This window comes from Corynebacterium sp. 11A, from assembly GCF_008930935.1.
In the GTDB taxonomy this organism is placed as follows: Bacteria; Actinomycetota; Actinomycetes; order Mycobacteriales; family Mycobacteriaceae; genus Corynebacterium; species Corynebacterium megadyptis.
Genome location: NZ_PQMR01000001.1, coordinates 459,771 through 517,441 on the forward strand (window position 1 = coordinate 459,771; position 57,671 = coordinate 517,441).

The window sequence follows — 57,671 nt, forward strand, 5'->3', positions numbered from 1 at the left end:
ACGAGATCACCAACGACATCACCGGCGAAACTCCGGCCGCCTTCGAGCCCACGCTGGACTATGTGGTGGTCAAGGCCCCGCGCTTTGCTTTTGAGAAGTTCCCTGGCGCCGATGACACGCTCACCACCACCATGAAGTCGGTGGGCGAGGCCATGAGCCTGGGCCGCAACTACGCCGCGGCCACCAATAAGGTGATGCGCTCGCTGGAGAATAAGGACACCGGTTTTTGGACCGCTCCCGATCGCTGCGCCGATGCCGACGCCGCCTTGGAGTCCCTGAAACGCCCCGTGGCGGGCCGGATGTACGAGGTAGAGCAGGCCCTGCGCGGCGGCAAAACCATCGAGGAGGTCCACGAGGCCTCCGGCATCGATCCCTGGTTCCTCGCTGAGATTCAGCACCTGGTACAGCTGCGTCAGCAGCTTATCGACGCCCCCGTGCTCACCGAACAACTGCTGCGCCTAGCGAAATACTACGGACTCTCCGATAAGCAGATCGCGGCCCTGCGCCCAGAGTTCGCCGGCGAAACCGGCGTGCGCTCGCTGCGCTGGTCGCTGGGGATCCGCCCGGTGTTTAAGACCGTGGACACCTGCGCCGCCGAGTTCGAAGCCAAGACCCCGTACTACTACTCCGCCTATGAATTCGACGCTGCAGCGGAATCCGAGGTGAGCCCGCAGACCGAGAAAGAGAAGGTGATCATTCTCGGCTCGGGCCCAAACCGCATCGGCCAGGGCATCGAGTTCGACTACTCCTGCGTGCACGCCGCGCTGGAGCTCTCGCGGGTGGGCTATGAGACCATCATGGTCAACTGCAACCCTGAGACGGTCTCCACCGACTACGACACCGCCGATCGTCTCTACTTCGAGCCGCTGACCTTCGAAGACGTCATGGAGGTCTACCACGCCGAGTGCCAGTCCGGCACCGTGGCTGGGGTGATTGTGCAGCTCGGTGGCCAAACTCCGTTGGGCCTGGCCGAGAAGCTGCGCAACGCCGGGGTGCCCGTGGTGGGCACCACGCCCGAGGCCATCGATTTGGCGGAGGATCGCGGCGAGTTCGGCGAGGTGTTGGCCAAGGCCGGTTTGCCGGCACCCGAGTTCGGTACCGCCACCTCCTTCGCCGAAGCCCGCGACGTCGCCGCCCGCATCGGTTACCCCGTGCTGGTGCGCCCCAGCTATGTGCTGGGCGGGCGCGGCATGGAGATCGTCTACGACGAGCAGACCCTCGAGGACTACATCAACCGCGCCACCGAGCTCTCCAATGAGCACCCAGTGCTGGTGGATCGCTTCTTGGATAACGCCATCGAGATCGATGTGGACGCCCTCTGCGATGGCGAGGAGGTCTACCTCGGCGGAGTGATGGAGCATATCGAGGAAGCCGGTATCCACTCCGGCGATAGCTCCTGCGCCTTGCCGCCGATGACGCTCGGCGCCGAGGACATCGAGAAGGTCCGCCAGTCCACCGTGGCTCTCGCCCACGGCATCGGAGTCAAGGGCCTGATGAACGTTCAGTACGCGCTGAAGGACGACACCCTCTACATCATCGAGGCCAACCCGCGTGCCTCGCGTACCGTGCCCTTCGTCTCGAAGGCCACCGGGGTGCCGCTGGCGAAGGCTGCCGCCCGCATCATGATGGGCGCCAGCATCGCCGAGTTGAAGGAAGAAAAGCTCATCCCCACCACCCACGACGGCGGCTCGCTGCCCATGGACGCCCCGATCGCGGTGAAGGAAGCCGTGCTGCCGTTTACCCGCTTCCGCCGCCCCGACGGCTCCATGCTGGACTCGCTTCTCAGCCCAGAGATGAAGTCCACCGGTGAGGTGATGGGCCTGGCCGATAGCTTCGGCGCCGCCTATGCCAAGGCCGAGGACGCCGCCTTCGGCGCGCTGCCCACCTCCGGCACCGTGTTCGTCTCTGTCGCCAACCGCGATAAGCGCACCCTGAACTTCCCGATCCAGCAGCTGGCCAAGCTCGGCTTTAAGATGATGGCCACCAAGGGCACCGCCGATATGCTGCGCCGCAATGGCGTCGAATGCGAAGTGGTGGCCAAGGCCAGCCAGGTACGCGAAGGCAGCGAGGAGCTGTCCATCGTGGACAAGATCACCGCCGGCGAGGTGGATCTTATCCTCAACACCCCTGCAGGCTCCGCCGGTGCCCGCCACGATGGCTACGATATTCGCGCCGCCGCCGTGAGCGCCGGGGTGCCACTGGTGACCACCGTGCAGGGCGTGACCGCCGCTGTGCAGGGTATCGAGGCGATGCGGGACAATGAGCTGAGCATTCTGCCGCTGCAGGAGCTCAATCACGAAAACATCGCGGCCAAGGCGGGGGAGTAAGTGAGCGACTTCGGATCCCAGCTCCACCAGGCCTCTCTCGAGCACGGCCGGCTCTGTGTGGGCATTGACCCCCACCCGGCGCTGCTCGACGCCTGGGGGCTACCTCGCAGCGTCGAGGGCCTGCGGGAATTTAGTGCCACCTGTGTGCGCGCCTTCGCAGGCTCCGTGGCTTTGGTGAAGCCGCAAGTGGCCTTCTTCGAAGCCTATGGTGCCGGCGGCTACACCGTGCTCGAGGAGACCATCGACTCGCTGCGGCAGGCCGGAACCTTAGTGGTGGCCGATGCCAAGCGCGGCGATATCGGCTCCACGATGGCCGCCTACGCGGATGCGTGGCTGCGCCCTGGCTCCCCGCTGGAGGTGGACGCCCTCACGGTTTCTCCCTATCTGGGTTTCGGTGCCCTCTCACCGGCCTTGGACTATGCGGAGCAGGGCAAGGGGCTGTTCGTCCTAGCCGCCACCTCTAACCCAGAGGGGCAGAGCATCCAGCGCGCTATGAAGCAGAGCGAGCTGACTGTCGCCCAGCACATCGTGGACGAGGCTGCCACCTGCAATGCAGCGGGAGCAGCTGCTGGCGTCCCCGGCAACGTGGGCGTCGTAGTGGGGGCAACGCTGCGCGACGCCCCTGATCTCGCGGCGCTCAATGGCCCTATCCTGATGCCTGGGGTAGGCGCTCAAGGAGCCGGAGCAGGGGATGTCGATAAGCTCGCACGGGGAATGACATACATGGCATTTCCCAACGTCTCTCGTGGGGTGTTGCAGGCCGGTCCCAGCGTGAAAGCCCTAGAAAAGGCCGTTTCGGACTTGGCCGGCCAATTTCCGGGAATTCCCAGCTAGAAGCGTTATCGCGGCAGAGCATATGACGGGCCTGCGGCCTGTCACCTTGGCTTTTGTCCAAGTAGTGCTAGACTGATGCGAGCTTCAAGGAATCCGCTCGGCGCAGGAGCTGCGTCGAGGCGTTTTCCGCCAGATAGCCCAAGTAATTAATCGCCTACGAATCGGAGGAACCAACGTGGCCCTTCCCAAGTTGACTGACGAGCAGCGCAAGGAAGCCCTCGCGAAAGCTGCTGAGGCCCGCAAGGCCCGTGCTGAGTTGAAGGAAAAGCTGAAGCGCGGCGGCACCAACCTGAAGGAAGTTCTGGATCAGGCCCAGGACAACGAGATCATTGGCAAGACCAAGGTTTCCGCTCTCCTCGAGGCTATGCCGAAGGTGGGCAAGGTCAAGGCTAAGGAGATCATGGAGGACCTCGAGATCGCTCAGACCCGCCGTCTGCGCGGCTTGGGCGACCGGCAGCGTCGTGCTTTGCTCGAGCGCTTCGGTTTCTCTGAGGACTAATTCAGATGACCGGCGAGAACCCGACGCCCCGCCTCGTCGTTTTGGCTGGTCCCTCTGCGGTGGGTAAATCCACCGTGGTTCATCGTCTCCGTACAGACGTGCCCTCGCTGTATTTCAGCGTTTCAATGACTACCCGTGATCCTCGCCCCGGTGAGGTGGATGGTCAGGACTACTTCTTCGTGTCGATGGAGCAGTTCAATGACACGATTGAGGCAGGGGAGATGCTCGAATGGGCGGATATTCACGGCGGATTGCAGCGCTCTGGCACCCCCGCGCGGCCGGTTACCGAAGCCCTTGCGGCTGGACGGCCCGTGCTCGTGGAAGTTGATCTGCAGGGTGCGCGCAACATCGTGAAGTCCATGCCCGAGGCAACCACCGTGTTCCTCGCCCCGCCCTCTTGGGAGGTACTGGTTGATCGCCTGACCGGTCGTGGTACCGAGTCCCAAGAGGTGATTGATCGTCGTCTCGCGACGGCGCGCAAGGAGCTCGATGCGCAAAGCGAATTTGACCACGTGGTGGTCAACGATGATGTGGACGCAGCAGTCGAGGCTATTCACCAGCTTCTCACCGGCCACTAGCCGTCGAGGGGACCACTCGGACCCGCGGGCGTAGTGGACCGTAGTGGGCAGCATGGTGCAGAGAGAACTTTTACAGATAGCAATCCAGAAAAAGGATGACAGTGAGTAACCAAACCACAGGCAATGAGTCTGTTTTCGATGATCCGGTAGGCATTACCGCACCGCCCATCGACAGCCTTATGAACCATGTGTCCTCCAAGTACGCTCTCGCCATTTTCGCGGCAAAGCGTGCTCGTCAGATCAACAGCTACTACCAGCAGGCGGACGAGGGCGTCTTCGAATTCATTGGCCCACTCGTTACCCCGGAAGCTGGCGAGAAGCCGCTGTCTATCGCCCTGCGCGAGATCGACGCTGGAATGCTGAACCACGAGGAAGGCTAAAGCCGTATTCCTTGATTGGCCACCGTGTTCGCATGGTCACTGAAAAGGGGCCAGCTCGACCCTAGACCGGTCGGCATCACCAACCCAGCACGTTCACAGTAAAGGTGCGTGCTGGGTTTTGTGCTGTGCGCATCCAACGGCCGTAGGGGCATCGGCTACCCTAGACTCTTATGAGCTCGAGCGAGAAACTCTCCATCGTCGTTGGTGTGACCGGCGGTATCGCCGCCTATAAGGCCTGCCATGTGATCCGTGCCTTCACCGAAGCTGGGCACAGCGTTCGGGTGGTCCCTACCCGCAATGCTCTCAAGTTCGTCGGGGAGGCCACTTTTACTGCCCTGTCCGGTCATCCGGTAGCCACCGACGTGTTTGAGAACGTGGATAAGGTGCAGCACGTGATGGTGGGGCAGCAGGCCGATCTCGTGGTGGTGGTTCCCGCCACTGCTGATTTCCTTGCCCGGCTGCGCCTGGGCATGGCGGATGATCAGCTCACCGCCACCTGTCTCGTGGCCACCTGCCCCGTGGTGGTGGCCCCAGCCATGCATACCGAGATGTGGAATAACCCCGCCACCCGGGAGAATGTCCAGGTGCTGCGGCAGCGCGGTATCGCCGTAATGGAGCCCGCCCATGGTCGGCTCACCGGCCGCGATAGCGGGCCAGGGCGGCTGCCCGAACCGGAGCAGGTAGTGGACTACGCACTCGGTGTACAGGAGGAGGGACGCGCCCCGCAGCGCGATCTCGAGGGCGTGCGGGTGCTAATTTCCGCCGGCGGGACGCGCGAGGAGATCGACCCCGTGCGCTTTATTGGCAATCATTCCTCCGGCCGCCAGGGCTATGCCCTGGCCAATGCCGCCGCCCAGCGCGGTGCAGAGGTGGTGCTGGTCGTCGGAGCGGCGGACGCCCTGGTGGATCCCATTGGGGCGCGGATCATCCGCATTGATTCCGCCGCCGAGCTCCACGCAGCCATGGATCGCGAGGCGCGAAAGGCCGATGTGGTGATTATGGCCGCCGCGGTGGCGGATTATCGCCCCGCCCGCCGAGCAGAGTCCAAGATGAAAAAGGGCCGGGCCGACGCGGATTTGTCCGTGATTGAGATGACCCAAAACCCCGATATTCTTGCCGGTCTCGTAGACAAGCGCCGCGATGGCGCGGTGCCCGCCGAGACGATCATTGTCGGTTTTGCCGCAGAGACAGGCGATGAGCACACCAGCCCGCTGCAACTGGGGCGAGAAAAGCTCCAGCGCAAAGGGGTGGACCTGCTCATGGTCAATCACGTCGGCGGTGGCCGCGTCTTCGGCCAAGACACCAACGAGGGCTGGCTGCTCGGCGCCGATGACACGGAGACAGCCGTGCCCGCAGGGACCAAGAACGCGGTGGCGCATCGGATTCTCGATGGGGTCAGCGCGCTTCGGCGCTAGCGCGGAGTCGGTAAGTGCGGAAGCGCGTGCCCTGCATGTATTGCTAAATTAGACCGCTTAGTCTATGTTTGTTGTCTATGACCAGCGCAGCTAAAGATACTCGACTTTTCACCAGCGAGTCGGTGACGGAAGGTCACCCGGACAAGATCTGTGATGCCATCTCAGATACCATTCTCGACGCCATGCTCGAGGTGGACCCGCACTCTCGGGTGGCCGTGGAAACCGTGGTCACTACCGGTTTAGTGCACGTGGTGGGAGAGGTGCGCTGCGCCGGTTATGTGGAGATCCCGCAGCTGGTGCGCACCAAGCTGAAGGAGATCGGTTTCACCTCTTCCGAGGTGGGCTTCGATGGCACCACGTGTGGAGTAACCGTGGCCATTGGCGAGCAGAGCGCCGAGATCGGCTCGGGCGTGGACACCTCCCAGGAGGTGCGTAGCGGTACCTCCCAGCACGATGATGATCACGCGGGCGCTGGCGATCAGGGCCTGATGTTCGGCTATGCCACCAACGAGACGGACGAGTACATGCCGCTGCCGATTGCGTTGGCGCATCGGTTGTCTCGGCGTCTCACCCAGGTACGCAAGGAGGGCATCGTGCCCCATCTGCGTCCGGACGGCAAAACCCAGGTGACCTTCGCCTATGACGAGGCGGATAATCCCAGCCATATCGACACCATCGTGATCTCCACCCAGCACGATCCGGATATCACCCAGCAGTGGCTGGAGGAGCAGCTGCGGGAGCACGTGATTAACTGGGTGATCGCCGATGCAGGGCTGGAGAGCTTCCTCAGTGAGGATCTCACCGTGCTCATTAACCCCTCCGGCTCCTTCGTGCTCGGCGGGCCGATGGGCGATGCCGGGCTGACCGGCCGCAAGATCATCGTGGACACCTATGGCGGCATGGCCCGCCACGGTGGTGGCGCCTTCTCCGGCAAGGACCCCTCGAAGGTGGATCGCTCCGGCGCCTACGCTATGCGCTGGGTGGCGAAAAACATCGTGGCCGCAGATTTGGCCGATAAGGCCGAGGTGCAGGTGGCCTATGCCATTGGCCGCGCCGCTCCGGTGGGGCTCTACGTGGAAACCTTCGGCACCGCCAAGCACGGTCTGAGCGATGAGCAGATCCAGCACGCTGTGGCTGAGGTCTTTAATCTGCGCCCGGCGGCGATTATCCGCGAGCTGGATCTCTTGCGCCCGATTTACGCTGACACCTCCGCCTATGGCCACTTTGGCCGCACCGATGTGGACTTCCCGTGGGAGCACACCAACCGTGTGGAGGAGTTGCGCGCCGCGGCGGGGATCTAGACTAGAATCTCCCGCATGGCTACCCACCCGCGCACCCCAGCAGAATCCCTGCCGGTGGCGCGGGTGTTGCCTTTGTTGGGGCTGATTCACCTCGACCGCTATTTCGACTACCGCCTCAGCGAGGCGGATTCTGAGAGCGCCCAGCCTGGGGTGAAGGTGCGGGTGCGCTTCGGTGGGCGGTTGGTGGATGCCATCCTGATCTCGCGGCACGACACTTCCGAACACCAGGGTTCCCTGCGCTATATCGAGCGGGTCATCTCGCCCGAGGTGGTCTATCCGCCCAGCACCCAGGCTCTCGTGGAGAAACTCGCCGAACGCTATGCCGGGTGCCGTTCGGATATGATCCGCGCCGCGGTGCCGAATCGCCATGCCGCCGCCGAGAAAACAGATTTCTCCACCTCCTGGGACACGCTTGGCGACGCCACCGAGCCGGACATGAGCGCTTGGGATAATTATGTGCGCGGCCAGGCGTTTCTTAAGGCCGTGGAGGAGGGCAAACCCGCCCGCATTGCCTGGCAGATCAATCCCGACGGCGACTGGGCTGCCGAGCTCGCCGCCGCCTTGGTGTACACCGTGAGAGCCGGTCATGGGGCTTTAGCGGTGGTGCCGCATCAGCGCGCCTTGGATCGTCTCGAGGCCGCGCTGCGCGAGCTGGTGTCGGCGAAACAGATCACCACACTCAGCGCCACGCTGGGCCCGCAGGCGCGCTACCGGCGCTTTTTGTCTATCCTGCATGGTCAAGCACGGCTGGTGATCGGCACCCGTTCTGCGGCCTTCGCCCCCGTGCAGAATCTGCGCCTAGCCGCGATCATGTTCGATGGTGATGATAATCTCGTCGATCCGCGCGCCCCCTATTGGCACGCCCGCGAGGTGTTGAGCACCCGTTCCGCTCAGGAAAAATGCGCGCTCATCATGGGCGGCTATGCCCGCACCGCCGAGGTGCAGCTCATGGTGGAGCGCGGCTGGGCCTTCGACTGCGCCGGCGAGCGCGGACACATCCGCCAAGCCGCACCATTGACCATGGCCACCGGCGCATCCGCCTATGGTGGCGGCGATCCGCTGGCGAAGAGCAGGCGCATTCCCAGCAAGGCCTATCAGGCGGTGCGCGCAGCCGTGGAAGCCCAGCGGCCGGTGCTGGTGCAGGTTCCACGCAAGGGCTATGCGCCTATTCTTGCGTGTCGACGCTGCCGCGCTGCCGCCCGTTGCCGCCACTGCAATGGCCCCCTTGAGCTTCCCGCTACCGGCGATCCCCATGTGGCAGTTTCTCCGCAGTGCCGGTGGTGTGGGCGTATCGACGCCCACCACGAGTGCCTTGAATGTGGCTCCACGGAGATTCGCGCCGTGGTGATCGGATCAGATCGCACCGCCGAGGAACTGGGTCGTGCCTTCAGCGGGGTGCGGGTGGTGACCTCGAGTGGGGACAAGATTGTCTCCGAGATCGACCCCGGGCCCACCATCGTGGTGGCGACCTCGGGCGCGGAGCCCCGCGTTGTCGGGGGCCGTTACGGTGCTGCGATTCTGCTCGATACCTGGGGGTTGCTGAGTAAGCAGGATCTCCGCGCCGGCGAGGAGGCTTTAGCGAGCTGGCTGCGCGTTGGTTCCTTGGTGGACTCTCGGGACAATGATGGCCAGTTGATCGTGGTGGCAGATCAGGATGTGCCCGTGGTGCAGGCGCTCCTGCGCTGGGATCCTATCGGCGCTGCCCACAGGGAGCTGGCCGAGCGCGCCGAGGTGCAGCTGCCACCGACGACCACCATGGCCGTGGTGGACGGCGGCCGCGCCAGCTTGGATCGTTTCGTGGAACTGCTCGAGCTGCCCGAGCAGGTAGAAGTGTTGGGGCCAGTGGATCTTCCCCCAGGAGTGCATTTACCAGGGGAGTGGGATGAGCGCGCCTTTGGCCCGCCCGAGCGGATGATTATTCGCGGTAGCCTCCCCGCCCAACAGTTGGGGCGAATCTTGAAGGCCGGACAAATCAAACGCGAGGTCCGCTCGGAGGACCCGCCCTTGCGCGTCCAAGTGGGCCCGCTGCGTATCGGCTAGCGGATACATGGAGTCGAGAGAGCAGGGAAGCAGCGGTACGCCTTGCTCGGGGACCGACATCGCGGATCTTCCTCTCGGGCCTTCCACCGACACATGCACAGGCGGGCCCGAGCCAGCGTGACGTTGTACCCGCCGTGAAACCGTGGAATCACCCACCCCGACTAGCTCGGGTATCTATCCCAGCGGGTTCGGGGTGAGATGACCGAAGCGGTGGGTGGTAATAGACACCGCCTGCTCCAGTAGCAGCGGCAGCAGCTCGCGGCGGCCATCGGAGAGTACTGGCGCTGTGAGGAGGGTCGCGCCCGAGCGCACGGCGTGCTCGCGCATCGCGTCACTCGGTTCACCGAGCACGCGCACCCGCAGCTGCGCTACCTGTTCGCTTTCTTGGGCGCTCAGCCCTGCGGCGCGGGCCACAGCTGTCGCCTCGGCATCGCCGGTGACGACCACAGTGGTGCCGGTGCGTAGTGCCCCGAGGTGAATGCGCAGCAGATCCCGTAGCCTCCAGCCAGCACCGAGGTGCACCTGCAGCGGCTCGAGTAGTGGCCGGTAGCGGAAGATATTGCTCTCGGATTGCAGCCCCGTGCGATCGTGGGTGCGACCAAACTCGCGCTCCCACCAGTACTGATCCGAGTGGGCGGCACGGCGCAGCCACTCCAGATCGGCGGCGTTAAGATCCAGGCGCCCATCGTGGGCGCGTTCTGCGATATCGCGCAGTGCGCGGTTGATGCTCGGCTCAAGGGATACGGGCGGCATGTCCACTGCCTCAGTCTCGCTCCACACGCCCTGCTGGGCCACGTAGTTCGGGCCGCCGGCCTTGGCCCCGGCGCCGAGGGCGGATTTCTTCCACCCGCCGAAGGACTGGCGTTGCACGATCGCACCGGTGATACCGCGGTTGACATAGGCGTTGCCGGCTTCCACATGCTCCACCCAGTGCCGGATTTCCTCCTCGTCGAGGGAGTGGAGCCCGCCGGTGAGGCCATAGCCGGTGGAGTTTTGCCACTCGATGGCCTCATCGAGATCGCGGGCCCGCATGATGCCGAGCACCGGCCCGAAGCATTCGTGGGTGTGATACCAGGAACCGGGTTGGACGTTATCGCGGATACCGGGACTCCACAGCGTGCCCTCCTCGTTGAGCTTGCGTGGCTTAATCAGCCAGCGCTCGCCCGGTTCGAGGGTGGTGAGCCCGCGCAGAAGTTTCTCGTTGGGTGCTTCGATGAGCCCGTTCATGGTGGTGGAGATATCGGTGCCCACACCCACCTTGAGGGTAGAGACGGCATCGACCAGCTGGTTGATGATGCGCTCGGACTTGCCGGCGCTGCCTACCAGAATGGCAAGAGAAGCGGCGGAGCATTTCTGCCCAGCGTGGCCGAAGGCGGAGTGATAGAGATCCGATACTGCTAGGTCAGGATCGGCGGCGGGGGTGATGATCAGCGCGTTCTTGCCTGAGGTCTCGGCGTTGATCACCATCTCCGGCTTCCACGAGCGGAAGAGCTCTGCGGTATCGGAGGCGCCGGTGAGAATCACCGACTCCACATCCTCGTGCGCGATCAGCCGCTTGCCGGCCTCGTCCTCATCGGCGTTGACCAGTTGCAGGATGTCCTCGCCGATGCCGGCCTCGCGCAGGGCCTCGACCGCCACCTCAGCACAGCGCAAGGCCTGCGGTGCGGGCTTGATGATCACCGCGGAGCCTGCCGCCAGCGCCGCGAAGACCCCGCCCATGGGAATGGCGATAGGGAAGTTCCACGGTGGGGTCACCACCACTACTGAGTAGGGCGTGAACAGTGCACCGCAGTGCGCGTCGATCGCCCGAGCAGATTCTGCGTAGTAGCGGGCGAAGTCGATGGCCTCGGAGATCTCTGGATCGGCTTGGTCGACAGTTTTGCCAGCCTCATGCGCCGCCACAGAGATCAGCTGTCCGCGGTAGCGTCCCAGCGCTTCAGCGGCGCGTCAAGATAGCGCTGCTCTTGCTGCTCTAAGGGGGTGTGCTGGTCGGGCCCTTCGACATCAGGGGCGAACATCGCATAGATAAAGTTCTGCGGCTCGCCGTTTTCCTCCAACCGGCGCACCAGATAGGAGATGGCCACATCGAAGTCTTCCTTGTGCACCACCGGGGTGTAGAGGATGATGCGCCCAGCGTCGCGCTGTACCACGCGGCTTTGGGCCGGGGCCATGCCTTGGAGCATTTCGATATCGAGCTGCCGGCTCACCCCGCGCTTATTCGCCAGCTCGATGGCGGTGGCGAGGGTGTAGAGGTTGTGGCTGGCCACACCGATGCGAATGGCATCGGCGTTGTCCTCGGTGAGCACATAGTCCAGCAGGCGAAGATAGTTGGCGTCCACCTCGGCCTTGCTCATATACGGCGCCTGCGGCCAGTCGTGTAGCTCGGCTTCCACGCGTTCCATGGAGAGGTTTGCGCCCTTGACGATGCGCACCTTAATCGGCGCGCCGCCGTTGGCCACGCGCTCGCGGGCGAAGGTGGCCAGTTGTTCCAGCGCGCCCACGGAGTCGGGTAGATAGGCCTGAATCACGATGCCGGTTTCGAGATCGTGGAACTCCTCTTCGGCCATGAGCTCGGTAAAGAGCCGCAGCGTGAGCTCGAGGTCCTTGTATTCCTCCATGTCGAGGTTGATAAAGGGGCGATCGGCACGTTCTTGCGCGGCGCGATATAGCGGCCGGATCTTGTCTTTGAGCGCCTCGACCGAGCCCTCAAAGTCCCAGTGATTCAGCTGCGAGACCACCGCGGAGGCCTTAATAGAGACGTAGGTGACCTTCGGATTTTGCAGCAGCTCTAGGGTGCGCTCTAAGCGTCGATCCGCTTCCTTTTCACCCAGCACGGCCTCGCCAAGCAGGTTCACATTCAGCTGAAAGCCCTGCTCGGCGGCGCGATCGAGCAGCTTATCCAGCTTCGATCCTTGGGCATCAAATACCAGGTGGCCCACCATCTGGCGCAGCTTGGCGCGCGCGATCGGCATAGCAACATGCGGCATCGCTGGGGCGAGAAGAGAACCGGCGGTGATCAGCGACTTATTCACCACGCCCATGAAGTCCGGAATCGCGCTCTGCGTGCGCCGCTGCGCATCAAGCGGGCTCGCGAGCCGGTTGAGCTCCCGCGCCGATACCGCATTATCTTCCGGCCGTGCCACCCGGTCCACAAAACCCATGGTGAAGTCAATGCCGCCCTCAGAGCGCACCATCTCGGATAAAAGCTGGGTGTTCTTCGCTTCCTTGCTACTCACCGACGCACTCTCGGCTTCGCGCATCCACCGTTGCGCCCGCTCAATGGCGCTGTCGGTGATCTGCTCAAGGTCATCATTCAGGCGGATTGGCATGATGTGCCTCACGTCCTCTCTGTGTGTCGGGTACAAAACACTTGACGGGCATCGGGGTGGGCCGCGTCACGCGAGTGGATAGTGGGCCCCAGCCTAGCAGTACGCCCTGCTGTTCCGAGAGGTTATTTCGGCTTCGCTTATCGACGCCATCTAGCGGCCCTCTAGCCCGTGGCCGAGCTGCAGCCGCGCTGCTGGCGGGCGCGGTTTCGCTAAGAGTTGCCACGGGAATAGCGCATAGCGACTTAACCCTGTGGAGGTTATCTCGGTACCAGCACATAGCCGTCAGCCAAGGACCAGCGCACCGGCTGGGCGGCGTCCTTGCTGAGCGAATCGACAACTCGCACGGTCTCTACAGCGACGCGGGTGACCTTGGCGATCAAATCCACAATGTAGCGAGGATCCTCCTGCTCATCCGCCCAATCATTGGGGTCGTTGATGATGCCGGAGGTCTTGTCCTTCTTCACTTGGTGGCGGTCAATGATCCACGCCAGTGCCGAACGGGAACCGAGCTGGTAGCGCACGGCCTCCTCGGGGATACCGTAAATAGTCAGGTGACTGATATAGATGATCGTTGTGGTGTCTTTAACAAACTTTTCGTCTCAGGGTCGCGGACCGTGGCCGACTTCATCTTCTGCACCCGCCACGTCTCACGCGAAGACAGATCGGCGGAGTTCTTTCCCCTGTTTCACCGACCAAGGCTCAACCTGCTCGTAGTTCACGCCCAGCCAAACACGGGCCTTGAAGAGCGGCTGTTGCGCCGTATCGCCCGCGAAGTTGAGCGTCTGTACGCGGATGGCGAGTATGAGGACGCCGCCGCCCGTATCTACGCCATGACCGAGTCCTACAGAAAAGTCTAAGAGTGTTTACTTATGGGCCCTGACGCGGATGAGCCATGCGGCGTGTACTACGACGAAGAGGAGCCGCTCGCACGCGAATCCGCCTACAACCGTTATGTGGAGCAGCGCATCGACGACGCCCTAGATAGGAGGGAGCGGTGATGCGCCTCTCCGACTACACCCAGGGCAAGAAACCCGCCGCCCACCAGCTGATGATGGGCGGCGTCAAAGATGGATAAATTCTGCCTGCACCATTTCTGGGGCGCGATCCACAGAATAAACCCCAGTAGTGGTGCTGCGTTTCGAGGTGATCGCCCCAGAGGACGTGCTCATCTAGCGGCGCATAACGGGGTGATCTCTCTTAGAAGGCGCTCGTCGGGCACACTGGCAACTATGTGGTTTGATTCGTGGTTTCCCATTATCCGGGCACTCGCCGTGGGTACGGCCAGCTATGTCACCTTGCTGTTTTTCCTGCGCATAGCAGGGGCGCGCTCGCTGGCGAAGCTCAACGCCTTTGATTTCCTTGTGACCGTGGCCATCGGCTCGATCCTCTCGACCGCGATGGTGACGAAGGATCTCAGCTACGCCACCGGCATTGTGGCTATCGCCATTTTGCTTGGGCTGCAATACGTAGTGGCCACAGTCATCCGTCACTCCACGACGCTGCGCGAGATCGTCACCGCCGATGCGATCGTGGTGGTGCGCGACGGGGTGATGCTCGAGGCGGGCATGAAGAAAGCACGCGTGGGCACAGCCGATATCTACCAAGCGGCACGCTCGGCGGGCCGCGGTGATCTCAGCCAGATCGCGGCGATGATCGTGGAAACCGATGGCACGATCTCCGTGATCACCACCGATGCTGTGGGCTCCGGCGAGGCACTCACCGCCATGGATGCGTGGAAATAGAGGCGCTTCACGGCACCCACCGGCGCGTTTAAGGGCCACTAAGCGCAGCTAGGCGCTACTAAGCGTCGCTAAGCAACTTAGGCGCCGAGCTTGCGCACAGAGTTGATCATGGGGATCTGGGCGGGCACGCGGGCGAAGGCGAGTGCTTTCAGCAGTGGCTTTTTATTCCGCCAGTCCCAGGCCATCTTCATATTCGCCGGCCACACCGCCGCCAAGAAGACAGCAGCGGCCGGAGCCACCAACTTGTTCTGGTAGGGACGCAGGCTGGGGGCGAGAGTGGTGGCGGCAATAGCGCCGGCGAGTGCCAGCTCGGCGACGCCGCTGGCGTAGGTCCACTGGCGCTTGGTGCCAGGCACAGCTGCGGGCACGATGGCATCGAAATTGTGAGGGTGCACAAAGTGCAGGGTTCCGGCGAGACCAAACACGCTCGCCCACACACCAGAACGCAGCGGCGAGTTCGGCATGGAGTCGGAGGAACAGCGGCATGGGAGATTCTTAAAACAGCTCACATGTATCTAGTGTAGGCCGTACATATCCGCGCTCAGCTACATGATGGCGCACAGGAGCACTCCGCCGCCCCGCGAGCCGCGGCGAGCTGCTGCCAAGCCCCCGAGCCACCACACCACCACCTAGGTGGTGGTGGACCACGTGTGCACCGGCTCCCCAGATTTCTGGTTGCGGAGATACGCCTTGAGCATCTGCGTAATGGCTGCGCGGCGCACCGGTGAATCTGGGGTGTTGAGGGAGTCGCTGTGCGGCTCGATGGCGGTGCGCGAGCGTGCGCCCTCGGCCATGATGGTTGAGGCTGCATCGTCGAGGGCGGCCAGCTGCCACGTGGCGCCATTCTGGCGGGTCCGGGCGCGCCCTTCGATAATGCCGAGGTAGCGGTCGGTCAGTGCGGGGTCTACGTGTAGGTTCTTCAGGCCCTGTTCGGCCTGGGGGAGCAGATGCTCGGTCACCAGCTCGGGCACGTGGATCGTTCCGAGGGTGGGCCATGTCATGCTGGCGTAGAGGCCGTTGCGGGCACCGGCGAAGAAGTTGTGTTCGGCATCCTCGAAGGCCATACGCGACCACACTGGGCGGGTCTGATCGGCCAAGAACTTCACCATGCCGTAGTAGAACGCGGCATCGGCCACGATATCGGCCACCGTCGGCCCGGCCGGCAAGAGGCGGTTTTCCACGCGGATGTGCGCCAACTCGGTATTGGGATCGTAGATCGGGCGGTTCCACCGCCAAATGGTGCCATTTTGCATACTCAGGTAGTGCAGCCCGGGTTTGCCATCGGTCACCACGGGGGTGCCGGCCTCGAGGCGATCCTCGGGCAGCAGCGGCGAAAAGTAGCGGACATTCTCCTCGAAGAGGTCAAAGGCGCTGGTAATCCAGCGATCGCCAAACCAGACGCGCGGGCGCACACCCTGATGAATCAGCTCGGGGGTGCGGGTGTCGATGGACTGTTCAAACACGGGGATACGGGACTCGTGCCATAGCTTGTGGCCCGCGAAGAGCGGGGAGTTGGCGCTGAGCGCGGTTTGCACCCCTGCTATGGCCTGGGATGCATTCCACGCATCAGCGAAGCGATCCGGTGCCACCTGCAGATGCAGCTGGATGGAGGTGCAGGTTGATTCGGGCGCGATGTCCTCGAATTCCTCGTTGTAGGATTCTTCCCGTTCGAGTTCGATGTGGACGAGTTCGCCGCGGGATTCCACGATGCTGTTGGACAGCGCCTTATAGCGATTTTCGGGGGTCATCCACGAGGGGCCGCGCAAAAAATCGGTGCTCACACTCGGCAGGGTGCCGACCATCGCTACTTCTGCGCCGGTAGTGGCGGCGGCCTTGCGCACGGTCTCGAGGCGCTCACTGAGCCCATCGGCCAGTTCCTGCAGCCCTGTGCCCGCGATGGACAGCGGCGGATGATTCAACTCGACGTTATAGGCCCCGATCTCGGACTGGTATTCATCAGAGAGCTCGGCGAGGACCGCGTCATTGCACAGCGTGGGCTGCATCTGCTCATCCACGAGGTTGAGCTCGAGCTCGAGCCCGATGGTGCCTTCGTTGATGAACTCGGCGTCTTGGAGGTGGCGGTCAAACACCTCCAGATCATCCATGAGGCGTTGGCGATAGCGCGTGCGCTGTCGCGGCGTGTAGGTCTCATTACTTACTGCATCACCCATGCCGACCAATCATAGTTATAGATTCTTAAATCTATCGGTCAGTTGTGCCGCCACCGAGTTCCTAAGCTTCGCTGGGAAGAAGATATGGAGCCGCTTATCGACGCTTCTCTGACCCCACCAGTTACACTCCTCGGGAACCTCAGGGGTAGGCATTAGCACAATCGACGAGGAAATATGGTGTTTTCTCCATAGTTTTGGGGTTGGGTGCCCGCCACTTGTAAAGGGGGCGGGGGTGATGATCCTCGGGGATTTACGCTGCGGATTCTCTTTTGACCTGCAGTGATGTGCGAGGCGCCCCACGATATATACTTTTCTGCGCAAAGGTGTAAAGAATGTCTATCCAGTACTCATTACGGTCAATACTCTCAGGTCTAAGACATCGTCCCCACGCCTGACGTGCGAAGATACGCCGATAAAAGGTATGCGCTTTCAGTCTTTGAGGCCGAGTGCAACCGGCTCGACGTGTACCCGTATTGTGGAGGAAAGTGTGTCTACAACATCGGTGCATACACCTGCTGGCTCGTGTGGGATGTGGCAATACTCGGACACCGGCCCCTTGCCTTGATTATCGCATTTTAGGGGCGGGCGTATCCGGAATGGCCACCTCTGATCTCGCATGGGCGTGGGCGTCGCGCTGCGTCACCGTTCACTGCGAGTTCTAGAGGCGAGAAATAATAATGAAAACTAGGCGAGTAAAGCCCCCGCTGTACGGCAGGAAGCGTCGTATTGCCATCCGCTCTGCCATTGTGCTGGTGCTCGTTGCACCGCTATTAGTGGCGGCCGCATGGATGTGGTCCATGTGGGACCCCTCTCACTTCCTGGATGAGGTGCAAATCGCCTTAGTCAATGAAGATGAAGGCACCACCCAAGACGGGCAAAAGGTGAACTTCGGCGAGGACATTGAAAAGGGTCTGGTGGAGACTAGCTACCTCAATGTGAACTCTATTACGGCAGAAGCGGCCAACAAGGGGATGAAAGAAAGCGAGTACATAGCTACCATCTCTATTCCCCGCGATTTCTCCCAACGTGTGGCCACGGTGATTGATAATCAGCCCCACCAGGCCGAGGTGATGATCTCCTACGACGACCACTACGGCACCAATACTCCACTGCTGACCGCAGGGCTGATTCCCGGCATCCAAGCCGGTATCCAGGCCGGTATCACCGAAGGCTATTCGAGTAAAATCCTCAACGGCATGAACCAGCTCGGCGACGGCCTTCATGAGGCCGCGGATGGCGCGGTGCAGCTCGACGATGGTGCCGCCATGCTCAAAGATGGCACGGAGCAGGGCATCGATGGCGCCCGCCAGCTTAAGGACGGTACCGCCCAAGTGCGCGATGGCGCCGCACAACTCGATGACGGCATGTCCCAGCTGCTCGACGGCACGGGCCAGCTCGGTGATGGCGCCGCCCAGATTGATGCAGGCGTGGGCCAACTGACCGATAAACTCATCCCGCTTGTACGCCAAGCAGGTGCAGCCGCAGAGCAGCTACGTCCCATGATCTCAGTGCTGCATACCGTTCAGCTACACAAGGAAGCCAACAAGATTGAGGAGATCGTCGCTGGGCTGGACAATAACAATCCCGATGGGCTCGCCAATCAGCTGCAGTTGCTGAAAAGCGGCACTGCGGAGATGAGCTATAACCTCAACAATCCCCAGGCCCCGTATCTCTCCGGTGTCCTGCAGCTCAAGGACGGCACAGGGCAACTGCGCACCGGCTCGGTGGAGCTCGACGACGGCATGGGGCAGATGCTCGATGGCACCTATCAGCTTGACGACGGAGTTCGCCAGCTCAGGGACGGTACGGGGCAGCTGCGCACCGGCTTGGTGGATGGCGCTGCACAAGCGCCCTCGATCAGCAATATCGCTGCGTCCTCGCACCAGATAGCGGTACCAGTAGTCTACTCCCAAGACTACCGCAACCCTGTCCAAGAGCTGAAGGACCTCAATGACCCCACCTCCAAGCAGCTTTCTGGTGGTGTGACCTTCATCCTTATCTTGGTCTTCGGCACCCTCATGATGGTGCTGGTAAGTATGCTCGCCCCGCATATTCTCGGCCGCTATTCTAAGCGCCGCCCGTTGTGGCAGGTGCTTGGTGGCTTTGGGGTCGTGGCCACCGCCAATACGGCGTTGCTCGTCCTGCTCACTTGGTTGGGCTCGCTGCTGGGGTTTAGCGTGCAGGACCGCGCCGTCTTCGGCCTTGGCCTCGTGATTCTCGCGCTCAATGGCACCGCGTTCTTCCAGCTGTTGCGCATTGCCTTTGGTAGGCTCATCGGCGGTACCTTGGCGCTCGGATTCTTCGCCTACGGTGTATTCAGCTTCGGTGGCGTATGGCCCATCCAGCTCACTCCAAAGCCACTGCGCCTGCTGCATGATATTCACCCCATGACCTATGCTCGCAATCTCTTCATCGGTGGAGTAGAAGGAGATACGGGGGCGTTCTATCTCAGCGCCGCATTCCTACTGCTGGCGATGACGGTGCTATGCCTCATTATCTCCGTACTCATCCTCCGCTACCGGCAGCGCCCGGCCGTGATGGAGGTTGAGGAGGATGCAGAGCCCGAGCTGCTCGACGCCCGCTAAAGCGGCACCCAGACGCCCCATGGCATCGCCTATGGGGCGGATGCGTCTTCGCTGTAGCCACAGGGGTGGGTGGCCTGCGAGTAGACTAGAAACACCCCTCCCTGTGCAACCACGGGGAGGGGTGAATCGGTGTTTAAGGGGTGGGGATGAGGTAGAAGCCGGCGTTGCGGGCGACAGAGTAGGTGATGGGCAGCAGATCGAAGCGGTCCCCATCGGCGTAGACAGGCATATTCGGCATCTCGATGCGGATCTCCTTCGCACGATACTGGTGCACGCCCTCGACGCTGCGGATGTTGCCGGTGTAGATGCGCGGGAACTTCTTCGCCACGTTGTAGCGGTTCATCCTTCCCAACACCGTGAGATCCAGCAGTCCATCGCTGTGGAGGGCATCGGGGCAGATCTTCATGCCCCCGCCATAAGAGCGGGTATTGCCCACGGCGGCAAGAGTGATCGGCTCGTCGATCTCCAGCGTGCCGTCGAGGTAGATCTTGGACGGGATGGAATGGAAGTGGAGGAATTCGAGCAGAATCGCCACCACATAGCGGGCCGAGCCCTTGGGCCAGGAAATGGTATTGGTGCGCTCGGTGACGATCGAGTCGAAACCTTGGGTGACGCAGGTGCCAAAGAAGCGCTCGCGGCCGCCATCGGTGCGCATCACGCCGAGGTCGGTGCGCAGGCACACCCCGCGGGCGATAAGCTCGGCGGCTTTCTCCGGATCCAGCGGCAGCCCGTATTCGCGGGCGTGATCATTACCCGTGCCTGCCGGAATGATACCCAACGGCACATCGGTCGTGGCTTGGGCCTGCAGGGCCAGATTGATCAGCCCATCGCCGCCGCAGACCACCAGCGCATCCACCCCGGAGGCCACGGCCTCGTGGGACAGCTCGGCCGAGGCGGCGGGAGTAGCACCCGAGATGCTCACCACATCGATGCCGAGTTCGTTGAAACGACGCTCCGCCGTGGCGCTTTTCGCCTTTGCCACGCCCTTGCCAGCGGCGGGGTTGGTCAGTAGGGCTACCCGGGATATATCTCGTTGGGAGATATCGATCTCATTCATGGCAGTAGCTTTCCTGGATTTAAGATGCCGGCCGGATCGAGGTGGCTCTTGATCGCGCGCAGCACGCCAAGGCCCATCTCGCCGACTTCCTTGTCCATGAAGCCCGCATGATCCTTGCCCACCGCATGGTGGTGGGTGATGGTGCCGCCATGATCGGTGATGGCCTGCAGGATTGCGCGCTTGGCGGCGCCCCACTGTTGGAGTGGCTGATCGTTCTGTGCACCAAGGATGGTGAAATACAGCGAGCAGCCATTGGCGTAGACATGGGACACGTGGCAGAGCACAAGGGCCACCGAATCGCCATCGCCGAGGGAGGCGGTGACAGCGGAGGTGACGGCCTTCTTCAGGGCCGGCACATTGCTCCACGTGGTGGCCGTTTCGAAGGTTTCACAGAGCACACCGGCATCGAGCAGGGCATCACGCAGCACAGGCGCGCCAAAGCGGCCTTTCTCCCACTTGCGCACGGGGGCTTCTCCGACGGAGGTGGCGCCCATCGACAGCAAGAGGTTGCGGGTCTCCTCATGGCGGGAGGCCACATGTTCGCGGGTGCCCTCGTACATGGTCAGGCACAGGCAGCCGTGCGGGGCGGCGGCATCGGACTCGCCGATCGCGTCGGTGGAGGTCAGGTTGGTGGCGGATTCGATCTCATCGGAGAGACGAATCACGGTGGGGCCGGTGCCCTGTTGTTCCACCGCCCGTACCCCGGCAACGCCGTGGGCGAAGTCCTCGAAGACGAAGGCCTCGTACTCCTTGGCCTCGGGGATGGGGTGCACCTTCAGCCGCACCTTGGTGATCACGCCGAAGGCGCCCTCGGAGCCGAGGAAGACCTCCTTGAGGTCTGGGCCGGCGGCCGAGGCCGGGGCGGCATCGCCGACGGTGGTGATGCCGGTGGGGGTGACGACCTCCATCGAGGCCACCATCTCATCGAAGCGGCCATAGCCGGCAGAGTTTTGCCCCGAGGAGCGGGTGGCGGCAAAACCACCGATAGTGGCGTAAGGGAAGGACTGCGGGAAGTGCCCCAGCTGCAGGCCATGCTCGGCTAGGGCGATCTCGGCGTGGGGGCCGGACATGCCCGCGCCCAGGGTGGCCTCGCCGCTGATGGGATCCACATTCTCGATGGCGTCGAAGCGCGCCAGATCCAGGCTGAGCACGGCGTCAAAGTCACCGCGCAGCGGGGAGACACCGCCGACCACGGAGGTGCCGCCACCGAAGGGAACCACGGCCACACGCTCGTTCGTGCACCACTGCAGGATCGCCAGCACCTCGTCGTTGCTGGCCGGGGCGATCACGGCATCGGGTACATCGATCACGGCATCCTCGCGCCAATCAAGGAGGTCAAAGTAGGACTTGCCGCGGGCCCGCGGGATGCGGTGCTCGCGACTCTGGGTGACGAAGCCCTCGCCCACGATCGCAGCGAGCTGCTGGATCTGAGACTCACTCAGCGCGGACTCGGTGATCGTTACATCCGGCTGAGCGGGGGCGGGCCGGGGAGTGGTGGAACCGACAACCTTGCTCACCAGCGACTGCAGGTTCGCGCTGAGAGCCTTGGCTTCCTGTTCAGTACCCCAGATGGAAAAGGACATGGGGGGAGTAGGCAGAGTGTTCATATCGCTCACGCTACAAGCGCGTTCGGGGGCCCGAAAGAGGGTGTAGCAGCCAAAAGGCCTCAAAGAGCGGGTTGTGTAAAGTTCACCCCTGCATGCAGGGGGTCGGCCTGAACTGGGGCGATGGGTTGGTCGGAGGTGAGCGGCTAAAAGATGTAAAGCGGCAGTTGTTGACACCCCCGTAGCTGCATCGGCGAGAATGAAGCCATGGGGATCGATATTGACCAAGCGATTATGCACGCCGCCCGCGAGCTCGTGCTCGAGGCGGGCATTCGCGGTACCACCATGTCCGCAGTGGCCCGCGGGGCCAAGATTTCGCGCCCCACGCTCTATGCTCGTTTCTCCGGCAAGGACGCTGTGATCAGCAAGCTGCTCACCCACGAATTGATCGAGGTCGCGATGTCGCTGCAGCGGCAGCCCGCCACCGGCCAGCAGCTGGTGGAGGCCCTGCTGGATGCGGCTCGGATGGTCGCCGTCCATCCCGTGATCACCATCATCGTGGAGGAACAGCCTGAGCTGCTAGGAACTTACTTCTTTCGGCGGCTCGGTGAGTCGCAGATCAGGATCATCGCCATCCTCGAGCAGGTTATTGAGCGAGTGCAGCACCACGCGCCCGAGACGATCTGCCAGCGCAATGCGCACGCCCTGGCCACCATGTGCTGCTCGATTCTGCAGCACTCCGCATTAAGCTCCCGCATCTTCGCGCCGATTCTTCGCGCGCACCAGCCCAGCAGCACCTGGGACCAAGAATTGAGAATCATCCTAGAAGGGTACGTACTGCCATGAACACCGCCTTAAACGCAGCTCGTCGTGCGGAGGATATTGCCTATCTCAAGGACAACCCCGTAGATATTGATCTCGTGGTCATCGGCGGTGGCATCACCGGCGCCGGTATCGCACTCGATGCCGCCACCCGCGGCCTGAACACCGTGCTGCTCGAGCGGCGCGACCTCGGTTTCGGCACCTCTCGCTGGTCCTCCAAGCTGGCCCACGGGGGCCTGCGCTATCTGACCAAGTTCGAGGTCGGCATCGCGCTGCACTCCGCCAAGGAGCGCGGCTTGCTCATGGAGCATAACGCCCCGCACTTGGTGCGGGCACTGCCGCAGGTGGCCCTGCTGGGCGCAGACACCAACCTGGTACAAAAGGCGGCGATGCGCCTGGGCTTTATCGCCGGCGATATGCTGCGCATTGCAGCCGGCACCAGCTCGGCGGTGTTGCCGCGCTCCCGCTATGCCTCCAAGAAGGAAACCCTCAAGCTGTGTCCCACCGCATCGCAGGAGAAACTCCGCGGCTCCTGGGTGAACTATGACGGGCAGATGATCGATGATGCCCGCATCGTCACCGCCGTAGCCCGCACCGCCGCCGGCGAAGGTGCGCGCATTATCACCCAGGCCGAAGTGGTGCAGGCCCACGGCAGCGGGGTGACCGTGCGCGATGTGCTCGACGGCTCCGAGTTCAGCATCTCCGCCCGCGCGGTGGTCAATGCCACCGGAGTGTGGGCTGGGGCAGTGGATCCCGAGATCACCATCCGTCCCTCCCGCGGCACCCATATCGTGGTGGATGCCGCCACCCTCGGCAATCCCACCGGTGCGCTCACCGTGCCGCTGCCTGGGTCCATCTCCCGTTACGTGTTCCTGCTGCCGCAACAATTCGGCCGCGTCTACATTGGTCTGACCGATGAGGACACCCCCGGCCCGATTCCGGATGTGCCGCCCACCCCAGAGGAGGATATCGAGTTCATCCTCCACGCCATCAACCGCGGCCTGGGCACCGCGCTCACACGCGAGGACGTCATCGGCGCTTTCACGGGGCTGCGCCCGCTCATCGACGCCGGCGGGGATAGCAACACCGCAGATCTCTCCCGCCGCCACAGCACCATCGAGGCCCCCACCGGGCTAATCTCGATCGTCGGCGGCAAATACACCGAGTTCCGCCTCATGGCCGAGGAAGCCATCGATGAGATCCTGCGCCGCAGAGGCTTGCGTGCCGGCCCCTGCCGTACCCACACCCTGCCCTATGTGGGCGCTCCCACCCATCCCGATATGCTGCGAGTGACCGAGGCTGAGCTGGAGGGCCTGCCTCGCTCTCTAGTAGAGCGCTATGGCTACGAGGCCCCCACGGTGGTGGCCGAGGCTCCGATCGATCGCCCCCTCGACCGGGTGGCTGGGCTGGATATCACCCGCGCCGAGATCGCCTTCGCCCTCACCCACGAAGGGGCGCTGACGGTGGAGGATGTCCTCGACCGACGCACGCGCATCGGCCTCGTGGAGCGTGACCGCGAGGCAGCCTATGACGAAGTGAGCAGCATTGTTGAGGCAGTGCATGCAGGACAAGAAAAGGACTAAACCATGAACCTGTCTCAGCGCATCACCCGCATGAGCACCCACGGCATCGCCCGCCTGCTTTCCTGGGCCCAAGTGCATAAGCCTGGGCTGGTGGCCAAGGCCATCCAGCTGGCGATCGCCCGCTCCCACTCCACGAAGAAAGCCGCAGCGCATACCCCCACGCCGCGCTCCGCGGGTCTTGCGGCCGCAGCCCAGGCGGCGGGGGTGCCCGAGCCCCTGCACTTCGAGCGCACCAGTGGCATCGCAGCTGCCTCCGCCATCGCGGCCATCACGCCCACCCAAGGCGAGCAGCTCGCGCACAACTGCTAGCCGCACCTTATATATGCGGTCGAGACATCACGGCCCGTCCCGCTCTCTTTGAGAGGAAGCTGGGGCGGGTCGCGTGTCGCCGTCTGCGGCAGCGGCGTCTGCGCCCGGCGCGGCGGATGGCTGCTGGCACGAAGGCGGCGTCGATAAGCGTGCACGCCCCGCGCAGTATGCCCGCTAAGAGTCGCGCGGTGCTTATAGTGGGGGAGTTAATTCTGATCTATCCCAGTGAACGCCCAAGGAGAGACTTCCACCATGACCATTCGAGAGGTTCGTTTATTCGGAGATCCCGTGCTCCGCAGTCGCGCCGATGAGATCACCACATTCGATAGCGCGCTGCGTACCCTGGCTGAGGACATGCTCGAGACCATGGAAGAACACCACGGAGTGGGCCTTGCCGCGAATCAGGTGGGGATTCTGCAGCGCGTCTTTGTCTACGATTGCTCCCACGAGACCGAGGGCGCCCGCGGCGTCGTTATCAATCCGCAGTGGGAAGCCCTCGATGAGGAGACCGAATTAGGCAATGAAGGCTGCCTCTCCATTCCGGGGGTGCACAAGGACGTCGAGCGCGCCGCCCGTATCCGCTGCACTGGGCAAAACCTCGAGGGCGAGGAGATCAGCTTCGAAGCCACGGGGCTGCTCGCCCGCTGCGTGCAGCACGAAGCCGATCACCTCGACGGCGTGCTCTTCCTCTCCCGCCTTAGCCCCGCGCTGCGCAAGGAGGCCATGGCCGAGATCCGTGCCTCCGAGTGGTTCTAGCAGCGGCATCGTTTCCCGCTGCACTATGCTTATCGACGCATCACTGCCCATCTTCGCGAGCTTGTCAAAGGACATCCCCTCACCCCATGCGCCTAGTATTTGCCGGCACCCCCGAACCCGCCGTCGTGGCCCTCAGCAGGCTGCTTGATTCCGAACACGAGGTCGTTGCCGTGATCACCCAGCCGGACGCCCGGCGCGGTCGCGGCAAGAAGCTCAGCCCTTCGCCCGTTGCGGCCCTCGCCGAGACACACGGCATCGAGGTGCTCAAACCCGCCACGTTGAAGCACGGCAGTGAGGATGGTGCGGTTGTGCGCCAGCGCCTCGCTGAGCTGGCACCGGACTGTATTCCGGTGGTGGCCTATGGCCAGCTCATCCCCGCCGACATGCTCGATACCGCCCCGCACGGCTGGGTGAACCTGCACTTTTCGGTGCTGCCGGCTTGGCGTGGCGCAGCCCCTGTGCAATCCGCGATTCTGCACGGTGACGACATCACCGGCGCCTCCACCTTCCGCATTGAACAAGGCTTGGATACCGGCCCAGTGCTGGGCACCCTCACCCAGCGCATCGGCCCGCGCGATAATGCCGATGATCTGCTCACCACCCTCGCCTACGCCGGGGCGGAGCTGCTCGTCGCCACCATGGATGGCCTCGCGGCCGGCGCTATCGAGGCGCGGGCCCAGCAGGGCGAGCCCAGCTATGCGCCGAAGATCAGCACCCTGGATGCCAAGCTGGATCTCAGCCAGCCGGCGATCGCCGTCGACCGCGCCATCCGGGCCTTCACTCCAGCGCCGGGCGCGTGGGTGCTCGACGCGGCCGAGAAGCGGGTTAAAATCGGCGCCGCTCGTATCGCCGAGGACTCGGATGCTGCGCCTACTCTGGCGCCGGGAGCGGTGGCGCTGACTAAAAAGGCCGTATTCCTCGGCACCGGCACCACGCCGCTGGTGGTGGAGAAAGTGCAGCTACCAGGTAAGAAAATGATGGAGGCCACCGCGTGGGCGCGCGGGGTGCAAGCAGCAGACGCAGAAGGGATGCAGTGGCGATGAGCAGCAGTGGTGGATTCCGTTCCCGTGCCAAGGGAGGGTCGCGTTCGACGAAGCGTGGTGCCAACCGCGGCGAGCGCCGTGATCGCGGGTCAGTAGTGTCGCACTCCCGTGATGCTGGGCACGAGCGCGCCCAGGAGCGGCGCCGAGGCAGCCAGCACGCAGCCGGTGGGCTCAGCCCCCGCCAGCAGGTGAAGAACCTGCGGGATAATGAGGTGGATCTGGCGCGCATCGTGGCGCTGCAGACACTTATGGCGGTGCGCCGCGATCAGGCCTATGCCAATCTGCTGCTGCCGAACCTCCTGCGCGAGCAGAAGATGTCCGGCCGCGACGCTGCCTTTGCCACCGAGCTGGCCTATGGCAGCCTTCGTGCTCGCGGTGTGCTGGACGCGATCGTCTCCCGCGCCGCCGCACGGCCGCTCAAAGACATCACGCCCGAATTGCTCGCCGTCCTGGAACTAGGCACCTACCAGCTGCTTTATACCCGCGTGGAACCCCATGCGGCGATCGATACCTCGGTGCGCATGGCCCGCGGCTTGGGCCACGAGCGCGCCACCGGCTTCATCAACGGCACCCTGCGCACCATCAGCCGCTCCAGTCTCGAGCAGTGGCTGGATGATGCCGGGCCAAACATGGGTATCGCCCGCACCGCCTTCCGCGCCCAGCACCCCACGTGGATCGCTCGTTCTTTTGCGGCGGCGCTGGGGCTCGACGCCGAGGGCCAGGCCGCCGAACTCGAGGAGGCCTTGGCGGCTAACTCGGAGCGGCCCAGCGTGCACCTGGTGGCCAAGCCAGGACTGATGAGTGCTGAGGAATTGGCCTTAATCAGCGGCGGCGAGGAGGGCGCCTATAGCCCTTATGCCGTCTACCTGCCCGGGGGCGATCCGGCGGACTGCCCGCCGGTGCAGGAGAAACTAGCCGCCGTGCAAGACGAGGGCAGTCAGCTCATTGGCCGCGCTCTCACCGAGGCCCCGCTGCTGGGCGAGGACAGCGGCCGGTGGCTGGATCTGTGCGCCGGCCCCGGCGGCAAGGCGGCCCTCATTGCTGCGATTGCTGGCATCGACGGTGCCACCGTGGACGCGGTGGAGCCGGCCCCGCACCGCGCGAAGCTAGTGCGCAACGCCACCGAGGGCCTGCCGGTCACTGTCCATGAGGCAGATGGCCGCTCCCCGGGGCTACGCCCTGGCTATGACCGCATCCTCGTCGATGCCCCCTGCTCGGGGCTGGGCTCTTTACGACGCCGCCCCGAAGCCCGCTGGACCAAATCGGAGAGCGATATCGCCGAGCTCACCGCCCTGCAATCGGAGCTGCTGGATTCCGCCGCGGCCTTGGTTCGGGAAGGGGGAGTGATCCTCTATTCCACCTGCTCTCCGGATCTGCGCGAAACCCGAGAGATCGTGGATAGGGCGCTGCGGGAGCACCCGGAGCTGGAAGAGCTGGATGTACGGCCCCTGCTGGCGCCCATGGAGCAGGTGGGCGAGTACCTCTCGGCGCACATGTGGCCGCACCGTCATGGCACCGACGCGATGTTCTGCGCGGTGCTGCGCAAAAAGAGTGTGTCCTAAGGGTGTCGTATGATCGAAGCATGAGTACCCCGATCATCGCCCCCTCGATTCTTGCCGCCGATTTCACCGCCCTCGGTGCGGAGATTGATCGCGTGGCCAACGCCGATTGGCTGCACGTGGACATCATGGATGGCCACTTTGTGCCCAACCTCTCCTTCGGTCCCGGTGTGACCGCCAATGTCAATGATCACACCGATACCCACCTCGATGTGCACTTGATGATCGAGCGCCCCGAGGCCTGGATCGACACCTACGTCAAGGCCGGCGCCGACTGCATTATTTTCCACGTCGAGGCCGTGGACGATCCCGTGGCCGTGGCCCGCCAGATCCGGGCCCATGGAGTCAAAGCTGGGGTCTCGCTGCGGCCCGGCACCCCCATTGAACCGCTGCTCAGCGAGCTCGAGCACTTCGATCTCGTGCTGGTGATGAGCGTGGAGCCTGGCTTTGGTGGCCAGTCCTTCATGCCGGAGCAGTTGGAGAAGGTGCGCGCCCTCCGGGCGGAGATCGACTCCCGCGATTTGTCCACCCTCATTGAGATCGATGGTGGTATCGGCGCTGGCACCATCGAGCAGGCCGCGGCCGCAGGCTGCGATGCCTTCGTGGCCGGCTCCGCCGTGTTTGGGGCGGAGGATCCCGGGGCAGAGGTAGATCGTCTCCGCGAGCTAGCCGCTGGCGCCCGCTAAACCACCGCGTTGATGCAGCCAGATCCGGCGGTGCTGCTACGCCGCGCCATCGAGCTCTCCCGTGTAGTTGCCGGCACGACCGCACCGAACCCTGCGGTGGGATGTGTGATCACCGATCCCACCCAGCGCCGCATTCTGGGCGAGGGCGCCACCCAGCCGCCCGGTGGGGACCACGCTGAAATCCAGGCCCTGCGCGCTGCGGGGCCGGCCGCTCATGGCGGCTGCGCCTACGTCACCCTAGAACCCTGCAATCACGTTGGCCGCACTGGCCCTTGCGTCGAGGCGCTACTGGAAGCAGGTATTGCCGAGCTGCACTATATTCACGCCGACCCCAATCCTGTAGCCGCGGGCGGGGTCGAGCGGCTGCGCGCTCATGGGGTGCGGGTCGTGCAGCATCCGCAGCTGCGCAGCGGCCCACTCGTGCCCTGGCTCGTCAGTACCCGCCTCGGCCGGGCGCATCTGACGCTGAAAACAGCGCATACCCTAGACGGGTTTAGCGCCGCCGCCGATGGCACCAGCCAGTGGATCACCGGCCCAGTCGCCCGCGCCCGAGTACACGAGGATCGCTCCCGCCGCGATGCCATCGTGGTGGGTACCGGCACGGTGTGGGCCGATAACCCGCGGCTAAGCGCCCGCACCCCCGATGGCCAGGAGTATTCACACCAACCCGAGGCGATCGTGCTCGGCACGCGCGCCCTGCCGCCCGAGAGTCACCTGCGCCGCCGCGGTGTTCGCCAATGCGCCAGCATCGAGGAGCTGCTGGAGTACCTTGGGCAGCGCGGGCACGTGGATGTTCTCATCGAAGGCGGGGCAGGCGTGGCCGGATCCCTGCTGCGGGCGGGGCTCGTGGATGCCCTCGAGTCCTATACCGCGCCCACCCTGCTCGGCAGTGGCCACGGGATCAGCACGGGCGGGCTGGCTACCACTATCTCCGAGCAACTGCGTTTTGTGCTTGAATCAAGCGAAGTCCTCGATACCGACGTACTCCTTATCGCACGGTCCCCGCAGGCCCACCGGCTGCTCGCAACCAGGAAGGAATAAATGTTCACCGGACTCGTCGAAGAAATCGGCCAGGTGGCCGCAATCGATCATGGCAGTGACTCCGCGCGCCTCAGCATCGCCTGTACCCGCGTGCTCGATGACGTCACCGCAGGAGCCTCCATTGCCGTCAACGGCGTGTGCTTGACTGTCACGGAGTGGAACGCCACGAGCTTCAGCGTGGACGTGATGCAGGAGACCCTCGATCGCTCCAGCATCGGACAGCTCCAGGTGGGCGATGCGGTGAATCTCGAGCGCGCCATGGCCGCCGGCGGTCGTTTCGGCGGCCATATTGTGCAGGGGCATGTCGATGGCGTCGCCACGCTGCTCTCGCGCACCCCGGGCGAGCGTTGGGAAGTCGTCCGCTTCACCCTGCCCGCCCCGCTGGCGCGCTATGTGGTGGAGAAAGGCTCCATCACCGTCAGCGGCACCTCGCTGACCGTGAGCGCCGTGGGGGAGGAATACTTCGAGGTCTCACTGATCCCCACCACGCTGCGCGACACTATCCTCGGCGAGCTCCAGCCCGAGGACACGGTGAACCTCGAGGTCGATGTGATTGCCAAGTATGTGGAGAAGATGACCCTCGGCGATGCGCCCCGCGATGGAAAGGACACCCCGCAGGATGACTGATCATGCAGGCGTGCGCTTGGACTCCGTGGAGGAGGCGCTGCGCGATATCCGCGAGGGCAAAGCCGTGGTGGTCGTGGATGATGAAACGCGCGAAAACGAAGGCGATATTATCTTCGCCGCAGAGAAAGCCACACCGGAGCTCATGGCATTTATGGTGCGCTATTCCTCCGGCTATATCTGTGCCCCACTGCCGGCCGCCGACTGCGACCGGCTGGGTTTGCCGCCGATGACCGCCCACAACGAGGATGCTCGCGGCACCGCCTATACCGTGACCGTGGACGCCAACACCGGCACCACCGGCATTTCCGCGACCTCCCGCGCCGAGACCGTGCGCCGGCTGGCTGATCCCTCCAGCACCCCGGATCACTTCACCCGCCCCGGCCACGTGGTGCCGCTGCGGGCGCGAGCCGGCGGGGTGCTGGTGCGCGCCGGCCACACCGAGGCAGCTGTGGATCTCGCTCGGCTGGCGGGGCTGCGGCCCGCCGGGGTGCTCTGCGAGGTGGTCTCCGAAGATGATCCCACCGACATGGCTCGGGCCCCAGAACTCCGGCGCTTCTGCGATGAGCAGGGGCTGCGACTGATCTCCATCGAGCAGCTCATTCACTATCGCCGCCGCAAAGAAAAACTGGTCGAGCGAGTCACCGACACCGTGCTGCCCACCGACTATGGCACCTTCCGCGCGATCGGCTACCGCAGTCTCGTCGATGGGGCCGAGCATGTTGCACTGGTGGTGGGCGATCCCGCCAGCGAGGGCGGTGAGGATGTGCTGGTGCGCATCCACTCCGAATGCCTCACCGGCGATGCCTTCGGCTCGCGGCGCTGTGATTGCGGCCAGCAGCTGCACAGCTCGATGGCGATGGTGCAGCAACGAGGCCGCGGCGTGGTGCTCTACATGCGGGGCCATGAAGGACGTGGCATCGGGTTGCTCGCCAAGCTCAAGGCCTATCAGCTGCAGGATGGGGGAGCAGATACCGTCGATGCCAACCTCTCCCTCGGCTATCCGGCCGATGCCCGCGAGTACGGCACAGGGGCGCAGATCCTCAAGGACCTCGGCATACGCTCGCTGAACCTCCTGAGCAATAACCCCGCCAAGCGGCATGGTATCGAAGGCCACGGGCTCAGTATTGCTGAACGCACTCCCGTGCCGGTCGAGGCCCACGAGGATAATATCTGCTATCTGCGTACCAAGCGCGACCGCATGGGCCACGATCTTCCCGTGGTCGAGCAGTGGGACGCGACCCACCCCAGCACCGAACCGAGAAGGAGCTAAAAACATGGCCAAAGAAGGACTCCCCAGCACTCCGCATATCAAGGCAGAGGGCTTAACCATAGGCATTGTGAGCGCCACCTGGAATGAGGAGATCTGCGATCAGCTGCACGCCCGCGCCATCGCCCAAGCTAAGGAGCTGGGAGCCAGGGTAATCGAGGCCCGCGTGATGGGCGCTCTAGAGTTGCCCGTGGTGGCCCAGGCGCTGGCCGAGCAGTGTGATGCCGTCGTCGCCAATGGCTGTGTGATCCAGGGCGAAACCCCCCACTTCGATTATGTCTGCGACTCCGTCACCGAAGGACTCACCCGCGTCGCCCTCGACGAGCGCACTCCCGTGGGCAATGGGGTGCTGACTACCCATACCGCAAAACAGGCCCGTGAGCGGGCCGGCTTTCCCGAGTCGGTCGAGGACAAGGGAGCAGAGGCCACCGTAGCGGCGCTGCACACTGCGACAACGCTGGCGCGGCTGCGCCGCTAAGAAGTGGTTGTGGGCGCGCTCGGCTACCGGAGTTTTTAGCCCTTGAGCATGCAGGCAGGTAAGTTTGGTCTAGTGATAGTGAAGGCGTCGGTTGCACCCCGGTGCCACGCAAAAGCAGAAAGTGGTTGGGAAAGATAGTGACTAGCTCTCGCGAAGAGAACCTTCAGACGTATGTCTCGGCGGATGCGGCCACAACTACGAATCAGCCTTGGGAGCTCGTGGTGACGTCTCAAATGTTGCGTGTGATTTCGTGGGCATCCATGGCGGTGGTGCTCGCCATTCACATCTTCATGGCCTTCGTAGTGGCTGTGGGCGATACCGGCGCCGCTGTCACCCCGATCGACCAATGGGCCTTCGTGGGCATCGGCCTCGTATTCGTGTGGCTGTGCTGGGGCATTCGCCGTCCGCGCGTGCGGGCCAACGCAGATGGGGTAGAGGTACGCAACTTCATCGGTACCCGCTTCTACCCGTGGCAGCTGATTTACGGGCTGTCTTTTCCCAAGAAAAGCCCCGCCGCGCGGCTGGAGCTTCCGGACTTCGAGTTCGTTCCCATGTGGGCCTTTTTCGCCCGCGATGGAGAAAAGGTGGTGCGCGCCGTCACCGATTTCCGCGAGCTCGAGTCCAAGTATATGCCCCAAGATTAGCCCAGCCCGCTAGCGCTGCCGCATTCTCTCCTCCCTACTCCAGCAGTTACGTTAAGGTCGCGTCCACACTCCCATGGCTGATCCAGCAACATATCGCCCCGCCCCCGGCACCATTCCTGTGGATCCGGGGGTGTATAAGTTCCGCGACGAGCACGGCCGCGTGATCTACGTGGGCAAAGCCAAATCGCTGCGCTCGCGGCTCTCCAGTTATTTTCAGGACGTGGCCAACCTGCACCCCCGCACCCGACACATGGTATTCGCCGGGGCCAGCGTGGAATGGACGGTGGTATCCAGCGAGGTTGAGGCGTTGCAGCTGGAATACACGTGGATCAAAAAATTCGATCCCCGCTTCAATGTCAAATACCGAGACGATAAAACCTATCCGGTACTGGCAGTCTCCATAGGGGAGGACTATCCCCGCGCCTTCGTCTACCGCGGCCCGCGCCGCCGACAGGTCCGCTACTTTGGTCCCTACTCGCACGCTTGGGCCATCCGCGAGACGCTCGATCTGCTCACCCGAGTATTTCCCCTTCGCACCTGCTCCACGGGGGTGTTTAAGCGACACGAAAGCCTCGGTCGCCCCTGCCTGCTCGGCTATATCGACAAATGCTGCGCCCCGTGTGTGGCGCGGGTGACCATCCCGGAGTATCGCCAGATCGTCGCGGGGTTCATCGACTTCATGTCTGGCCGTACAGATCAGGTGCTCACCCGCATCGAAGCCGATATGTACGCCGCCTCCGAGGAACTGGACTTTGAAAAGGCAGCGCGACTGCGCGACGATCTCGCCGCCGTGCAGAAAGTGATGGAGCGGCAAGCCGTAGTGCTCGGCGATGGCACCGACTGCGATATCATCGCCGTATCCACCGATCAGTTGGAGGCGGCAGTACAGCTTTTCCACGTCCGCCAGGGTCGTATTCGCGGCCAGCGCGGGTGGATTGTGGAGAAGGATGCCTCGACCGCCAGCAACACCGAGTTCAACGACGCCGCTGACCCCGCCATCCCAGCGCTGTTGGGCACCTTCCTCACCCAGTTCTATGGGGATGCCGCCGAGTCTTCCGAACACGCCGAGCTCGATATGTCCGAGAACCGCCGCGGCGTGGATCAGGAATCCCGTGCCACCCCGGAGCGCCAAGCAGTGATTCCCCGCGAGGTGCTGGTGCCAGTCATGCCCGAGGACGCCGAGCAGCTGCGGACCTGGCTCAGCCAGCTGCGCGGGGCGAATGTGGATCTCCGCGTACCGCAGCGCGGCGATAAGCGCGCCCTCGCCGATACCGTGGCCCGCAATGCCGCTGAGGCCTTGAAACAGCACAAGCTGAAAAGGATCGGCGATCTCACCGCTCGCTCTGCCGCACTGCACGACATCCAAGAAGCCCTCGGGCTCGAGCAGGCGCCGCTGCGCATCGAGTGCACCGATATCTCCCACATCCAAGGCACTGATGTGGTGGCGTCTTTGGTGGTGTTTGAGGATGGCGCCCCGCGCAAGTCGGACTATCGCCGCTACAAAATCAAGGAGGCCGCCGGCGAGGGGCGCTCGGATGATGTTGCCTCCATCGCAGAGGTCACCCGCCGCCGTTTCATGCGCCACAGCACCGATAAATCCGCGGTGCCGCACGAGGAAGAATTCGATGGCTCCACCTTCAGCGATGAGAAGGTCGAGGAACAGTCCGCCGAGGCCAAGCGCTTCGCCTACCCGCCGAACCTGTTCATCGTCGATGGTGGCCTGCCCCAAGTGAATGCTGCACAGGCCGTCTTCGATGAGCTTGGGGTAGTGGATGTCACTCTCATCGGATTGGCCAAGCGTCTCGAGGAGATCTGGCTGCCCGGCGAGGAAGATCCGTTGATTCTGCCGCGCAACTCCCAGGGACTGTTCTTATTGCAGCAGATCCGCGATGAAGCCCACCGCTTCGCGATTACCTTCCACCGCCAGCAGCGCTCCAAGCGGCTGCGGCACTCCGCCTTGGATTCCATCCCAGGTCTGGGACCGGCCCGCCGGACGGATCTGGTGAAGCATTTCGGCTCGGTGAAAAAGCTCCGCGAGGCCAGCGTGGAGGAGATTCAGGCCGTCAAAGGCTTCGGACCGAATCTCGCCCAAGCCGTTTATGACGGGTTGCATTCCTCCACCACCTAGCGCGCGTGACGATGCCTCTTCCCCGCGTCCGCTCTGTGGGTAGAATGAAAGCCATGGATCGAGCCCCTCACTCCCCAGACCTGACAGACGATTCCCGCCCCGCCGAGGCGGCTGAGAGCCGCAGCGAGAAGGCGTCGACAAGCGCCGTGCACAAGGATGCAGAACAGTCGTTGGAGTCGAAGCCCGTTCTCATCACCGGCATGTCCGGTGCAGGGCTGAATACCGCGGCCCGCGTGCTGGAAGACCTGGGCTATCACGTGGCGCAGAATCTGCCGGCAGCGATGGTGCTGGAGTTTGTGGATCTTTGCCTGCGCGAGGGCTCGCCGGTGTCGAAGTTCGCTGTGGTCACCGACGTACGTTCCCGCGAGTTCAAAGGCGGCCTCGATCAAACCATCGCGGAGCTGAACGAGCGCGGCAATAATCCCACCGTCTTGTTCATGGAATCCCGCGATGATGTGCTCATTCGCCGCTTCGACTCGGTTCGCCGCACCCATCCCTTGCAAGGCTCCGGCACGCTACAAACCGGCATTGAGCGCGAACGCGAGATGCTCTCAGCGGTGAAGGAACAAGCCGATGTGGTGATTGACACCTCCGAGATGTCCGTGCACGATCTGCGCCGCTCCATTGAATCGAGCTTCGCCACCCTAGAACGCCGCCGCCAGCACGTTACCGTGCAATCCTTCGGCTTCAAGCATGGCGCCCCCGCGGATGCCGACATCGTGCTGGATGTGCGCTTTTTGCCCAACCCCTATTGGGTGCCGGAGCTGCGCCCCTTCCGCGGCACCGACCAGGCCGTCTCCGACTATGTGCTCTCCCAGCCCGGAGCAGAGGAGTTCATCACCGCCTTTTTGGACATGCTCACCCCGATGACCACCGGCTATCGCCGCGAGGGGAAGAACTTCATTTCGGTGGCAGTGGGCTGCACCGGCGGGCACCACCGCAGCGTGGCAGTAGCGGAGGAATTGGCGCGCCGAATCCGGAACAACTTCAGCGATGTGGATGTTTCGGTCGCGCACCGTCACTTCAGCCGCAACTAACAGCGGCTAGCTTGCTGTCCTTATACGTCATTTCTCGTCATTGAAGAAACGAGTTATACACCACTATGTCTTCCCAACCTGCTGTGATTACCAGCCTCGGCGGGGGCCACGGCCTCTTCCAGACCCTTCGTGCTGCTCGGCTGTTGGCCACCGACTCCGTCAACGCCGTGGTCACCGTGGCTGATGATGGGGGCTCCTCGGGACGCATCCGCAAGGAGCTCAACCAAGTGCCGCCTGGGGATCTCCGTATGGCGCTGGCGGCGCTATCGGCCCGTACCGAGCACGGCCAGCTCTGGGAGGAGCTGCTGCAGCACCGATTCGGCGGCAATGGCGCACTCGCTGGCCACGCCGTGGGCAACCTGCTGCTGGCAGGGCTAGGGGAAATCCTCGAGTCGCCGGTGGCCGCCCTAGACACGGTGGCGCAGCTCGTGGGCTGCTCTGGGCGGGTGTTGCCCATGGTGGAAGAGCCCCTCGATATCGAAGCTGACGTGGCGGGCCTGGACGATGATCCACGCATCATGCACCCCGTGCGCGGCCAGGTGGCTGTGGCTACCACCCCCGGCACGGTGCGGCGCGTGCGCGTGATCCCGGAGGCTCCAAAGGTGAGCGAGCACGCCCGGGAGGCTATTCTGAGTGCCGATATCGTTACCTTGGGTCCAGGCTCGTGGTTTTCCAGCGTGATTCCGCACCTGCTCGTGCCCGGAATCGTGGACGCCATCGCGGAGACGAAGGCGCAACGCGTAGTGGTGCTTAATCTGACCTCGGAGCCGGGAGAAACGGCTGGTTTTTCCATCGAGCGGCACATTCACATGCTCTCCCAGCACGCCCCGCGGCTGCAGGTGGATCGCATCATCATCGACGCCGATACCCCCTTCACCCACAACGAGAAAAACTATCTCATCCGAGCCGCACAGAAGCTTTCCGCGGAGATCGAGTTTGCCCCCGTGCGTGGCCGCGATGAGGCCGGCAGGTACCTTGATACCCACGATCCACAGCGCCTCGCCACGGCTCTCGCGCACGCCTACGCCCAGCGCTAGACGCACCACCACCGCATAGAACACAGGGAGGATCATGGCCTCGCTCACCGCGCGTGTCAAAGAAGAACTCGCCGTTGCCCGTTGCACCCGGCCTCAGGCCCGCGCGGCGGAACTGGCCGCTCTCATCCGCTACGGCGGAGAGATCAGCATCGCTCAGAACCAGCCGGTCATCGACGTCGAGGTAGATACCGAGTCTATCGCCACCCGCGCCGAGACCTTCTTCCGCGAGCTTTTCGACGCCACCCCGAGCATCACCACCCCCGGTCCTAGCTCGAGCTCTCGGGATGGACGCTATGTGCTGCACCTCGAGCAAGGCGCCACCGATATCATTCGCCGGCTGGGTCTGGTAACCCGCTCGGGACATCTCGTGGTGGGGCTGCCACCTAATATCGTTTCCGGCACCGTGGTGGAGATCGAGGCGGCGCTGCGCGGCGCGTTCCTCGCCTCTGGTCAGCTGGCAGATCCTGCCCGCTCGACCGCGCTCGAGATAGCTGCCCCCTGCACCTTGGCTGCCTCCGCGCTGGTGGGTGGGGCACGACGGCTGAACGTGAACGCCAAGGCCAAGGAAACCCGCGGGGTAGTGAAGGTGGTGGTCAAAGACGGCACCGATATCGGCGTGCTGCTCGCCCGCCTCGGTGCCCATCTCACGCGGCTGCAGTGGGATGAAGAGCGTATCAAGCGCGAAGACCAGGCCTCTGCCAATCGGCTTGCCAACTTCGACGATGCCAACCTCCGCCGCTCGGTGCGGGCAGCTGTGGCTGCGGCCGCCAAGGTGGAGCGGGCGATGGAGATCCTCGGCGACGATGTACCCGAGCACCTCGTCGAAGCCGGTACACTACGCATCAAGCATCGTCAGGAATCTCTCGAGGAACTGGGACGCTTGGCCGATCCGCCCATGACCAAGGATGCGGTGGCTGGGCGTATCCGCCGGCTACTGACGATGGCCGATAAGAAGGCCGCCGAGATCGGGGTGCCGCCCACCAGTGCGGCCGTGGTAGAAGAGAACCTCGACGATATCTAGCATCCTCCTGTGGTGCGTGATGTTCCTGTGGCTGCTGGGGCGCTTTCCCCGTGTTATCCATCCACCGCCACAGTAACTGTGAGTAATCCCACTATCCTTTCGCGAAGGTGGAGTCGGGCGTAGCAATCGCCCCCACTGCGCGGAAGGATTTTCACATTCGGGGGTGATGAGGGGCGCATGCGGTGGGAAATCGGACGTCGGAAGGTAGCAATCGCATAAGCGGGCAGAGAAACCTTTTTGTTTTATTGGTTTTTGGGAGTGGATGCGGGCATGAATGGGCGTCGATAAGCGAAAAAGTGGGGATCCGCCACTGCATAAACGTCGCTACGTCGGTAGAGTAAGTAAGCGACACCGGATGAGCCGACCGGCCCGCTGGCAAAGGTGAGTGTGGGAAACCACAACCGTCTCAGTGAGTAGGGGACTAGCCCCTGTGGGTGGCTTCATTCGGAGACAACATCCCCAATCTTCAAGGAGATCTTTCGTGACCATTCGTGTTGGTATCAATGGCTTCGGCCGCATTGGCCGTAACTTCTTCCGCGCTATTCAGTCGCGCGGCGCCGACATCGAGGTCGTCGCTTTCAACGACCTCACCGACAATAAGACTCTCTCCACTCTGCTGAAGTATGACTCCATCCTTGGCCGTCTGGACAAGGAGGTGTCCTACGACGATGAGTCCATCACCGTTGATGGCCACCGCATGGTTGTGACCGCAGAGCGCGACCCGAAGAACCTGAAGTGGGGCGAGCTCGGCGTGGACATCGTTATCGAGTCCACCGGTTTCTTCACCGACGCTAACGCTGCCAAGGCTCACATCGAGGCTGGCGCCAAGAAGGTCATCATCTCCGCTCCGGCGAAGAACGAAGATGCTACCTTCGTCGTGGGCGTGAACCACACCGACTACGACCCGGAGAACCACCACGTCATCTCCAACGCTTCCTGCACCACCAACTGCCTCGCCCCGATGGCAAAGGTGCTGGACGAGAAGTTCGGTATCGAGCGCGGCCTCATGACCACCGTGCACGCTTACACCGGTGACCAGCGCCTGCACGACGCTCCCCACAAGGATCTGCGTCGCGCCCGCGCTGCCGCTCAGAACATCGTCCCCACCTCCACCGGTGCCGCCAAGGCTGTGGCTCTGGTTCTTCCGGAGCTCAAGGGCAAGCTGGACGGCTACGCACTGCGCGTGCCCGTGATCACCGGCTCCGCCACCGACCTCACCTTCACCGCTAAGAGCGAGGTCTCCGTCGAGGCTGTCAACGCTGCCATGAAGGAAGCTGCCGAGGGCGAGCTCAAGGGCATCCTGGCTTACTCCGACGATGAGCCGCTGGTGTCCACCGACATCGTTACCGACGCTCACGCCTCCATCTTCGACTCCGGTCTGACCAAGGTCATCGGCGACCAGGTCAAGGTTGTCTCCTGGTACGACAACGAGTGGGGTTACTCCAACCAGCTCGTCTCCCTGACCGAGTACGTTGGTGAGCGCCTCTAAGAGCCTCGGCTCTCTCTACGCCTTCGCTGCCTCCCCGTCGTGAGACGCGGCTCGGCGTAGACCCTACCTCGCGGCCCCGGGGTGTGCCTCGCGGCACACCACCGACGGGCCGCGTTTGGTTTCACTAGGCTTGACTAGCGAATAAGTGAATATCCACGGCACCATCTCGCAGCCGCGCGCTGGGGGAGTGCCGCCCCAAGAGACACACTGTGTTGACACATTTTTAAGGAGCTCAGCCGAGATGGCTTTGAAGAACATTCAGGATTTGATCAATGACGGCGTGGACGGCCGCTACGTCCTCGTTCGCTCGGACTTTAACGTGCCGCTGAACGAGAACCAGGAGATCACCGATCCGGGCCGCATCAAGGCCTCCCTGCCCACCCTCAAGGCCCTCACCGAGGCCGGCGCGAAGGTCGTCGTTATGGCCCACCTCGGCCGTCCCAAGGGCGAGGTCAACCCGAAGTTCTCTCTCAAGCCCGTCGCCGAGGCCCTGAGCGAGGAACTGGGCCAGTACGTGGCTCTGGCCGGCGACGTTGTGGGCGAGGATGCCCACGAGCGCGCTAATGGCCTGAACGAGGGCGATGTGCTGCTGCTGGAGAACGTGCGCTTCGACCCGCGCGAGACCTCCAAGGACGAGGCCGAGCGCGGCGAATTCGCCGACCAGCTCGTGGCTCTGGTCCCGGATGGCGCTTTCGTCTCCGATGGCTTCGGTGTGGTCCACCGCGCCCAGACCTCCGTTTATGATGTGGCCAAGCGTCTGCCGCACTACGCCGGCTCCCTGGTGGAGAAGGAAGTATCCGTGCTCCAGGGCGTTGCCGAGGATCCCGCCCACCCATACATGGTGGTGCTCGGTGGTTCGAAGGTCTCCGATAAGCTCGGCGTGATCGAGGCACTGTCCTCCAAGGCGGACAAGCTGATCATCGGTGGCGGCATGTGCTACACCTTCCTCGCCGCACAGGGCCACAACGTCCAGCAGTCCCTGCTCCAAGAAGAAATGATCGACACCTGCAAGGAGCTGCTGGAGAAGTACGGCGATAAGATCGTGCTCCCCGTGGACCTCATTGCCGCCTCCGAGTTCAACAAGGACGCTGAGAGCAAGGTTGTGGATCTCGACTCCATCCCCGAAGGCTGGATGAGCCTGGACATCGGACCGGAGAGCGTCAAGCACTTCGCCGAGGTCATCGAGTCCTCCAAGACCGTGTTCTGGAACGGCCCCATGGGCGTGTTCGAGTTCGAGGCCTTCTCCGCCGGCACCAAGGGTGTTGCCCAGGCCATCATCAACGCCACCCAAAACAACGACAGCTTCACCGTTGTCGGCGGCGGCGACTCCGCAGCCTCCGTCCGTGTGCTTGGCTTGGATGAGGACGGCTTCTCCCACATTTCCACCGGCGGCGGCGCCTCCCTCGAGTTCCTCGAGGGCAAGGAACTGCCCGGCGTGGCTGTGCTCGCCTAAAACCCACCACTATCACCCGCCTCAGGTCTGCGGCACGCGACCGTGCTCCGCACCGGCCTGAGGCGGCAGGGGGCATTCCCCCGATACCCATCACCTTTTGAGAGGACAACGAACACTTTATGGCTACCCGCACCCCGCTCATCGCCGGCAACTGGAAGATGAACATCAACCACCTCGAGGCCACCGCCGTCGTACAGAAGCTCGCCTTCGCCCTGCCGAAGGAGTACTACGAGACTGTCGACGTCGCCCTCACCGTTCCCTTCACCGACCTGCGTAGCGTGCAGACCCTCATCGAGGGCGACAAGCTGCAGATCAGCTACGGCGCCCAGGACGTCTCTCAGCACGACTCCGGCGCCTACACCGGCGAGGTCGCTGGCAGCATGCTCGCCAAGCTGGGCTGCTCCTGGGCCGTAGTGGGCCACTCCGAGCGTCGCGAGTACCACCACGAGACCGACGAGATCGTCGCCGCCAAGGCGAAGGCCGCTCTGAAGAACGGCATCAGCCCCATTGTCTGCGTCGGCGAGCAGCTCGAGGTCCGCGAGTCCGGCGAGCACGTCTCCTTCGTGGTCGAGCAGACCAAGGCCTCCCTGGCTGGTCTGGACAAGGAGGAGCTCTCCAAGACCGTCATCGCCTATGAGCCCGTCTGGGCTATCGGCACCGGCAAGGTAGCTTCCCCGGCCGACGCCCAAGAAGTTTGCGCCGCCATTCGCTCCGCCGTCGCCGAGCTGGCCGATGAGGACATTGCCGCCGGTATGCGCATCCTCTACGGTGGTTCCGTGAAGGTGGATTCCATCGCCGAGATCGTCTCCCAAGCCGACGTGGACGGCGGCCTCGTCGGTGGCGCCTCCCTAGACGGCGAAGAGTTCGCCAAGCTGGCCGCTAACGCCGCTCAGGCCGTGTCCTAAAGCCCACGCGGCACACACCTTGCGCCGTCTACCAGCCGTAGGCGGCGTTGGTGTATGCTTAAGGATCGTTCATCGGGCGGTGCGCCACCGGCGTCGGCTGCCCACGTCTTAACTGCCTAATCCAGAGGAGACACATGGTTCTCGCACTCCAAATTGTGCTGGTTGTTTCCGCACTTCTGATGACCCTGTTCATTCTTTTGCACAAGGGCAAGGGTGGCGGACTGTCCAGCCTTTTCGGTGGCGGCATGCAGTCGAATCTTTCCGGTTCGACCGTCGTTGAAAAGAACCTCGACCGTCTCACCATCCTCACCGCCTTGGTGTGGATCGGCTGCATTGTCGGTCTGAACCTGCTGCAGGCCTACGCCTCCTAGCTAGCGCCAGCCCGCGCGCACGACGTGCGGGAGAGAAAACGCCGCGCCACCTGTTATCGGTGGCGCGGCCTTTCTGCTGTTGTGATGTAGCCCGCGGAGCTCGGGCCATTAGCGGCTAGAGCCGTGGCTTGGTCGCTATACCTCGCTCTGGCTCAGGGCATCGGTAGACACATACAGGGCTGTTTCTACCTTGCCGCGCGCCCCGCAGGCCGGCCATTCGGCAGGATCGCCGCCGTGCACCACATGAGAGACCGCCTCGGCCTTTTCCTCCCCAGACACCAAGAGCCACACATAGCGGCAGGACTGTACCCGCGGCAGAGTAAGGGTGACGCGCTCGGCGGGCGGCTTCGGGGAATCCCTCACGGCCATAACCGAGCCCTCGCTGGCGAGAGTCTCGGCGGCATGCGGGAAGAGGGAGTTGATGTGCCCCTCATGTCCCATGCCCAGCAGGTGGAGATCGATCAGCTCCGGCAGCGTCGCTGCGTAGTCACGGGAAGCATCCTCCAAGCTGTTCTCACCCAAACCATAGCCGTGAATGTGCGCTTCGGGGATGTCCACATGATCTAATAGCGCCGCGCGGGCCTGGCCTTCATTGGACTCCGGATCATCGACCGGTACCGCGCGCTCATCGCCGAAATACACGTGCACCTTCTGCCAGTCCACGCTGCACTCACGCAAGGCCGCGAGGGTGCCGATACCCACCGAGCCGCCGGTGAGCACCACATGCGCCTCGCCGCGTTCCGCGATGGCCTCGGCGATGATATCGGCGATGTCGCGGGCGGCGCCCGCGCACACGTCCTCTTTGCTGTCGAATTCACGGATGGCCACAATAGATTCCATGGTGCGTACTCCTTGCGAAAGGTAGGGGTTAGTCCGTGGCGGTTGTGCTCGCCCCGGCGGTAGCCGCCGGCTCATCGGCGGGGTGGACCCGCGAGATTCCGCGTAGCGCCTGACCATAGGCGCGATCGGGGTCGAGGTGACGCAGCTCCTCGGCGAGACAATCCGCGATACTGCGCCGCGACGCCGCCACCAAGGCATCGGTCGAGCCGGGCACCGAGACACGCATGGTGCGCCGATCCACGGCCTCGACCACGACCGGCTCGGCATCCTTGCGGTGCAATACCAGCGTGAACACCGGCGAGGCGAGGCGGGCAAAGGCCACGGAGTGGCGCGCCACAGTGAGCCCCAAACGATCAGCCAGCCAACCCCCGGCGAGCTCCACGGAGGGGGACTCCTGCGGGCCGGTGATCTCCACGCCTACGATTTCGTGATGCGGCGGGCGATCCAGTGCCGAGGCCACCACACCGCGCCAGGTAGTCAGCCGCGACCACGCCAGATCGGAATCGCCGGGGGCATAGTTGCTGCGGCGGACGCAAATGGCGTCCTCGCGGGGATCAAAGAAGGAATCGGTGATACGCCGCTGCGCGATCTTGCCGATGGGATCTTCCGCCGGAATCTCCGGCGCCCGAGAGGGCCACCAAGCCACGATCGGGGTATCCGGCAGCAGCAAGGGAGTGACCAGCGAATCAATGTGCGAGGCCAATTCGCCGCGCACACGCATGACCACGATCTCGGAGGCGCCGGCGTCGCCACCAATGCGAATTTCCGCGTTGAGGTTGTCCTCGCCCTCAGTGGAGTCGGGCAGCAACATGAGTACGCGGGCAGGATGCTCGCGGGTGGCGTCGGTAGCCAATTCGATGAGTTCGGTGGTGTTGTCCTCGGTGGAGGCAACAATGATGAGAGTGAGCACGCGGCCGGTCATCACCTGGGAGCCGGTGTCGCGGATGCTGACAAGCGCCTTAGAGATATCCCTAGACGTTGTGGAGGGCAGAGAAAAGATCACGGGAGACTTGTCTTTCCTTCGTTGGGGGCAGCGGACGATAAAGGGCGGGCCGTCATAGCTCGGGGTGGTCGCATTAGGGGCGACGCCAATGGCGTCCGTCGCGTTCCATCATAGTGTCAGCGGATTCCGGACCCCACGTGCCGGCGCGATAATCATCGGGCTGGCCGCGCTGCGCCCAAAACTCCAGAATGGGATCAAGGATGGTCCAGCTCAACTCCACTTCTTCATTGGTGGGGAAGAGGCTGGCCTCGTCGAGAAGCGCATCGAGGATGAGGCGCTCGTAGGCCTCCGGTGATTCCTCGGTGAAGGCCTCGCGATAAGAGAAGTCCATGTTCACGTCTCTGACCTCCATGGTGGAGCCGGGCACCTTGGAGCCGAAGCGCATGAGCACACCCTCGTCCGGCTGCACGCGAATCACCACGGCATTGGGGCCCAGGGTGCCCATAGTGGAATCGCCGAAGGGGTTATGGGGCACATTCTTCAATACCACGGCGATCTCGGTGACACGGCGGCCGAGCCTCTTGCCCGTGCGCAGATAGAAGGGCACCCCGGCCCACCGACGGTTTTCGATCTCGAGGGTGCAAGCGGCGAAGGTTTCGGTATTCGAATCAGGATCAAAGCCGTCCTCATCGCGCAGCCCAATCACCTTCTTTGAGCCCTGCCAGCCGGCGGTGTACTGCCCGCGGGCGGTGGTCTTGCCGAGGGGATAAACCGGCTTTGTCGCCCGCAGCACTTTCACCTTCTCCGCTTGGAGTTCATCGGGGGAGATGGTGCGTGGCTCATCCATCGCTACCAGAGCCAGCAACTGCAGCAGGTGGTTTTGGATCACATCGCGGGCCGCACCAATACCGTCGTAATAGCCGGCGCGCCCACCGAGGCCGATGTCCTCGGCCATGGTGATCTGCACGTGATCAATAAACTGCGCATTCCAGAAGGGCTCGAAGAGCTGATTGGCGAAGCGCAGCGCCATGATGTTTTGCACAGTCTCTTTGCCGAGATAGTGATCGATACGAAAGACAGCATTCTCGGGGAAGACCGAGTTTACGATCTCATTGAGTTCCTTAGCCGACTCCAGATCGTGGCCGAAGGGCTTTTCAATAATTACCCGGCGCCAGGATTCACCCTCGTCCTCGGCGAGACCGGATCGATCCAGCTGATGGCACACGTCGGTAAAGTGTGCCGGCGGAACCGAGAGATAAAAGGCCCAGTTACCGGCGGTGCCACGGGAAGAATCAATGGCGTCGAGCGTGTCGCGCAGCTTATCGAAGTCTTCGTCCACGTTGAGGTTGCCGGTGACAAACTCCATGCCTTCGGCGAGCCGCTCCCACACGTTCTCGCGGAAGGAGGTGCGGGCGCCGTCCTTCACGGCGGTGCGGACATAGTCCTCGAAGTCCTTTTTATCCCACTCGCGACGTCCATAACCGACCAAGCTAAAACCAGCCGGCAGCAGCCCGCGATGGGCGAGATCATACACCGCTGGCAGCAGCTTCTTGCGCGCCAGATCGCCCGTGACGCCAAAAATCACCATGCCGGAGGGGCCGGCGATACGCGGTAGGCGCTTATCGTGCGGGTCCCGCAAGGGGTTCGACGGCGGCTGATAGTCCATGTCAGTCCTCTTCTGATGTGTGGATCGTTCCTGCGTTCTCACTACCCCAAATCTAGCGCGCACGCTGCAGCATTGACGACGCCGCCTCCTCGGGGTGCGAAAGCGAGCCGCTTCATTCTAGGCTGCAGGGCCATACAGCCGGAAACACCGCCTAGAGGGCAGATATTCCACTAGGCGGTGCAGGCTCGGCCGCTAGATGCGGGCGTCGATCTTTTCCAGCAGGTCATTCCAGCTGTCGACGAACTTCTCCACACCTTCGCGCTCGAGGGTGTCAAAGACATCCTCGAAGTCCACGCCGAGCGCATCGAGCTGGCTGAACAGCTCGTCCGACTCTGCGGAGTGCCCAGTGAGGGTCTCGCCCTTGGCGCTGGCCGCAAGGGTCGCGTCGATCGTCGCCTCGGGCATGGTGTTCACCGTGTGCGGGCCCACCAGCTCGGTGACGTACAGGTCCGCGGGGTAGTCCGGGTTCTTCACCCCAGTCGAGGCCCACAGCGGGCGCTGCACATGGGCGCCGACAGGCAGATCTGCGGCGTCGAAGAGCTCCTGGAACACGTCATAGGCGCGGCGAGCATTGGCTACACCCGCCTTGCCGCGCAGTGCCAGCGCGTCCTCGGAGCCGATCTTTTCCAGTCGGGCATCCACCTCGGTGTCGAGGCGGGAAACGAAGAAGGAGGCCACCGAGTGAATAGTGGAGACATCGTGGCCGTTCTCGGCAGCGCGCTGAATGCCCTCGATATAGGCGGCAACAACCTCTCGGTAGCGGGCCACGGAGAAGATGAGGGTGACATTGACGCTAATGCCCTCGGCCAGCGCATCGCTGATCGCCGGCAGAGACTCCTCGGTGGCGGGGATCTTGATCATCAGGTTCGGACGGTCCACCCGCTGCCACAGGTTGCGGGCCTGCACCAGCGTGGCCTCCCGCTCAGCAGAGATGCGGGGATCAACCTCGATGGATACCCGTCCATCGACGCCCTTGGTCTGCTCGTAGACCTCGGCGAAGGCATCGCAGGCGCGACGCACATCGTCGATCGCCATGGCGTAGACGGCCTCATCCGCGCCCAAGCGGGAGCTAGCGAGCTCCTTGAGCTGCTCATCATAGGCGTTGCCGGTGGTCATGGCCTTGGCAAAGATTGCCGGATTGGTGGTGACACCCTTAATGGAGGTGGATTCGATCATCTCGGCGAGGTTGCCGGAGTCGAGGCGATCGCGTGAGAGATCATCGAGCCATGTCGAGGTTCCGAGCTCATAGATGTCATCGATAGTGCTCATAAACTGCACACTCTCCTTGAGAGCTAGTGGGGTAGTGGATGCCCACCACCATAACCCCGGTCGCGGCGGACCGGTGGTGGGTATGGCGATGGGCAGAGGATGGTTAGCAGGATCGTTAGCGCGAAAGGCTCTTCTTGGCGGCGGCCACCACGGCGTCGGTGGTGATACCGAACTCCTCGAAAAGCTTCTCATAGGGGGCAGAGGCACCGAAGTGTTCCAGAGACACGGCCTCGCCCTGGCTGCCCAGCCACTGGTACCAGGGCATAGCCACACCGGCTTCCACGGACACGCGGGCGGTCACTGCGGGCGGCAGTACCTCGTCGATATAGTCTTGATCCTGCTCGGCGAACCAATCCATGCAGGGCATGGAGACCACGCGGGTGGCGGTGCCCTCGGCCTCTAGGCGCTGCGCGGCCTCCACAGCCAGGTGCACCTCGGAGCCGGTAGCCATGAGGATCACGTCGGGGGTCTCAGCGGACTCTCGCACCAGCACATAGCCGCCGCGGGCCACGCCCTCGATAGCTTTGTCCTTCGTTCCCTCCAGCACGGGGATGTTCTGGCGGGTTAGCGCCAAGCCCTTCGGGCCCTTGCGGTACTCCAGGGCCGCCTTCCACGCAGCGGCGGTCTCATTCGCATCCGCGGGGCGCAGCATGGACATGTTCGGGATGGCGCGCAGCGAAGCTAGCTGCTCCACCGGCTGGTGGGTAGGACCGTCCTCACCCAAGCCGATCGAATCGTGGGTCCACACATAGAAGGCATCGGTACCCATGAGGGCGGCGAGGCGCACAGCTGGACGCATGTAGTCGGAGAAGATGAGGAAGGTTCCGCCGTAGGGGCGGGTGCCGCCATGCAACGCGATACCATTCATGATCGAACCCATAGCGTGCTCGCGGATGCCGAAGTGCATATTGCGGCCATAGGGGCTGGTGGTCCACGTATCCGTGGTGATCTCCGTCGGGCCGAAGGAATCGGCGCCCTTGATCACGGTGTTATTGGAACCAGCCAAGTCGGCGGAGCCGCCCCAGAGCTCGGGCAGGGTGGCACCCAAGGCCTGCAGCACAGCCTCGGAGGCTTTACGGGTGGCCACGCCTTTCGCATCGGCATCCCAGGTGGGCAGCTCATCGGCGTAGCCCTCGGGCAGGGTGTAGGCCCTGAGGCGATCGAAGAGGGCGCGGTTCTCGGGATTGGCCTCGGACCAGGCATCGAACTTCTCGGTCCACGCCGCCACCTTCTCCTTGCCGCGCTCCACGGCCTCGCGGGTGTGTGCGATCACGGCGTCGTCGACGGCGAAGTGTGCCTCGGGGTCGAAGTCGAGCTCGCGCTTAATGGCGGCCACTTCTTCCTCGCCGAGGGCAGCGCCGTGGGAGGCGCCGGTGTTCATGGCGTTCGGGGCGGGGTAGGCGATCACCGAGCGCATCCGGATAAAGGTCGGGCGCGAGGTCTCGGCCTTGGCCTGGGCGATTGCCTCTTCGATGGCGGCCACATCTTCACCGGTGACCTCGAGCACCTGCCAGCCGTAGGCCTCATAGCGCTGGGCGACGTCCTCGGTGAAGGCGATGGTGGTGTCGTCCTCGATGGAGATGCCGTTATCGTCCCAGAACACGATGAGGTTACCCAGCTTTTGGGTGCCGGCCAGGGAGCACGCCTCGGCGGTCACGCCCTCCTGCACATCGCCATCGGAGGCGATGACATAGATGAAGTGATCGAAGGGGGACTCGCCGGGGGCGGCCTCGGGGTCGAAGAGACCACGCTCACGGCGGGCGGCCATGGCCATACCCACAGAAGAAGCGAGGCCCTGGCCCAGCGGGCCGGTGGTGATTTCCACACCATCGGTGTGGCCGTACTCGGGGTGTCCCGGGGTGAGCGATCCCCAAGTGCGCAGCGCCTTGAGATCGTCCAGCTCGAGGCCGAAGCCCGCGAGATAGAGCTGGATGTACTGGGTCAGCGAGGAGTGGCCGCAGGAGAGCACGAAGCGGTCACGGCCAGCCCACGTGGGATCGTGCGGCGCGACGTTCATGACGCGGTGGTACAGGGTATAAGCCAGCGGGGCCAGGCTCATGGCGGTGCCGGGGTGGCCGGAGCCGCAGTTCTGGACGGCGTCGGCGGCGAGGACGCGCGCGGTATCCACGGCGCGAGTGTCCAACTCAGTCCACGTCTCCGGGTAGTTCCGGGTGGTGAATTCCTTCAGCTCAGGGGAAAGGGCCACTGCTTCAATCATCCTTCTTATCAGTGCTGGTCGTATGTTCGCGTCCACCGAAACTGTGAGGCCCACCCGCGTTGGGGTGGGGCAGGGGCGGTGGCCGCGGCAGTGCGCGACGGGGCCACGCACAATCGTTCACCAGTCTAGTGGGTGCAGCGCCCTCGCACCCACACGCGGTAGCGGTGTTTCTCACACCCCACGGATTAAGTCGATCCCACCCTCTCACTGGGTGGGAAGGTGTGGCGGTGATTCACCTTCGACGCTGGCGCACGCTAGGATTAGGCCCTTGGTGGCTGTCGTGGCCGCCGCCGCGGCCCGTGGTGTGGGGTGCGGCACACTTATTCGGTAGCGGCCCGCCCCATATAAACGGGGTACGGAATTCGAGTCCGCATCAGGGATGCGCGTTGGGTTCCCGAACCACGGGGAGGCGGCGTGTGGGAACTTTTTTGCCCCGGCCACCGACTACTCTCGAGATGGACTGCGGAATTTTTCATGCAGCGAACTGAGAGTAGACGCACCGATGCCACCGTCCTGTGCGTTGTGCACGGGCCGCGCGGCGAGCACCAGACAGCAATAACCAGCGACGAGCGATGTACACCTGTGGGAAGGCGATTTCTTGGAGACGATCAAGGCTTATTTTGCGCTGACGAAGCCCAGAGTGATCGAGCTTCTCCTCGTGGCTACTTTCCCCGCGATGCTCCAAGCCGATCGCGGCTCCATCGACCTCGTCCTCATCCTGCTCACTCTCATCGGTGGCTGGATGGGAGCGGCTGCCGCCAATACGTTCAACATGGTGGCTGATGCCGATATCGATCAGGTGATGGCCCGAACCTCCACGAGGCCGCTGGTGAAATCGAGCGTCTCTACCCGCAACGCCGCCGTCTTCGCATGGGCGCTGACCGTCGCCAGCTTCCTCTGGCTGTGGCTACTGTGCGGCTCCCTGACCGCCGCGATGTTGGTGATGGTGACCATCGCCTTCTATATCTTCGTCTACACCAAATGGCTGAAGCGTCGGACACCGATGAACGTGGTCTGGGGCGGCGCTGCCGGCTGTATGCCCGTGCTCGTGGGCTGGGCCGTGATCACCGATAGCATCCCGAACCTCGATAACGCCCAGTGGTGGCAGGCCATTGTGCTCTTCCTCATCATCTTCTTCTGGACCCCGCCGCACACCTGGGCGCTGGGAATGAAGTATAAGAAGGACTATGCGGCCGCGGGCGTACCCATGCTGCCGGTGGTGGCCACCGAAACGCAGGTGACCAAGCAGATCGTGGTCTACACCTGGATCACCGTGGCGACCACGCTGCTGCTCTTGCCGGCGACCGGCTGGATCTATGCCGTGGCTGCCGTGGCTGCGGGCGTGTGGTTCATCATGGAAGCCCATCGCGTGCACCGGCTCACCGCCGCGGGTGATCGCTCTAAGCCCTACCGGCTGTTTATCATCTCTAATAACTATTTGGCCGTGGTGTTCGTGGCGCTCTCCGTCGACGCCGCCCTCGGGCTCCAGACCCTCGGCGAAGGCTTCGGTTGGGGCCAGATCCTCTTCTAATTCCGGCACTCGCCCAGCCACTTCTTACTACAGCAGCACCCTCGATACGTGAGAGTTCATCACAGGTATCGAGGGTGTCGTCGTCTATACCGAGGGTGGGCGGCGTCTTAGATTTTCAGCACAATTGAGCCGGTGGTGGCGCGGCTCTGCAGGTCGCGATGTGCCTGGGCGGCGTCGGCAAGATCATAGACGCCGCCGACTCGAACATTGAGATTGCCGTCGATGATCTCTTGGATCACGGCCTGGGCACGACGGGTGAATTCGCCCTCGAGGCTGGTCCACGCGCCGATTGAGGGGCGGGTGAGATAAATGGATCCGTGGGTATTAAGCAGTTGCGGGTCGAAGGGCTCCACCGGCCCAGAGGCGGCGCCGAAGAGACACACCACGCCCCGCGGCTTCACCACCTCGAGGGACTCGTGGAAGGTCGCTTGGCCCACGCCGTCATAGACCACATCCACCCCATGCCCGCCATTGAAACGTCGCACCTGTTCGGCAAGGTTCTCGGAGTAGCGAAAGACCTCGGTGGCGCCGGCCTCGTAGGAGAGCTCGGCCTTCTCATCGGAGGAGGTGACGGTGTAGACGGTGGCCCCGCGTAGCCGCGCGAACTGGGTGGCCATCAGGCCCACACCTCCCGCGCCGGCGGTGATGAGGCAGCTATCGCCCTGCTTCAGGGGATAGACGCCATCGGTGAGATAGTGGGCGGTAATGCCCTGCAAAAGCATGGAGGCTGCTACCTCGGGCTCGATGCCCTGGGGTACCGCCACGAGACGATCCCGCGGCACGGTGGCGTATTCTGCATAGGAGCCAAAGCCATCGCACCACGCGACGAGTGTGCCGGCGGCGATCTCGCCCTGGGGGTCATAGGCCACCCGCCCAGTGCCTTCGAAGCCGATCGTCATCGGCAGCGAGGAGTGATAAATTCCCTCGCGATAGTAGGTATCGATGTAGTTGACGCCCGCATAATCCACGGACACCAGCACCTCAGAATCGCTGGGCTCGGGAACGCTGACCTCTCGTAGTTGGAGCTTCTCGACGCCACCAGGTTCCTCCACGCAGATAGCGCGCATGGTGCTGGGGACAGTGTTCTTTGATGCGGTATGTGCGGTCATAGTGTCGATACTAATGAACAACCCCAGCACCGCGCCGTGAGTTCGGCAGCGAGGTACTGGGGGAGAGGAGTTCGGGGTGTAAGGAGCGCGCTAGTTTTTCGCGGCCTTGTTGCTGCGATCCTCTTGGATGATGGTGCGTTTTTCATCGCCCGCGGGAGAACCGGTGACGAGCGCCGATCCTTGGCGGCGGGCGTAGTGGGCGTAGACCACCGCGGTCAGCGCGGTGCACACCGAGCTCATGCCGACGTGCACGGGCACGGTCCAAGCCGGAATGGACCAGTTGTACTGAATGATGCCAACAGCGCCTTGGACGACGACCATAGCCACCAACCAGAAGCCGAGCTTGACGATCTTCAGCTGCGTCTTCACCGCTACGAAGGCCACGGCCAAGCCGATGGTGAGGCCGAGATAGAGATACATTGCGTGCGCGTGCAGATTCGCGATCTCCACGATGTCTACCTGCAGGCGATCCTCGGGGCGGATCTCAGCGTCACCGGAGTGCGTTCCCGCGCCGGTGACCATGGTGCCCGTGATCACGGTGATAAGCAGCGCCACGGCAGCGCCGGCGGCGAGCCCACGGAGCGCGGCCGGATAGTTGAAAGTGATCGTGCCGGTATCGGGCTCTTGGACGCGCACAAAGAGTATGCCGGCGAAAAATACCAGCAGTATGGAGGGAATAAAGTGCAGGGCGACCGACCACCATTGGAGGTTGATGAGCACCGAGACGCCACCGATAATTGCCTGTAACACGATGCCGAGAACCTGTACCCATGCGAGGTTGACGATCTCCTTGCGGCGGCCAGCCGAGATCACCGAGAGCAGCAGCATGCCGGCGAAGATAATGAGCACGAAGGTCAGCAGACGGTTGCCGAACTCGATGGCCTGTTGAATCCACGGCGCTGCCCCAGCCACTGGCACGAAGGAACCCTCGTGACATTGTGGCCACGTATTACACCCCAATCCAGAGCCGGTGACACGCACAATGGAGCCGGTTACGGTGATGCCGCCTTGGGCGATCAGCGTAAATAGGGCAAGCAGGCGCTGGGTGGATACTTTGGGCGACTGGCTGCGCAGACCCATGCGACGATTCTGCACGGGTTGCGGCGGCGTTGGGGTCGATGCGTGGGTACTCACAGTTGTCCTATTTTATTGTCTGACGTGGCTGAAAGAAACTTAGGCGTGCATGAGAACGCGGAGGTGTGACACGTCTCTAGTCGTGGAACTTAAACCAGCGATTCGCCGCCCACATGGCTGCCACTGCCCACAGCGCCAATATGAGCGCTTGGGCCAGGGGGAAGGTGCCGCTGAAGGCCCGGTCGAGGCCAATGGCCAACGCAACCGAGGGCACCGCATTCAGCAGCCCGGCCGCGTCGGGATCGAGCATGGAAAAACCGGCGATGCCGATGAGGATGAACCAGATGAGATTGGCCAGCGCCAGTACTGCCTCGGAGGAGAGTGTGCCGCCGAGCAGCATGCCGAGCGAGGTGGTGACGCACAACCCGATGACGAGCATGAGCGCGGCATAGGCCACTCCTATGCCGGTGGTCTGCCAGCCGAGGAGCAGGGCGGTTCCGCCGATGAGTACCACCTGCACAATGGTGACAACCACCACTGCGCAGATCTTGCCTACGATGATGGCCCAGGCCGGCACTCCCGAGGCCCCGATGCGTTTCAGCGCCCCGTAGCGGCGATCGAAGGCCACCGCGATGGCCTGGCCGGTAAAGCCGGAACTGAGCGCCGCAATGGCGAAGGTAATGGGCACCGCGAGGGCGATGGGGTCGTCGAGATCAAAGACGTTGACCTTGCTTATTCCCAGCAGCAGGGCGATGGGAATGATCACGCTGAGCAGTTGCTGCTCGCCGTGGCGCAGGAAGAGCTTGGATTCGATCACCGCCTGCGCCCACACCATGGCCGGCACAGAGGCCCGTTCGGGATCCGCACGAAACGTGCCCGCGGGGAAGGGGGTGTGCGTGCTAGTCACTGGTTATTCCTCTTTTCTCTGCTTCAAGTCCGTCATGCAACGTGGGGCGCTGGCGCTGCTAGGAGCGCATCTCGCGTCCGGTGAGATCAAGGAAAACATCCTCGAGGGTGCGATGGTTGGTGGATATGCTGCGCAGTAGCACATCCTGGGCGCGGGCAGTGGTAGCCAGAGCTGCGATCAGCTCCGGGGTGGCCGCCGCCTGCACGCGATAGCTGCGGGGGTGGGTCTCCACGACATTCGCCCCCACGGCGGCGGAGAAGGCTGCGGTATCGATAGCCACGCTGGTCTCAAAACTGATATCGGCGGCCTCGGCGCTTAAGGAACTGAGTTCTTCGGGTGTGCCCTCGGCCACGACGCTGCCGTGATCGATGATGACAACGCGGTCGGCGAGCGCTTCGGCCTCATCCATCAGGTGGGTGGTGAGGATGACCGTCACCCCGTCCGCCTTGAGGCTGCGGATGATCTCCCACACTTGCAGCCGCGATTGAGCATCCATGCCCGCAGTGGGCTCATCCAAAAAGACCAGTTCTGGGCGCCCGATAAGGGCACAGGCTAGGGAGACGCGCTGCTGCTGGCCGCCAGAAAGCCGCCGGTAGTTGGTTTTCACCAGCCCCTCAAGGCCAAGGGTATGCAAAAGCCAGTCCACATCGAGAGGGCGGGCTGAATAGGAGGCCACCAGGCGGAGCAGTTCTCCGACCTTGATTCCTGGGTAGGTGCCGCCGCCTTGGAGCATGATACCGATGCGGCGGCGGACATGCTCTGGGTTGGTGGTGGGGTTGATTCCCAGCACCTCAATGCTGCCTGCGGTGGGCGTGAGGAAGCCTTCGCACATCTCGATCGTGGTGGTCTTGCCTGCGCCATTGGGGCCAAGCAGGGCCACGACCTCACCGTGGTCCACGCTGAGACTGAGCGCGGCGACGGCCTGGGTGGCCCCGAAGGATTTGCTTAGCTCTTTAAGCGCGAGGGCGGGACCTGGGGTCGCCGTTCGATCTTTGTGCTCAGTATTCACAACTCGATAGTCTAGGATGCCCAGTCGCCGCGTGGCATAACCTGTCCGCCGTGGCGCGCATCCTACGACGCTTGTCGACGCTTAGTCCCAGCCAACGATCCCGCGACGGCGCAGGAAAACGTAGACCAAGGTGAGGAAAACCACGCCCAGCAGGGCAGAGCCCACATAGATGGCGATCACTGTGGTGGGAGGAAGCGACAGCCCGCGCGGCATGATGAACAAACTGAGCAGGGCGCAATAGCCGGCCGCTCCGGCGCGGAAGAGTCGCCGGTTGGCCCAGGCGGCGAGGGGCAGAATGGCCCAGAGCATGTACCAGGGATGCACCACTGGAAAGAGGATCACCAGCATGAAGGTGGCCACCCCCAGCCCGCCGATGGGGTGGATGGTGCCGCGATAGGTGGCAAAAAGCATGCGCACCATGAAGGCGGCTGCCAGCAGCAGGCCCACCCCGCGAGTGATGCTCAGCAGTGCTTCGGTGTGATCGCCGAGTTCGAGCAGCATGCCGATCCAGCCGCCGATCACCCCGATGTCTGTGGTCAGGGAGAGCCAGGAGCGGATGGTGGCCGCGCCGCCTTGGCCGCTGATCCAGCCGGTGGGGATGCCCGTGAGCGCGGTGACGGCCGCCACGGAGCCGACGAGTATGGCGAGCTGCACCGCGCCCGCGCCGAGGACCGCCACGGCCGTGTGGCGCCCGCGGAGATGGATATGCCGAGCGAGTGCCATACCGATGAAGCCGAGGCCAATAAAGCCGGTGACTTTCACCATGCCGGCGCTCGAGATCAGCACCCCGCTGACCACCACCAAGCCCCACGCCTGCCAGGCCGGTCCCTTAAGGGCGCTGAGACGGTCGATGCCGCGTAGCCCCAACTCCATGCCGAGTAGTACGAGGCCCAATTGGATCGACTCATTATGAATTCCGCCCACGAGGTGCAAGATGGCTAGGGGATTGAGAATGCCCAGCCACAGCGCCGCCTGTACGGACACCCCGCAGCGGCTGGCCAGCTTGCTGAGCGCCCAGGCGGCGAGAAGCATGCCCACTAAGCTGATGATGCGGTGGGCGAATACCCCGGCCGCGATCGAATCGCCGGTGATCTTCGCAATCACTGACGCGATGCCGAGTGCCACGGGGCCATAGGGCGAGGGTGAGTGGGACCAAATCAACGGCACCGAGCGGGCCAGCACGTCATCGGTGCCGAGGATGTCTACCGGGCCGGCACTATAGGGGTCGAAACCGCGATCCACGATCGCGCCCTGCGCCAGATAGGAATAGATGTCTTGGGTAAACAGGGGAGCGGTGAAGAAGATCGGCGTCACCCAGGCCACGAAGGTGCGCGCCAGCATGGAGGTCGATACCAACACCCGCGAATGGCGGGGGCGGGCCATATCCGCGCCCACAAACGGGGCGATGAGCAGCCATGCAATCACCATCAACCCCGCCCCGGTGATCACCAAGATGGAGGAGGTTTGGATCATCCGCCCCATGATCGAGCCGCCTGGGAAAGACGTATAGGGATCTCCCAACACCGGCTTTGCCCCAGCGCCCAGTCCACCGAGGGCCAACGTCAGTGCTCCGAGGGCGCCCAGCCAGCGCAGCGTCGCAAAGCGAGCGAGCTGCAGCGGATCCATCCGCCGTGGGGCGCGGGAGCTAGAGACCGGGAGGAGATCATGGCCGGTGGCGGCGCGCACGATGGTGGACCCGCTCGCCTCTGGCTCGGCGCCAATGTGCAGACTGGCCGAGCGCGAGCCAGCGTGGCCGAGACGCGGCAGGGTCGCCTTGAAATCATCTGCTGCTGCGGCCGCGCGCCGGCGGCGGGGCTGTTGGGTATCCGACACAGCTATGAGTCTAAAACACCACCGGGACATCGTTGGCGCACGCTGGCCGGCAGGGATCGCGTTTGCGCGGCCCCCGCTAATTAAGGAACACTAGTGTTGTCTTATAATGAGACACGAGTTGTCCATCATAGTGAATTTAAGGAGGTGAACGCGCACATGACGCACTCTGTTTCCCGTCACACCACTCCGTCCGTGCAGCCACGGGCGGCGGCTGCTTCTCGCGCTGGGCTTGCTCGCGGCGAGGAGAAGAAACGCAGCGAAGTGGAAACTCGCTCAACGGATGGTGATACCCGCAAGCAGATCCTCATGACCCTGCTCAAGCAGGGGCCAATGACGGCCTCCGCATTGGGTAAGGCCTTAGGGCTGTCCGCGGCAGGTGTGCGCCGTCACCTCGATATTTTGGTTGACGACGCCCTCGCGGAAACGGTGGAGCCCCGCTCCTCTCGCGGGCGTGGGCGCGGTCGACCAGCCAAAGCATTCCAGCTCACCGACGAAGGCCGAGCCCACTTTGGGCACGACTACGACACTCTCGCCGTGCTCGCTATCACTGCGCTGCGGGAGACCGGTGGGCCCGAGGCCGTGCGGGAGTTCGCTCGGCAGCGTGTAGCCCAGCTACTTGCGCATGTGGACCCTGCGGCGGACGATGAAGACTCGACATATAAAACAGCCCAACAGGTCGCGGATGCACTCAATGCCAATGGCTACGCATCCGAAGTCAAAGAAGCTGGTGGGGGCGTGCAAATTTGCCACCACCATTGCCCCATCTCGCATGTGGCCTCGGAACACCCGGAGCTATGCGCTGCAGAGTATGAGGTGCTCTCCGAGCTACTCGGTCAACACGTGCAACAGCTGGCGACCATTACCGAGGGGCACGGAATTTGCACGACCAACATTCCCTTAACACCCATAGACCACACTCCTGAAGAAAGGAGCTGAACATGACTCAAGCAACACCCACTGCTCCGTCCTCCGATGACGAGATCATTGAGTCCATTGGCCCCTATAACTACGGCTGGCATGACTCCGACGTAGCCGGCGCCACCGCCAAGCGCGGCCTGTCCGAGGACATCGTTCGCGATATTTCCGCTAAGAAGGACGAGCCGGAGTGGATGCTGAATAACCGCCTGAAGGCGCTCAGCATCTTCGATAAGAAGCCCATGCCCACGTGGGGTGCGGACCTCAGCGGCATCAACTTCGACCAGATCAAGTACTTC

Annotated in this window: 48 protein-coding genes and 2 pseudogenes (2 of these 50 cut by a window edge); 34 read left to right on the top strand and 16 right to left on the bottom strand. The window is 63.3% G+C overall.

The genetic code is table 11. The annotated features are described in order from the left end of the window. The 8 genes from carB to GBB18_RS02030 all read left to right on the top strand — a co-directional run. On the top strand, positions 1-2,327 hold the 3' portion of the coding sequence (carB, locus tag GBB18_RS01995; RefSeq protein WP_151640576.1) for a carbamoyl-phosphate synthase large subunit. The gene continues 1,012 nt to the left of window position 1, outside the view; the window shows 2,327 of its 3,339 coding nt (coding positions 1,013-3,339); its start codon lies off the left edge, out of view; the stop codon is at positions 2,325-2,327. After that, positions 2,328-3,161 carry an orotidine-5'-phosphate decarboxylase gene (pyrF, locus tag GBB18_RS02000; protein WP_151640577.1) on the top strand — a complete coding sequence of 278 codons (834 nt, stop codon included), beginning with the start codon at positions 2,328-2,330 and terminating at the stop codon, positions 3,159-3,161. It abuts the gene before it with no gap. 175 nt (positions 3,162-3,336) lie between these two features. Then, positions 3,337-3,660 carry an integration host factor, actinobacterial type gene (gene mihF / locus GBB18_RS02005; protein ID WP_018019814.1) on the top strand — a complete coding sequence of 108 codons (324 nt, stop codon included), beginning with the start codon at positions 3,337-3,339 and terminating at the stop codon, positions 3,658-3,660. 5 nt (positions 3,661-3,665) lie between these two features. Beyond that, on the top strand, positions 3,666-4,238 hold the full coding sequence (gene gmk / locus GBB18_RS02010; protein ID WP_151640578.1) for a guanylate kinase: 573 nt from the start codon (positions 3,666-3,668) through the stop codon (positions 4,236-4,238). A 95-nt stretch (positions 4,239-4,333) separates the two neighbouring features. Then, entirely contained in the window at positions 4,334-4,618 is a 285-nt protein-coding gene (rpoZ, locus tag GBB18_RS02015; RefSeq protein WP_151528692.1) for a DNA-directed RNA polymerase subunit omega, read from the top strand. Positions 4,619-4,788: 170 nt separating this feature from the next. Continuing rightward, positions 4,789-6,033 carry a bifunctional phosphopantothenoylcysteine decarboxylase/phosphopantothenate--cysteine ligase CoaBC gene (coaBC, locus tag GBB18_RS02020; RefSeq protein ID WP_151640579.1) on the top strand — a complete coding sequence of 415 codons (1,245 nt, stop codon included), beginning with the start codon at positions 4,789-4,791 and terminating at the stop codon, positions 6,031-6,033. 77 nt (positions 6,034-6,110) lie between these two features. Beyond that, entirely contained in the window at positions 6,111-7,334 is a 1,224-nt protein-coding gene (metK, locus tag GBB18_RS02025) for a methionine adenosyltransferase (RefSeq protein ID WP_151640580.1), read from the top strand. 15 nt (positions 7,335-7,349) lie between these two features. Continuing rightward, positions 7,350-9,374 (top strand): primosomal protein N', encoded by a 2,025-nt coding sequence (locus GBB18_RS02030; protein ID WP_151640581.1) that lies wholly within the window; start codon positions 7,350-7,352, stop codon positions 9,372-9,374. Between the two features lie 174 nt (positions 9,375-9,548). On the opposite strand, the pseudogene GBB18_RS02035 reads toward GBB18_RS02030, so the two are convergent. Both GBB18_RS02035 and GBB18_RS10600 read right to left on the bottom strand, forming a co-directional pair. Next, positions 9,549-12,703: pseudogene (locus GBB18_RS02035) on the bottom strand (proline dehydrogenase family protein). A 257-nt stretch (positions 12,704-12,960) separates the two neighbouring features. Continuing rightward, positions 12,961-13,428: pseudogene (locus tag GBB18_RS10600) on the bottom strand (type ISP restriction/modification enzyme); the annotation flags it as partial. 144 nt (positions 13,429-13,572) lie between these two features. Between GBB18_RS10600 and GBB18_RS10810 the strand changes: the two are divergent. Both GBB18_RS10810 and GBB18_RS02050 read left to right on the top strand, forming a co-directional pair. After that, complete coding sequence (locus GBB18_RS10810) at positions 13,573-13,701, top strand: hypothetical protein (protein WP_255444639.1); 129 nt, start codon at positions 13,573-13,575, stop codon at positions 13,699-13,701. A gap of 231 nt (positions 13,702-13,932) precedes the next feature. Continuing rightward, entirely contained in the window at positions 13,933-14,445 is a 513-nt protein-coding gene (locus GBB18_RS02050; protein WP_151640584.1) for a DUF421 domain-containing protein, read from the top strand. A 77-nt stretch (positions 14,446-14,522) separates the two neighbouring features. On the opposite strand, the gene GBB18_RS02055 is transcribed toward GBB18_RS02050, so the two are convergent. Together GBB18_RS02055 and GBB18_RS02060 are read right to left on the bottom strand one after the other, a co-directional pair. After that, positions 14,523-14,954, bottom strand: coding sequence for a hypothetical protein (locus GBB18_RS02055; protein WP_225976569.1), 432 nt, complete (start codon positions 14,952-14,954; stop codon positions 14,523-14,525). Positions 14,955-15,074: 120 nt separating this feature from the next. Further along, positions 15,075-16,616: a glutamate-cysteine ligase family protein gene (locus GBB18_RS02060; RefSeq protein WP_151640585.1), complete on the bottom strand. Its 1,542-nt coding sequence runs from the start codon at positions 16,614-16,616 to the stop codon at positions 15,075-15,077. A 677-nt stretch (positions 16,617-17,293) separates the two neighbouring features. Here GBB18_RS02060 and GBB18_RS02065 point away from each other — a divergent pair. Continuing rightward, positions 17,294-19,201: a YhgE/Pip family protein gene (locus tag GBB18_RS02065; RefSeq protein WP_151640586.1), complete on the top strand. Its 1,908-nt coding sequence runs from the start codon at positions 17,294-17,296 to the stop codon at positions 19,199-19,201. A gap of 133 nt (positions 19,202-19,334) precedes the next feature. Here GBB18_RS02065 and GBB18_RS02070 read toward each other — a convergent pair whose 3' ends face one another. Together GBB18_RS02070 and GBB18_RS02075 are read right to left on the bottom strand one after the other, a co-directional pair. Continuing rightward, positions 19,335-20,258, bottom strand: coding sequence for a diacylglycerol kinase (locus GBB18_RS02070; RefSeq protein ID WP_151640587.1), 924 nt, complete (start codon positions 20,256-20,258; stop codon positions 19,335-19,337). Continuing rightward, entirely contained in the window at positions 20,255-21,841 is a 1,587-nt protein-coding gene (locus GBB18_RS02075) for an FAD-binding oxidoreductase (RefSeq protein ID WP_151640660.1), read from the bottom strand. Before GBB18_RS02075 ends, GBB18_RS02070 begins: the two co-directional genes overlap by 4 nt. Positions 21,842-22,069: 228 nt before the next feature. Here GBB18_RS02075 and GBB18_RS02080 point away from each other — a divergent pair, with 228 nt between their 5' ends. The 20 genes from GBB18_RS02080 to secG all read left to right on the top strand — a co-directional run bounded on the left by GBB18_RS02080 (position 22,070) and on the right by secG (position 42,058). After that, the gene (locus GBB18_RS02080) at positions 22,070-22,648 is read left to right on the top strand and encodes a TetR/AcrR family transcriptional regulator (RefSeq protein ID WP_151640588.1); all 579 of its coding nucleotides are present in this window, start codon (positions 22,070-22,072) and stop codon (positions 22,646-22,648) included. Continuing rightward, positions 22,645-24,207, top strand: a complete 1,563-nt coding sequence (locus GBB18_RS02085) for a glycerol-3-phosphate dehydrogenase/oxidase (protein ID WP_151640589.1) — start codon at positions 22,645-22,647, stop codon at positions 24,205-24,207. Before GBB18_RS02080 ends, GBB18_RS02085 begins: the two co-directional genes overlap by 4 nt. Before the next feature lie 3 nt (positions 24,208-24,210). Further along, on the top strand, positions 24,211-24,516 hold the full coding sequence (locus GBB18_RS02090) for a hypothetical protein (protein ID WP_151640590.1): 306 nt from the start codon (positions 24,211-24,213) through the stop codon (positions 24,514-24,516). Between the two features lie 252 nt (positions 24,517-24,768). Next, on the top strand, positions 24,769-25,272 hold the full coding sequence (def, locus tag GBB18_RS02095) for a peptide deformylase (protein WP_151640591.1): 504 nt from the start codon (positions 24,769-24,771) through the stop codon (positions 25,270-25,272). Positions 25,273-25,358: 86 nt separating this feature from the next. Further along, positions 25,359-26,315 (top strand): methionyl-tRNA formyltransferase, encoded by a 957-nt coding sequence (fmt, locus tag GBB18_RS02100; RefSeq protein WP_151640592.1) that lies wholly within the window; start codon positions 25,359-25,361, stop codon positions 26,313-26,315. Next, positions 26,312-27,877, top strand: a complete 1,566-nt coding sequence (locus GBB18_RS02105; RefSeq protein WP_192795878.1) for an RsmB/NOP family class I SAM-dependent RNA methyltransferase — start codon at positions 26,312-26,314, stop codon at positions 27,875-27,877. Before fmt ends, GBB18_RS02105 begins: the two co-directional genes overlap by 4 nt. Before the next feature lie 20 nt (positions 27,878-27,897). Further along, the gene (gene rpe / locus GBB18_RS02110) at positions 27,898-28,560 is read left to right on the top strand and encodes a ribulose-phosphate 3-epimerase (protein WP_151640594.1); all 663 of its coding nucleotides are present in this window, start codon (positions 27,898-27,900) and stop codon (positions 28,558-28,560) included. Between the two features lie 12 nt (positions 28,561-28,572). After that, positions 28,573-29,601 carry a bifunctional diaminohydroxyphosphoribosylaminopyrimidine deaminase/5-amino-6-(5-phosphoribosylamino)uracil reductase RibD gene (gene ribD, locus GBB18_RS02115; RefSeq protein ID WP_225990211.1) on the top strand — a complete coding sequence of 343 codons (1,029 nt, stop codon included), beginning with the start codon at positions 28,573-28,575 and terminating at the stop codon, positions 29,599-29,601. Continuing rightward, positions 29,602-30,228: a riboflavin synthase gene (locus GBB18_RS02120; protein ID WP_151640596.1), complete on the top strand. Its 627-nt coding sequence runs from the start codon at positions 29,602-29,604 to the stop codon at positions 30,226-30,228. Next, the gene (locus GBB18_RS02125) at positions 30,221-31,498 is read left to right on the top strand and encodes a bifunctional 3,4-dihydroxy-2-butanone-4-phosphate synthase/GTP cyclohydrolase II (RefSeq protein WP_151640597.1); all 1,278 of its coding nucleotides are present in this window, start codon (positions 30,221-30,223) and stop codon (positions 31,496-31,498) included. The genes GBB18_RS02120 and GBB18_RS02125 overlap by 8 nt, the downstream gene beginning before the upstream one ends. Positions 31,499-31,502: 4 nt before the next feature. Beyond that, positions 31,503-31,973, top strand: coding sequence for a 6,7-dimethyl-8-ribityllumazine synthase (gene ribH, locus GBB18_RS02130; RefSeq protein WP_151640598.1), 471 nt, complete (start codon positions 31,503-31,505; stop codon positions 31,971-31,973). 137 nt (positions 31,974-32,110) lie between these two features. Continuing rightward, positions 32,111-32,617 (top strand): PH domain-containing protein, encoded by a 507-nt coding sequence (locus tag GBB18_RS02135; protein ID WP_151640599.1) that lies wholly within the window; start codon positions 32,111-32,113, stop codon positions 32,615-32,617. 73 nt (positions 32,618-32,690) lie between these two features. After that, the gene (gene uvrC, locus GBB18_RS02140; protein WP_151640600.1) at positions 32,691-34,745 is read left to right on the top strand and encodes an excinuclease ABC subunit UvrC; all 2,055 of its coding nucleotides are present in this window, start codon (positions 32,691-32,693) and stop codon (positions 34,743-34,745) included. Positions 34,746-34,915: 170 nt separating this feature from the next. Then, entirely contained in the window at positions 34,916-35,782 is an 867-nt protein-coding gene (gene rapZ, locus GBB18_RS02145) for an RNase adapter RapZ (protein ID WP_192795888.1), read from the top strand. A 65-nt stretch (positions 35,783-35,847) separates the two neighbouring features. Beyond that, positions 35,848-36,819, top strand: coding sequence for a uridine diphosphate-N-acetylglucosamine-binding protein YvcK (gene yvcK, locus GBB18_RS02150; protein ID WP_151640602.1), 972 nt, complete (start codon positions 35,848-35,850; stop codon positions 36,817-36,819). A gap of 34 nt (positions 36,820-36,853) precedes the next feature. Beyond that, positions 36,854-37,840, top strand: a complete 987-nt coding sequence (gene whiA / locus GBB18_RS02155) for a DNA-binding protein WhiA (RefSeq protein ID WP_151640603.1) — start codon at positions 36,854-36,856, stop codon at positions 37,838-37,840. A gap of 481 nt (positions 37,841-38,321) precedes the next feature. Continuing rightward, positions 38,322-39,329: a type I glyceraldehyde-3-phosphate dehydrogenase gene (gene gap / locus GBB18_RS02160; protein ID WP_151640604.1), complete on the top strand. Its 1,008-nt coding sequence runs from the start codon at positions 38,322-38,324 to the stop codon at positions 39,327-39,329. Between the two features lie 241 nt (positions 39,330-39,570). After that, positions 39,571-40,782 (top strand): phosphoglycerate kinase, encoded by a 1,212-nt coding sequence (pgk, locus tag GBB18_RS02165; RefSeq protein WP_151548619.1) that lies wholly within the window; start codon positions 39,571-39,573, stop codon positions 40,780-40,782. Between the two features lie 119 nt (positions 40,783-40,901). Then, positions 40,902-41,687 carry a triose-phosphate isomerase gene (gene tpiA / locus GBB18_RS02170; protein WP_151640605.1) on the top strand — a complete coding sequence of 262 codons (786 nt, stop codon included), beginning with the start codon at positions 40,902-40,904 and terminating at the stop codon, positions 41,685-41,687. Between the two features lie 134 nt (positions 41,688-41,821). After that, positions 41,822-42,058 carry a preprotein translocase subunit SecG gene (gene secG / locus GBB18_RS02175; RefSeq protein WP_018019764.1) on the top strand — a complete coding sequence of 79 codons (237 nt, stop codon included), beginning with the start codon at positions 41,822-41,824 and terminating at the stop codon, positions 42,056-42,058. A gap of 135 nt (positions 42,059-42,193) precedes the next feature. On the opposite strand, the gene pgl is transcribed toward secG, so the two are convergent. From pgl to tkt, 5 genes are all read right to left on the bottom strand, one after another. Continuing rightward, complete coding sequence (gene pgl / locus GBB18_RS02180) at positions 42,194-42,898, bottom strand: 6-phosphogluconolactonase (protein WP_151640606.1); 705 nt, start codon at positions 42,896-42,898, stop codon at positions 42,194-42,196. A 28-nt stretch (positions 42,899-42,926) separates the two neighbouring features. Then, on the bottom strand, positions 42,927-43,901 hold the full coding sequence (locus tag GBB18_RS02185; protein WP_151640607.1) for a glucose-6-phosphate dehydrogenase assembly protein OpcA: 975 nt from the start codon (positions 43,899-43,901) through the stop codon (positions 42,927-42,929). Between the two features lie 73 nt (positions 43,902-43,974). Continuing rightward, positions 43,975-45,507, bottom strand: coding sequence for a glucose-6-phosphate dehydrogenase (gene zwf / locus GBB18_RS02190; RefSeq protein ID WP_151548615.1), 1,533 nt, complete (start codon positions 45,505-45,507; stop codon positions 43,975-43,977). Positions 45,508-45,699: 192 nt separating this feature from the next. Beyond that, complete coding sequence (gene tal, locus GBB18_RS02195) at positions 45,700-46,776, bottom strand: transaldolase (RefSeq protein ID WP_151640608.1); 1,077 nt, start codon at positions 46,774-46,776, stop codon at positions 45,700-45,702. A gap of 115 nt (positions 46,777-46,891) precedes the next feature. Then, positions 46,892-48,982: a transketolase gene (gene tkt, locus GBB18_RS02200; RefSeq protein WP_192795889.1), complete on the bottom strand. Its 2,091-nt coding sequence runs from the start codon at positions 48,980-48,982 to the stop codon at positions 46,892-46,894. Between the two features lie 610 nt (positions 48,983-49,592). Here tkt and GBB18_RS02205 point away from each other — a divergent pair. Then, positions 49,593-50,525, top strand: a complete 933-nt coding sequence (locus GBB18_RS02205; protein WP_151548613.1) for a heme o synthase — start codon at positions 49,593-49,595, stop codon at positions 50,523-50,525. Positions 50,526-50,632: 107 nt separating this feature from the next. On the opposite strand, the gene GBB18_RS02210 is transcribed toward GBB18_RS02205, so the two are convergent. The 5 genes from GBB18_RS02210 to mptB form a co-directional block, all read right to left on the bottom strand. Beyond that, on the bottom strand, positions 50,633-51,592 hold the full coding sequence (locus tag GBB18_RS02210) for a quinone oxidoreductase (RefSeq protein ID WP_151640662.1): 960 nt from the start codon (positions 51,590-51,592) through the stop codon (positions 50,633-50,635). Positions 51,593-51,724: 132 nt separating this feature from the next. After that, on the bottom strand, positions 51,725-52,714 hold the full coding sequence (locus GBB18_RS02215) for a heme A synthase (RefSeq protein ID WP_151548993.1): 990 nt from the start codon (positions 52,712-52,714) through the stop codon (positions 51,725-51,727). A 130-nt stretch (positions 52,715-52,844) separates the two neighbouring features. After that, the gene (locus GBB18_RS02220; RefSeq protein WP_225990212.1) at positions 52,845-53,615 is read right to left on the bottom strand and encodes an ABC transporter permease; all 771 of its coding nucleotides are present in this window, start codon (positions 53,613-53,615) and stop codon (positions 52,845-52,847) included. Positions 53,616-53,673: 58 nt separating this feature from the next. Next, positions 53,674-54,624: an ABC transporter ATP-binding protein gene (locus GBB18_RS02225; RefSeq protein ID WP_151640609.1), complete on the bottom strand. Its 951-nt coding sequence runs from the start codon at positions 54,622-54,624 to the stop codon at positions 53,674-53,676. Between the two features lie 81 nt (positions 54,625-54,705). Further along, positions 54,706-56,457, bottom strand: a complete 1,752-nt coding sequence (gene mptB / locus GBB18_RS02230; protein WP_151640610.1) for a polyprenol phosphomannose-dependent alpha 1,6 mannosyltransferase MptB — start codon at positions 56,455-56,457, stop codon at positions 54,706-54,708. A 156-nt stretch (positions 56,458-56,613) separates the two neighbouring features. On the opposite strand from mptB, the gene GBB18_RS02235 reads away from it, so the two are divergent. Both GBB18_RS02235 and sufB read left to right on the top strand, forming a co-directional pair. Continuing rightward, positions 56,614-57,393 carry a metalloregulator ArsR/SmtB family transcription factor gene (locus GBB18_RS02235; protein ID WP_225990213.1) on the top strand — a complete coding sequence of 260 codons (780 nt, stop codon included), beginning with the start codon at positions 56,614-56,616 and terminating at the stop codon, positions 57,391-57,393. 2 nt (positions 57,394-57,395) lie between these two features. After that, a protein-coding gene (gene sufB / locus GBB18_RS02240) for a Fe-S cluster assembly protein SufB (protein WP_151640611.1) crosses the window boundary here: on the top strand, positions 57,396-57,671 show its 5' portion. Its footprint extends 1,158 nt past the window's final position; the window shows 276 of its 1,434 coding nt (coding positions 1-276); its start codon is at positions 57,396-57,398; the stop codon falls past the right edge of the window.

What these genes read in the sequence shown, in the direction of transcription:
- gmk (WP_151640578.1), top strand. Translation starts at nt 3,666, where the DNA reads ATGACCGGCGAGAACCCGACGCCCCGCCTCGTCGTTTTGGCTGGTCCC.
- rpoZ (WP_151528692.1), top strand. Translation starts at nt 4,334, where the DNA reads ATGACAGTGAGTAACCAAACCACAGGCAATGAGTCTGTTTTCGATGAT.
- coaBC (WP_151640579.1), top strand. Translation starts at nt 4,789, where the DNA reads ATGAGCTCGAGCGAGAAACTCTCCATCGTCGTTGGTGTGACCGGCGGT.
- metK (WP_151640580.1), top strand. Translation starts at nt 6,111, where the DNA reads ATGACCAGCGCAGCTAAAGATACTCGACTTTTCACCAGCGAGTCGGTG.
- GBB18_RS02030 (WP_151640581.1), top strand. Translation starts at nt 7,350, where the DNA reads ATGGCTACCCACCCGCGCACCCCAGCAGAATCCCTGCCGGTGGCGCGG.
- GBB18_RS10810 (WP_255444639.1), top strand. Translation starts at nt 13,573, where the DNA reads ATGGGCCCTGACGCGGATGAGCCATGCGGCGTGTACTACGACGAAGAG.
- GBB18_RS02050 (WP_151640584.1), top strand. Translation starts at nt 13,933, where the DNA reads ATGTGGTTTGATTCGTGGTTTCCCATTATCCGGGCACTCGCCGTGGGT.
- GBB18_RS02060 (WP_151640585.1), bottom strand. Translation starts at nt 16,616, where the DNA reads ATGGGTGATGCAGTAAGTAATGAGACCTACACGCCGCGACAGCGCACG.
- GBB18_RS02065 (WP_151640586.1), top strand. Translation starts at nt 17,294, where the DNA reads ATGAAAACTAGGCGAGTAAAGCCCCCGCTGTACGGCAGGAAGCGTCGT.
- GBB18_RS02070 (WP_151640587.1), bottom strand. Translation starts at nt 20,258, where the DNA reads ATGAATGAGATCGATATCTCCCAACGAGATATATCCCGGGTAGCCCTA.
- GBB18_RS02075 (WP_151640660.1), bottom strand. Translation starts at nt 21,841, where the DNA reads ATGTCCTTTTCCATCTGGGGTACTGAACAGGAAGCCAAGGCTCTCAGC.
- GBB18_RS02080 (WP_151640588.1), top strand. Translation starts at nt 22,070, where the DNA reads ATGGGGATCGATATTGACCAAGCGATTATGCACGCCGCCCGCGAGCTC.
- GBB18_RS02085 (WP_151640589.1), top strand. Translation starts at nt 22,645, where the DNA reads ATGAACACCGCCTTAAACGCAGCTCGTCGTGCGGAGGATATTGCCTAT.
- GBB18_RS02090 (WP_151640590.1), top strand. Translation starts at nt 24,211, where the DNA reads ATGAACCTGTCTCAGCGCATCACCCGCATGAGCACCCACGGCATCGCC.
- def (WP_151640591.1), top strand. Translation starts at nt 24,769, where the DNA reads ATGACCATTCGAGAGGTTCGTTTATTCGGAGATCCCGTGCTCCGCAGT.
- fmt (WP_151640592.1), top strand. Translation starts at nt 25,359, where the DNA reads ATGCGCCTAGTATTTGCCGGCACCCCCGAACCCGCCGTCGTGGCCCTC.
- GBB18_RS02105 (WP_192795878.1), top strand. Translation starts at nt 26,312, where the DNA reads ATGAGCAGCAGTGGTGGATTCCGTTCCCGTGCCAAGGGAGGGTCGCGT.
- rpe (WP_151640594.1), top strand. Translation starts at nt 27,898, where the DNA reads ATGAGTACCCCGATCATCGCCCCCTCGATTCTTGCCGCCGATTTCACC.
- ribD (WP_225990211.1), top strand. Translation starts at nt 28,573, where the DNA reads ATGCAGCCAGATCCGGCGGTGCTGCTACGCCGCGCCATCGAGCTCTCC.
- GBB18_RS02120 (WP_151640596.1), top strand. Translation starts at nt 29,602, where the DNA reads ATGTTCACCGGACTCGTCGAAGAAATCGGCCAGGTGGCCGCAATCGAT.
- GBB18_RS02125 (WP_151640597.1), top strand. Translation starts at nt 30,221, where the DNA reads ATGACTGATCATGCAGGCGTGCGCTTGGACTCCGTGGAGGAGGCGCTG.
- ribH (WP_151640598.1), top strand. Translation starts at nt 31,503, where the DNA reads ATGGCCAAAGAAGGACTCCCCAGCACTCCGCATATCAAGGCAGAGGGC.
- uvrC (WP_151640600.1), top strand. Translation starts at nt 32,691, where the DNA reads ATGGCTGATCCAGCAACATATCGCCCCGCCCCCGGCACCATTCCTGTG.
- yvcK (WP_151640602.1), top strand. Translation starts at nt 35,848, where the DNA reads ATGTCTTCCCAACCTGCTGTGATTACCAGCCTCGGCGGGGGCCACGGC.
- whiA (WP_151640603.1), top strand. Translation starts at nt 36,854, where the DNA reads ATGGCCTCGCTCACCGCGCGTGTCAAAGAAGAACTCGCCGTTGCCCGT.
- pgk (WP_151548619.1), top strand. Translation starts at nt 39,571, where the DNA reads ATGGCTTTGAAGAACATTCAGGATTTGATCAATGACGGCGTGGACGGC.
- tpiA (WP_151640605.1), top strand. Translation starts at nt 40,902, where the DNA reads ATGGCTACCCGCACCCCGCTCATCGCCGGCAACTGGAAGATGAACATC.
- secG (WP_018019764.1), top strand. Translation starts at nt 41,822, where the DNA reads ATGGTTCTCGCACTCCAAATTGTGCTGGTTGTTTCCGCACTTCTGATG.
- pgl (WP_151640606.1), bottom strand. Translation starts at nt 42,898, where the DNA reads ATGGAATCTATTGTGGCCATCCGTGAATTCGACAGCAAAGAGGACGTG.
- zwf (WP_151548615.1), bottom strand. Translation starts at nt 45,507, where the DNA reads ATGGACTATCAGCCGCCGTCGAACCCCTTGCGGGACCCGCACGATAAG.
- tal (WP_151640608.1), bottom strand. Translation starts at nt 46,776, where the DNA reads ATGAGCACTATCGATGACATCTATGAGCTCGGAACCTCGACATGGCTC.
- GBB18_RS02210 (WP_151640662.1), bottom strand. Translation starts at nt 51,592, where the DNA reads ATGCGCGCTATCTGCGTGGAGGAACCTGGTGGCGTCGAGAAGCTCCAA.
- GBB18_RS02215 (WP_151548993.1), bottom strand. Translation starts at nt 52,714, where the DNA reads ATGGGTCTGCGCAGCCAGTCGCCCAAAGTATCCACCCAGCGCCTGCTT.
- GBB18_RS02235 (WP_225990213.1), top strand. Translation starts at nt 56,614, where the DNA reads ATGACGCACTCTGTTTCCCGTCACACCACTCCGTCCGTGCAGCCACGG.